We start from the raw sequence: 57671 nt of genomic DNA on the forward strand, positions 1-57671 counted from the left end.
TCAAGCACCTGCGGCGCGCCAGCGGGCGATTTCGCCGCATGCCGGATCGGTCCACACAGCATGAACATCACCGGTTGCTGGCTGTCGCGCCGCACCGGCGTCGCCGTCAGGCCGAGCACGTAGCGTGCATTGACGCCTTTTAGCACGGCCTCGAAGGAATCCGCGGAGATGTGATGACATTCATCGACGATGACATGGCCGTAACGCCGCAACAGCTCGCCGCGGGCACCATCGGGTGCCACGGATTGCAGCATCGCGACATCGATCCGGCCCGTCGCCTTCGACTTGCCGCCGCCGATCGTGCCGATCTCGCGCGCGTCGAGTGCGAGAAACGACTGCAGGCGCTCGCGCCACTGGTCAAGCAGCTCCCGGCGGTGCACAAGCACGAGCGTGTTGACGCCTCGCTGCGCGATCATCGCGGCCGCCGTCACGGTCTTGCCGAACGCCGTCGGCGCATGCAGGATGCCGGTGTCGTGTCGCAGCAAGTCGGTGACGGCCGCTTGCTGGTCATCGCGCAACGTGCCGGCAAACGGAACGGCAAGCGGCTCGCCGGTGCAGCGCTCGTCGCGGACGTCGCAGGCGATGTCGTTATCGCGCAGTAGCGTCATGACGTCGTCAAGGCATCCGCGCGGCAATGCAATGTGGCGCGGGCAGTTCTCGGCGCGCCCAATGATACGTGGCTTGTCCCATACGCTGAAGCCGCGCGCCTGGGCCCGGTAGAACTCCGGATTCTGGAAGGCGGCCAGCCGGATGAGCCGGTTGAGCAGTGCCTGCGGAAGCTGCGCCTTTTCAAGATAGAGCTGGTTCGCGAGCGTCAGTGTGAGCGACGCCGGCATCGTTCCGGCCAGCCGCTTCGGCTGCGCGGGTGCTGGCTTCCACGGTTCGGCCTGGTCCTCCTCGGCGATGAACGCGACGTCGAGCGGGTGCGCACCGCCCGTGGCGCGAAAGATCACCCCCTCGATGTCCCGGCCGTCCATGGTTTGCACGGACGCGAGATACGACCACTGGTCAGCGTACGGCTGAAAGCCGTCATCGACAAACACGCTCCAGCCATGTTCGCGTGGCTGCTTCTGCAGCGGCAGGGCGATGAGGTTACCGAAGCCGCCTTTGGGCAGCACATCCTGGTTCGGGAAGAGCCGGTCATAGGACGTCAGTTCGAGCTGACGGGTCCGGGTACAGGTGTGGCTGATGATGGCTGAGCCCATCCGTCGCGCGTCACGTGCAGCAACGGCCGACGAGAAGAAGATCCAAGCGTGCGCGCCATTGCCTGAACGCGAGATTTCGAGCGATACGGGCACGTCCATCTCGAGGCAGGATTGCCGGAATGCCTGCGCATCTTCACGCCAGCCTTCCTCGTCGAAGTCGACAGCGAGCAGGTAGCAGGTGCCGTCCGGCATCAACGGATAGAGGCCCACCGTGCGATCGCCTGCCAGGTGCGTATAGACGACCTGGTCGTCAAGCGTCAGCAGTACACGATGCCCGCAGTCGGCGCACCGGATGCGGGGCTTTTCGCAGATCCCGGCGCGCCATTCGTTGGCGCACGCCGGCGCGTAGCCGGATTTTCCGGAGTTGCGGCTTTCCCAGCGTAGCGGATAGACATCCGTGCGGCCGCGAAACAGCCGCCGGAAAAGTTGTACCTTCTGCTCAGGCGAAAGTACGGGGGCGCCCGTGCTTCGCACTGCTGGCGATGGCGTGCTCCGGGTCACCCGCACGGGCTTTGCCTGCGCCGGCAGCAAGGCGGTGAGCCGCGCGATTTCGGCCTGCAGGCGGGTGAGTTCCGCGAGCAGTTCCTCGCGCGTGGAATTTTCCCAGTCTCCCTGTAGCACATTGCCTTCGTTCATTGCTTCACCGGCCGAAACCTTGGCTCCCATCGAGCACGCCGGCTGGCGCACACGTTCGTTGTTGCATATCATCGTCTCCGATACAGATCACCTGATTTTACCCACGAGCCATGTCTGCCATCGATCGCTACGTCGAAGCCGCGACGCGCGAAAACACCAGGCGCAGTTACCAGTCGTCGCTCCGGCATTTCGAGGTTGAATGGGGCGGTTTTCTGCCCGCGAGCGCTGACATGATCGCGCGGTACCTTGCGGATCACGCAGAAACCCTGTCTATCAATACCCTGCGCTCGCGGCTTGCAGCGCTCGCGCAATGGCATCAGACGCAGGGTTTTCCGGATCCGACGAAGGCACCGCATGTACGCAAGGTTCTCAGAGGCATCGTTGCGCTGCATCCCGCAACCGAGAAGCGGGCGAAGCCCATGCAGCTCGCGCAGCTCGAAAAGCTCACAGCCTGGCTCGATGAGCAGATCGCCAGGGAAGCAGACGAGCGCGAGCGCCTCGCGTGCATTCGCAACCGGGCCCTGGTGCTGCTGGGCTTCTGGCGCGGCTTTCGCTCCGACGAACTCAGTCGGCTGCGGATCGAGCACGTAGCCGTTGAGGCGGGCCGCGGCATGACACTGTACCTGCCGCGCACGAAAGGCGACCGCGCGCAGCTGGGCACGACCTTCAAGGCCCCGGCGCTTTCACGCCTGTGTCCGGTGACGGCTTACGAGGCGTGGATTGCGGCGGCCGGCCTGACGGAGGGGCCCGTGTTCCGGGGCATTGACCGCTGGGGAAACATCAGCGACGAGGGACTGCATGCGGGCAGCTTCGTGCCGCTGTTGCGTGCGCTTTTCCAGGCGGCAGGCCTGGCCGCGCCGGACAGCTACAGCAGCCATTCGCTACGGCGGGGCTTCGCAACGTGGGCCAACTCGAACGGCTGGGATCTGAAAATGCTGATGCAGTACGTGGGCTGGAAAGACGTGCGTTCGGCGATGCGCTACATCGACGCCGCCGATCCGTTCGCGCAACACCGCATCGAATCGGCACTTGCAACGCCAGGCACGGCCGTGCAGGAACGACCCGTCATCGCATTGCCTGCAGCATAGTTGCTGGATCGGGGCGTCACTCCACGCTCCTCTGACGGATACGTACCGGGGGAGATTCGCTTTCAGCTCAATCGCGATCCGGGCCTGCCATATCTTCATGACGGAGCGCTTCGAGCGGGCGCAGTGCATCACGGATCGATAAAAGCCCGGCGACAAAGTGATCGATCTGGTCGAGCACATCCTCGATTTGTTCGACAATCGACGCGTCCCGGGTTGTTGCCGCGAAGCTCGCACCGTTGACGAGCGCATGCGCCATACCGTGCAGGCGCAGCAGATCGTCCCGCAGGCCTTCCGGATCGTTAAGGCCCGTGCGCAGTTCGTCGAGCGTATCTACCGCATCGAGCACCCGCGTCGTGTCATAGCGCGACTGCAGCCCTTCCAGTGCGGCGGCATCAACTTCACCGTACGGCGTGGTGGTCACCGCGGCTCTTGCACTCATCCAGCGTTACCTCATTTCGTCGTGAGGCCGGGCCGCCCGGCCAAACAGGGCATCGTTGATCCAGCTTTCGGGCGGACGTTCCAGATGCAGCCGGTAGCGCCCGAAGCGGCGAATGTTGTGCGTCGCATACGGGCTCACGAATTCAATGTCCTCGGTGCGGACCTTCTCGCCCTCGGCCACCATGTCGCGCAGGGCTCGCATCATGTCCACCGTGTTTTGCAGGATCACGGCCGATGCGATGAGGTCATTGTAGCGTAGCCGTTTTTGCTGCTCTTCCGGCTCATTCTCCGCGATCACATCGCCGCCGAACGACAGCCATTTCGCGAAGCCGTTGTACGACTCGATCTTGTTGGTGTTTGCCGTCACGTCCTGGCGCAGTTCCCGGCTGCCGATCCACTCGAGCAGAAAGACCGTGCGTACGACGTTGCCGAGTTCGCGTGCAGCGAGATACAGGCGGTTCTTGCGGCTCTCGGACCCAAGGCGGCGCAGCAGCAACGGCGAAGAGATCGTGCCCGCCTGGATCGACACCGCCACCTGCATGAGCTCCTGCCAGTGCCGTTCGATCAGCACCCAGTCGATGGTCGCCGTGAAAAGCCTGTCGATATGCCTGTACTTCGCGTCGCTGTGCGGGCGGTACAACACGAGATCTTTCCAGTTGCGGATTCTGGGCATCAGCTTGATGCCGAGCAGATGGGTGAACGCAAACACGGCGGCCGATTGTCCCTGCGTATCCGCATGCACGGTGTCGGCCTTGACGGACAGGCCGGCCTTGAGCAGCCCTTCGATTACATAGATCGCTTCCCAGACGCCCGGCGGGATGAAATGCCGGAATACCGCGATATAGTTGTCGGCGACATGGCGGTAGGCGACCGCACCCATTTTCCGGTAGCGGAAGTGATAGCCGGCCAGCAGGTTGTTGTCGTAGAAGTCGTACTGCGTGCCGTCGGCCGCTACCGTCTTGCCGTCGCCCCAGTGCTTTGGCAGATCGAGCCGCAGGTATAGCTCGATCAACTCGCGCTGCGCGGCCTCGAGCCTGTCCAGATTCATATGCCGACGGTTCACGAATGACAGCATGTGCGCCGTCACGTCGGTATCGAGATGGCGTGCCGTCTGGGTCGGCCCCAGGTTGCAGCCCATCGCGAAAATCGTCAGCAAATACCGCTCGGCCGCCTTGCGTATCTGCGGATCGATCCCGGACAACGGTCCGAAGTGCCGGGTAAAATGCGTCCAGTGTTCGATGTTCGCGAGAATGTCGAGCACATTGCGGGTCGGCAGACGCGCATTGATCCGCTCCTGCAAGGCGATCGCACTGGCCGGAATTTCCCGGGCAATGGTCTTGCGCAGGATCGGCTCGCCTTTCTGGTCGATCGTGACATGTTCGCGCTTGCGCGGATACTCGTCGTCAAAGTTGCGCGCCGCGTCGGTCAACCACTGCCGCAGTTGGGCAACGAATTCGCTGCCCGTTTCCGGCAGGCCGACCTTCGCGCAGTAGTCGGGCAACTGCTGCTCACACTGTCGCCACGGCAGCAGGTGGTCGCGATAGTCGGCGTAGGCATCAGACCCGGACACGCACAGGTCGCCGACGCGCAGTTCCTCCGCCATGTACGAGAACACGCACAGCTCAAGATAGCGCCGGTTGGTCGGCGCCCCTTCACCGTGGGAGCGCCGCACAAGCTTGCGCCAGCGCGCCGCTGCGAAACTCAGGTCCACATCGGCATCGATCCATTCGCGGTGTAACGTTTCGTTCTCCAGTACAACACCGAGCGCATCGAGTAGCGTGCGTACCTGGCTCGTGGAATCCCATTCGAGGGTGCGGGCGAGACGCATGAGGACCGAACGGTGCGCCCGGAAATACTTCCAGAGCAGCGGCAGGTGATTGCGGCCGCTGAATGCACGGATCTCGGCACAGCTCTCACGCAGCGGTTCGAGGTCGCCTTTCGGTGCAAGCCACTTTCGGATGGACTGCGCAATCGTCCTCTCGTCGGACTCGTCAGAAAGAATGTCGACGACGCCATCGAGCAGGACCACGAGATCCTCGACCTTGTCACGCTGCCTGCGCTGAACGATCTCCAGTTCGTCGCTCGCGCGCTTGTGGATCGCACCCATACGTCGCACGAACATGTCGGCGAGATCGTCGCGGGCACGCACGCGCATGCGATTAAGCAGCGCCACGATCAATGTGTAGCGTTTCTCGGGAAGGGTGTCTTTCCGGAGGGCGGACGCGTCGAGTGACATCGCCTGCATGGCCAGTGAGCGCAGCTTTGATGCCGGGACGCCGGCGAGCGCAATGGTGAAGTCGCCGATCTCGTCGAGCCAGGCAATCTGGTCAATCAGCAGGTCCAAATGCTGCCGCGATGGCCGCCTCGCGTGGCGCTTGATGCGGTTGTAGTCGGTCTGCCGGCTCGACAGGTCGCGGGCCAGCAGACGGTCCAGATTGTTCTTCTGTTCATCGGTCAGGCGTCGTGCGACCCGCCGGAAAAGCCGCGCCTGGGTCTTTGCATGGATCTGCTCGGTAATCCGGTCCAGCGTCGAGAAAGCCGGTAGTTCGATATCCTGCGCGATCAGTTCGTCGATCGTGGCATTGATGATGTCGACCGGCTGGTCCATGGACAGCGCAGCCGTATGTGCGGCGCGCGTCGCAATCGTGCCCGCGTCGGTGCCGTAGTACGGCTTGACACCGAGGTGCTCGCGCACTGCGGCGTAATGCCGGAACAGCGTCGGCGATACCTGCGTGTCATATCCGAAGCGTACTGCGGGTCCGATATTTGCCACCGCGCGCACGTGTTCGACGACCGCCACCGGGATGCTGTTGAGCGACGGGAAATGATGCATCTGCTGGAAGACTTTCAGGAGCACCAGCAGACCCAGCCGGGGGCGCTCGCCCCGGGACGACCGCCGCGCCCATTCCAGTTCATCGGGCAGGGATGTGTAGCAGGCTTGCAGGTCCCGCGTGGCAAGGACCTTGGGAAAGCGCGGATAGGCAGTACGTTCGATGGTGGCCATGCGAGTCGTCCTGATCGCAGCGGGCCGCTCAGATTAGCCGAAGAAAATCCGGCCGTTACCAGGTCAGTTCGAAATGATTCCGCGCGTCTATATAACCCCAAAGCTTATGATAGGAATTTACGCTTACCTTGCCGCTACCCCTTTTCCAGGTAATTCGGGCGGCGTCTGGCGGCCCGTGCCCGGTGGCGGTCTTTCATGCCGTTGCTCGACGAATGCGCTTTCGCCGGCCGATCGACATGGCCATCGCCGAAGCGAACACGACGATAAGTGTCGCGCCATCAAGGAACGACGGGAGCGCAGCGACTTTCTTCGCCGACAGGAACAACAAGACGGTGATGAGACCGCGCGGCGCGATCCATGTCAGCGCCCAAGCCGGTGAAATCCGCGCAAGACGGAGCAGCACGTTGCGGCTCCAGAATATCGCGACGAGGATCATCGTGGCCACGGCCCAGGCGGTCGGCGATGCCAGCGCCGACGCATTAGTCCAATAGCCCAGCAGGATGAAAAAGAACGAGCGCACGGCGAACGTGAGTTCCTGTACAAGGGCTTTGAATCCTTCCACGTCACCTTCGTTGTCTTGGGCGAAGGGCTGGCTGAGCCATCGCACGCGCGCCAGCAGGTTCCGGTTATTGAGGAAGAGCCCAAAAAGAAGCACCATGATAAGCGGAGATAGGTGCATTAGCTTGCCGGTGATATAGAGGGCGAACAGTCCTGCCAGAAGCGGGATAAACCGGATGTGGCCGTCGACGCGCAACAAGACCCAAAGCAGTGCGATTGCGCACGCGGCGCCGAGTGTGAGCGACAGCAGTCCGCCCACGACGAGTCCTTGCATGATGTCGGCAGCTGCCCCATCCGAATTGAGCAGCGTATAGAAGACCAGGACGCCGAGAATATCGGAAATAGCACTCTCGTAAACAACGAACTCGCGTCCAGCGGTCGACAAAAAGCCACTACCGGGGATCGCCACTGCACTGCTGATCACCGAGAACGGCACGGCTACAATCATGGCCTCTCGAGGAGGCAGCGAAAATAGGAAATGGGCGACGAGCGAAAACACGGCGAAGCACAGGCTGAAACCGATGCCGGCCATGGCGAACGCAGTCATCGCCGGGCGCAGTTTTTGCCTCGACAGTTTGATGTCAAGCGCGCCCTCGAGTACGATCAGCACGAGGCCGAGGGTGCCGAGCACCGGGATTGCGCTGCTGATGTCGACCGATTCCACTGCGAACACGCTGGGCAGGGATTTGCAAAGCATCCCGATGACAATTAGCGCGACGACGGAGGGAATGCCCAAACACTTGCCGACGCGTTCAATGCCGAACGCAAACAGCAACAGGATAGATGCGATAAGAATGGCGTGGTAAGTCACAACTGTTGCCGTTGTGCGTGGATTGACGGACCGTTCGGTTGCGCATGCGCTAGGGTCTGTGGGAGTGGCGTGGCGTTGACACAAGAGTTGCCGCAGAAAAGGTTCATCGGCATGCGGGCAGGCCGGCAATTACCGCAGACGGCGACAATAGCAGACCGACCCTGTCGGCGACACCCTGCTAAATAGAGGTATGTGGCGAAGGCGCAATTTCAGGGGACGCTCGAGGCCCCTCCTATTAGCAGGGTGTCGCCGGCTGCGTCGTTTTGCTAATCTTTGCAAGATAGTTGCCGAAATATGTTTGCACCCTGACTTTTGCGTCAGCATGACAGAATGATTCGAACGCTGCTGAGTGACGACGCAAGGAAGAAATATCGCCGGTTCCTCGAGGTGGATCCGATATTCGGCCGTAATGGAAGCCAATGGCGGGACCTGCCGGTCGATTCGGTAAGGCAGACCGCTCTGCGACTGATCTTGACCACAGGGCAGGTGCCCAACGTCTCGTGTGCGAAGCAGCTTGTCGAGCCAGTTCGCTTGACAGCGCGAGGGCCGTCATTCCACCGCGCTCGCACTGCAGGCCGCACCGCCGGGCGCTGCCGCAGGTGCGATGTGCAAGAGCACATCTTCAAAGGAAAGAGGAATTTTCGGCTCGTTTCCGCTCGTTATCACCAGACTGCTGATAGCTGCCTCCTGCCCGCGTCACTTAACCGATATCCGGCAGACTTTCGCTTCGCGCTAACTGAAAGAGCGACACCGTCGAAGTCGCACTATCGTATTGGCTGCGCCGGTTGCACGCGTGTTCCGGACCGCATCCGCTTCAATCAAACAGCTTCATTGCCGCAAAATCCGATCTCACCGACGTAGAGGCACGACTACACGGTGACGAAAAGCATCATGATGCGAACCACAACGAATCCACGAGGAAATCGGGGCTATGAAAATGAAATTGACCACCCTCGGAAAAAAAATTGCGGTGCTGGCGCCTTTTGCGCTTGCCGCCTGCTCAGGCGGAAACCCGGAGGCTCCGGTGCTATCAGGAACATTTGTAGACGATCCAGTGCAGGGCCTGTACTACGAAGCAAGCCCCTCCGGCCAGAAGGGCGCCACCGACAGCAGCGGCACGTTCCATTATGTGAGCGGCGACACCGTGGCGTTCTACCTCATCACCGACAAAACGACGGGCGCCAAAATGAAACTGGGCGAAGCGGCGGGCGCCAGTGTGCTGACGCCTATCGACATCACGCAGGACAGCGAAGAGGTCCTTACGGCGGAACTACAGACGCTGCAATCCCTGGACGACTCCGGCAATACGGGTAACGGTATCGACATCAGTCGCGCGCCGCCCAGCGATTGCAACCTGTCCGACCAGTCCGGCTGCAAGGTGGACGCGGCGACTGCGGAGGATAACTTCGTCAAGGGAATGGCGAAGCTCGGGGCCCCCTATTCGACGTCATACGCCGGCGAAAAGTCCGTCTGGAGAACCCAGACGACGCCGGGCTGCCTGATCACGATGAACGGCAATTGTTACAAGATCAAGGGCGTCACTTACTCGCCCGCGCCGGTGGGCTATGACGTCATGAAGGGCCCTGCGCTCGGCGATCTTTTCTGGGATTCGTTCACTGACGACAAAAGCCACCAGATCTGGAACTGGTATTCCCTGTGGGGCAAGGGCGCATTAAGTGGCACGAAATACAACGCGCGCGACGATCTGGGGAACATCAAGGCGCTGGGCGTGAATACCATTCGCGTCTACGCCATGCTGGCGCGGCAGATCACGGAAAGTCCCGCGCCCGCACCCAAGAGCGGGCACCTGTTCACCCACACGCAGTTCCTGGACAGTGCAGCCGAGAATGGGCTTCACGTGCTGGTGGACATTCCTTTGCCCGACACCCTCTTTTGGCAGGACAAGCACGACGGCAGCGCGGATCCTGATGCGTCAAAGCTGATTCCGTTCTGGGAAAGCCTGCTGGACGAAACGGTCGACCAATTGAAGAACAACCCGGCGGTCATGGGCTTCGACATCATGAACGAGAAAGACGGGGCGACGACCGCGTTCAACACAAACAATGGCGCGGCCACCGCCAAGACCGATTTCTTCTATTACCAGGCCATTAAATACGCCACAGCAATCAAGACGAAGGCGCCCGACAAACTGGTCGGCTGGGCTATCCACGACGCGCCCGCGCTCGTTGAGTGGGCGAGCACGCATAAGTTCACCGCGGGGCCTCTGGCGGGCAAGATTTACTTCGAGGAACTCGCCAAGGTCTTCGACTACTGGGGCGTGAATACCTACCAGATAAATTCAGACCCGAACCAGCCGAGCTTGGGGCCGGTGCTGGGGAAAGGTCCGAACGATCCGGCCGGTTCCTACGGCAAACTTCCGGCAACGATGTTCAAGCCGGTGATTTTCACCGAGTGGGGCTGGCCCGGTACCGGGCGGGATGGTCAGGGCGCTATCATGGATAACGCCACCACCCGCCAGAACACCGCCAACGCCATCAGCAGGACATTCTCCGAGGCGTATGGCGCGACATACAACGTTGACTACAAAGATATTTTTGCCGGGGCGTTCTTCTTCTCCTACTCCACCGAGTGGTGGAAGTCCGGCAGTCCGAACGTCTGGAACGCGACTTCCGGCAACCAGTTTGCCGCCAACTGGCCCAACCAGTACGACGACGAGGAGGGGTTCGGTCTCTACAAGATCGGACAGGTTGGCAAGAAGCAGAACGGCAATCCATGGTGCCCCAGTGGCCCTTGCTTGCCTTACGACACGCTGGAGCCCATGTCTCCCATGACCGACGCGCTGGCGAGCGTATACAAAAAGTATTGATCTCCACCGTTTCCTGCGGGACCCTGAGGGTTTAGGGTCCGCGCTTCAAGTCAAAACGCGCGGATGAACAATACTGCTTGCGAGGAGGGGCCGGGAACCGCAAGCCATGTCCGTCCAGGTCGAGCGCGGCCAGGCGTGTGCGCCGGATGAATTCGTCTCCCATTTAGGGCTTCACGTCGTAGCAAATACGCAATTAGGCAATTGCCGAGAAAAATCATGACAAGATTCAACACGCGGCGGCGTCTGATCGGGGCGAGCCTTTTCGGAACGCTCGCCGCATGTACCGGCGATATTCGGCCGCGGGGCCCGGACTCGCCGGGTGGTGTTTCAAATGCGCAAATCAGCGCCGCTGTGGACCAGCTCGACACGCTTGTCGCCAACCTGATGACCAGTTCCGGTGTGCCCGGCATGTCAGTCGCCGTAGTGCACGGTACAGAGACGATCTATGCCAAAGGCTTCGGTGTTCGCGCGGTCGGCTCCGAAGCCGCCGTGGACGCCGACACGGTGTTCCAGCTCGCATCGCTGTCGAAGCCGATTGGCTCGATGGTTGTTGCGCATCAGGTGGGACTAAGGGTGGTGCAGTGGGACACGCCGGTCACCACACATCTGCCGTGGTTCGCGCTCTCCAATGCCGGGACGTCGACGGCGGTAACCATCGGCGATCTGTACGCGCATCGCTCGGGGTTGCCTGACCACGCGGGCGATCGTCTTGAAGACATGGGATACGGGCAGACCGAGATCTTGAAGCGGCTGCGCTACCTGCCGCTCGCCTCATTCCGCCAATCGTATTTTTATACAAACTTCGGTCTTACGGCGGCGGCGGAATCGGTTGCGGCCGCAACAGGCCTCGACTGGGCAACCCTGTCCGAAACCACGCTCTATCAACCACTCGGCATGACCAGCACGAGTTCGCGCTACGCCGATTTCGCCGCGCGGACCAATCGCGCGCTCGGCCATGTCAAGGAGGGCAACCATTGGGTGTTGGGGATGGGCACGATGCCCGATGCGCAAGCGCCGGCCGGCGGCGTCAGTTCGTCGGCGAACGACATGGCCCGGTGGCTGACCATGATGCTCGGCCAGGGGGTGGTGGACGGCCGTCGCATTGTCGACGCCACCGCATTGAATGCCGCGGTCAGTGCGCAGGTGCAGTCCGCGCCGTCCGGAAACGGGCGCCCGGCAAGCTATTACGGCTTCGGCTTCAATGTCGGCACCAATACGGCCGGACGTGCGACGTACAGCCATTCGGGCGCATTTGCGCTGGGTGCCGGGACGAGCTTTACGGTCGTCCCGTCGCTCGGCCTGGCGATCGTGGCGCTGACCAACGGCTACCCGATAGGAGTTCCGGAAACGTTGATCCAGCAGTTCTTCGACCTTGTGCAGTATGGCGCTATCCAGCGCGACTGGGGCGCGCTGTTTGCATCAGTGATGCTTGGGATGCTGGAGCCCGAAGGCTCGCTGGTGGGCGTTGCGCCGCCTGTCTCGCCGCTGCCGGCGCGGGCGCTGTCCACCTACACCGGAACTTACCAGAATGACTATTGGGGTCCTGCCAACGTAATTGAACAGGCAGGCGGACTGGCGTTGCAGATCGGCCCGTCGCCGCTGACCTTGCCGCTCACTCATTGGGACGGCGATGTCTTTACGTTCGCGCTGCACAATGAAAACGCCGCCCCTGGGACGATTTCAAAAGCCAGCTTCGGTAGCCAGCAGGTGACGCTTGAGTATTACGACCACGAGCAGTTGGGGACATTCATGCGTTGAGAATCGCGCACGCTCGGATTGAAGCGGCATCACCCGTATATTGATTGTTCAAAACGACGCCCAGGGCGATTTATCTGCATGTTGCATCACCGGCCGAATCCGCCGGTGAAAGCGATCACCCTGCTATTTAGCAGGGTGTCAGAAACAGCAACTTCTTGCTAATGTCTAGAACGCACCAGCGTCGTCAATCGGCTAATGTACTGTTCCGCTGATTCGATAAAGTCGATGAAGCCTTTCGAGGGTGGAGTCCGGTTGATGCTGTCCAGACGAACGGCTTTCAGTTTTCGCTGTAGTGGAAGACGAATTGAGCGATCCGCTTTATCAGTTGTTTGACGTAGCCGAACGAGCCTCTACGCTCGCCTTGCCGGTGATAAGCGCAAAGAAGCGCTCGATCTGGTTGAGCCATGAACTGTGGGTGGGAATGAAATGCATGTGCTGGCGGGGGCGTGTCCACGCTTTGACCTTTGGATGCGTCACGCACGATTACGCCCGTTACGGCATCTCCATGCTGTTTGCCGCTCTGAACGTGCTCAACGGCGCCGTGCTCGCCCCCCTGCAGGCCACGTCACCGGCATCGGAAATTTCAGTCGTTCCTGCGTGAATTCGTTGTCGACGATGCAATGCACGTCGAGTTCGGCCGGGACAGCCTTGTCGCGATGTAGCCAGCCTCGGCAGCATGGATCGCGTGCGCTCGAGCGCCGGGCACTGGCTCTTCTCGACGAACAACACCAAAACGTTCTCTGGCAGGCTCAGTTACAGGCCAACTACATCGCGCACTTTCTTGATAAAGAACTGATCGGTCGAGAGCTTGAAGCTTTCGCTGCGATGCGGCTGCAGGCTCAGCAGTCTGAGGTAGCGATGCACGTTTGTTGGCGAAATGGCGGTTTCGGTGGCGCTTGCGCGCACGCTCCAGTGCGTGGAGCCATCCGCAGGCTTGGTGTCCTGGGAGCAGCCTGGCGCAAGCACGACGTACGACCACATCGTCCCGATACCAGCACGGTGCCCAACGATCCCGATTTTAGGGCAAGGCTGCCAATGTTATCGGGCTGAACCTCGATCGGCCGTTGCATGCGGTGGTGTTCTGCGTAAAGCAGCATGACAAATTCCGGACCGTCCTCCTGCCCCCCACAACCTTGACCGCTACTGCCCATGACGATCGACCTCCGCGAGAACCACCGCATTAGGCCCAGTAGACGGATTGTTTACGGATTCTCACTGGCTTTCGCGTTACTTTTTCTCGGGGCCTGTAGTGATGGAGACCCGGTCGAAGCACAATCAGCATGTGTGCCATTCGCGGATCCTTCGTCGGCCACGGATAATGCCGCCCTGTTGGCCATTCTGAACTATACGAAGGCCGCCCACGGGCTGAATGCGATTATCTTCAGTGCCTCAATCGGCGGCAAACCGGTCTTGACCACTGCCATCGGCGAATCGGTCGCCGGCGTTCCCGCGACCACCGACATGCATTTCCGCGTCGGCATGCCCGCTGAACAGTTCGAGACCATGCTGATGCTTAAGCTGGCTGAAGAAGGGCGCCTCGATCTGGACGCACCGGTGTCCAAGTGGTTTCCGGATTATCCGCATGCCGATGTCGCCACGGTGCGCATGCTTGCTGCCTCCAGCGCCGGGTTCGGCGACTACGTCTACGCCCACGGCGAGCCAGGCAAGAACAATTCGTTCGCCGAGGTGCTCTATGCGAATCCGCACCGGCAGTTCAGCACCGCAGATTTAATCGCATACAGCGAGCCTCCTTACCAGGATCCGCAATTTTCTAACCCTGGAGGCTCGTGGGCGTACTCTCATACCGACTTTGTCGTGCTCGGTTCAATTCTCGAATCGGCGGGAGCGGGCGCCTACAACACATTAATGCACGATAAGATCCTGTCACCCCTTTCTCTACGCGATACCGCGTACGCTTCAACGGCGGAAATACGGGCGCCGGTCCTGCGCGCCTTTACGTCCGAGCGCGGGCAATACGAAGAATCGACCGACTGGAGCCCGTCGTGGACGTCGTACTCTGGAAGCCTCAATTCGAATGTGTGCGATCTGACCGCGTGGGCGCGTGCATTTGGTACCGGTGCATTGCTGACGCCCGGGAGCACGAGGCAGATCACTGCCACAACGAACGTCGGACTCGGACAGAACACGCCGGCTCTTTACTTCGGATTGGGCGTAATTGTCAATAATGGCTGGCTGATTAGCTCAGGCAACTTCTTCGGCTGGCACACGGCCACGGCCTATTACAAGCCCCGGCAGATCGCGCTGGCGTTGACGTTCACGGAGGGCCCGGGGACCACGGATGCCAATACGGTCTCCACGAGCATGCTGCGCCGGATGTCGCAGGTAATGACGCCGGAAGCCCCGATTACGCTGCCCTGAGCCATGCACCGCTATTCGCCTGTAACAAGGCAGCGCGTGGCCAATCGGCAGTGACAAGGTTGCTGCCCGGCGTGGCTTCGAGAGGGCGGCCGGAGGCGACGGCGAATCAGGGGCGGTCGCTGCTTGGGGCGCCTCGATCGAACGGCACCAGAATGAGGTATTCCGATGGCCGCGCACGTCGAATGGTTGCGCGGTCACCGAAAGATTACGAGCAGTAAGGTCATCCCGTGATTGACTACTGGAAAGACGTTGCCGCAGGTACGCTGTTGCCTGCAGCGGCGATCGGCCTCGTCTATTATTTGTTCTCGTGCACGTTGGTCAACCTCTCGCCGGCCGAAACGAAAGCCCCAGAGTAGTATTGGCCCGCTCTGGCGCTCGCGATTGCGGCGCTATGGCTCCAGCCTGTGCGTCGATGGCCGCCCTTGCTCCTTGCGGTGTCCGTGGCCATGATCGTCATCGGCGCGGCGGTCGTGCTCGCCGCTTGGTTTCGGCCCATCCCGGCACGACAGCGAAAGGGGCTGGAAGCTGCAGGCCGATATTGTGGCGCTGAGTGCTCCGTCGCTGTTTGTCGCGATCGCCTTGCACGAGTACAGATCACGGTGCGTTACAATTGGGCCTCATGCCCGCTCTCGCCGCGGCGACGATATTGCTGCAACGGACGAGCGGGCCCGAGAAGCAGAGGATTCTGGATCGGCAGGCGCACCAACAGCAGCAGGCTCTCGCCCAGAAGCAGGCCGTGCAGGCGACGGTCACGACTCCGTCCGCTATCCCTCAGATAGACCTGGCGGCATTGAGCATGCTGCCAATGTGATCGGACAATGCTGGGCTCGCACTGCGGCGCCGGTGGCTCACGCAGCCGGACGCGTCCGACAGGACCAGCGCATGGTCAACAGTGCTATGGCGAGGCAGCAGGACGGCTCGCCGCCTATTCCGCCATTACCTCCGGTGATGCAGCGGTCCGCAGCGTCGGCGAGTACGCAGTAAGAAGTCTGGCTGGCGTCGATCGAAGTTCGCGGGTCATAGAGGTCAACCAGTCGAGAAATGACGAGAGCCAAATGAATAACTTTCTTTCGGATGATGCTGTTGCAACGTTTGCCGACAGCCTGCCGGATGCCGTATTCCTGGTCGACACCGCAGGCAAGATCCGCTACGTCAACGCGACATGCGAGGAAATCCTCGCATATCGGCAGTCCGATATGATCAACCAGTCAATGATCGAACTCGTGGTGCCTGAAGATCGCGAGGCGACGCTCAGAGAGGCTGGGCTGGTACTGGCCGGGCACAAACGGATCGGCTTCGAGAATCGTTATCGCCATCAAGACGGCAGCGCCGTTGTGCTGACCTGGTCCGCGCGCTGGCTTGCCACGCGACATCTCCGTATCGGTGTGGCCCGCGACGTAACCGAACTAAGACGTAGCATGATAAAGGCCGACACATTGGATATTCCATGCGGACCCGTCAATGAACAGGGCATACTGGCCCCATATGAGCGCCGGGTGCTGAAGCTGCTGCTGACCGAGGCCACAGAAAAGCAGATCGCTGAACGCCTGGGTCTGGCGGTATCCACGACACACTCGTATATCACCGGCATATACCGGAAATTCGGCGTTCGCGGTCGCGCTGGTCTAATGAGCCGCTGGTTGTGCTGCCGCGCCGGTACGTGATTTATGGGTTCTGTCGCAAGAATGGATGGTTGTCGATATCGACGAAATACAGAGGATTGCTTACAGATAGCGAATAGGATCGCTGGGTGGAGAGAGCCTAACGGCCTTCGTTCATCTGACCTTTGCGAATCATATGCATAATCTCGATTCCGCCAAGAATGATGCATGCACAACGAAAATTCTTGAAACCCATCTTTGAGCGGGTCCGATGCCTGATGGCGCGGTGATGCTGTTCGACAATGTTAAGTTACTTCTTATGGCGAACCTTGATTGGCGTTTCCCGCTTAGCGTTATGTCGCGCTCCATCTTCATGCGGGCCAGCTCGGAACGCAGCCGAGCAATTACATCTGTTCGGCCGACACCTGTTTGTCAGCACCACTGAGCGTGCCCGCATCGTCGGCCTTGATCCAGGTGTTCAGCGTCTGCGGACTGATACCCGGAATCTTTGTCGCTGCCGCTGGCTCTGGCCGTTCGGTGAAACAATGGCAAGCATGAATGCGTACGCGCGGATTGCACTATGATCGCGCTCAGCAGAATCGGAGAGCTAGCCAATCCGATTTCCGTTTCGGCGAATACGCCATCGATGGCGTTCAGAAGATCGGTGCTCCGGTAGCGTTGGGTCAGAATCAACGCGCGCCGGGCTGAGAATGCGTCGAGCTGGGTGAGATAGCCCGCATCCGTCGCGGTTACTGCAATGCATGACATCGTAGGCAAAACGAAGGAGCGTCATCAGTGGCCTGTGCAGCCGCCGATTCAACCTCTGCTGTCTTTTCGAGTCCGATACACGCCGTGTCCATTCCAAGCCCTATACATACTCGCCGGTTCTCTTTCGCTGGAAGGACTGTCTGTGGCAGTGTGTGCCTTTAGCCAGGAGTCAGCAACACTCATTTCGCCCGGGCCGTTGAGACGTTGCTGGAATTCTTCAAATGAAATGTGAGCGCGCTAACGGACACATTAGCCGACTTACCCTCAGATTGTTAAAGTTCCACAGTGCACGGAATAGAGTCTCCTCATGGAGCGTTTCATGATTAGGGTCGGCATAGCGGAAGCACACGCAGTTACGCGCGCCGGAATCCGGCATGTCCTCGAAACTGCGGGCGATATGAACGTTGTGGGTGAAGCGTCCGATGGGGACGGCACATTGCGCCTTGCGCGGACGGAGTCGCCTATCCTGCTGACGCTGGGGCTTGCAATGCACGGTCTCAGCGGTACAGACCTGATCCGGGAAGTCAGGCGGGCAGGGCCGCTCGCAAGAATCGTCGTTGTTAGTAGGTTTTCGACCGCGAGCGTTGCAAACCTATGTTTCGCGGCAGGTGCCTCAGGTTTTGTCGTCAAGAGCAGCCCAGCGCACGAACTTCTTGCTGCTATCCGAAAGGTCGCGTCAGGCGGTGTTTATGTGAACCTTTCCCAATCTGACGAGCCGATGCTTAATACCGCAGCGGCTGACGGTGGCTTGCCCCATGAGCGGCTGACGCCCACCGAATTGCATGTTCTCCTTCGTATCGCATGTGGCCAGACAGCGGTCGACATCGCAGCCACGCTGGACGTAAGCCCGAAAACCGTAAGCAGCCATCGCTCAAACATCATAAGAAAAATGAGACTCCGCAGTGATGCAGACCTGACCCGTTACGCGATCCACCACAAACTTGTTCCTGATGAAGATCTGTGACCTCGGGGGGCTCCGCCCCCGGTCTTGGCTCGAGGCTTTCCGACTCGATCGATGCGGCAAGGGACCACGCGGCGGTTTAGTATTCTGGCGGTACCGTTAAATGGAGAGGGACTCCATCGTTGACTTGCGCCGACCGAACCGTTCGCTATGGGGTAAACAGCGACGAACGACACAGCACGATACCGCTCAACACCCAGGTGCCCGACGTACCCGCGATCAAATACCTCCTCCCGGCTTGCCACTAACTTTACAATGGGATATTTTAGAGAGGGAAGGTCACGTAAACTCTCGAAACACGTTTCTCGGCCGCTAGAACCCATGCTAGAGGCTCGCTGCGTTCTGAACAAACCAGAGCTAACGCATCAGCGACGCACCCAGTGCAGTTGTTAAGAATATCTCATTAGGTTGCCTGGTCTTCAATTTGATTTTGCGAGTTGGCTTAATGGAATTGCGCCCAGTGACGCCCCGCCGCCGTCGGCCCGCGCGCGCCCTTGCATCTTCTCCATCACGCGGGCACGGTGGATCTGGATGGTCTCTGCCGCGCCCAGCCAGCGTTGTGCGGGCGAACCATAGGAGACGCGCGGCGGCGGTCGCCGTAACCGGGTGGTCGCCCTTTGATCTTTCGCGTTACCACCCATCATGACCGGAATCGGCGCTGATTGTGCCGTCAGCCGACTACTACTATCAGCTTATCTTTTCCTGCGTCTGTTTGGCCAGCTGGAGATGCTGCCGTAGCGTTGACCTTACCCCGCCGAGTACACCATTCGTAAGTTACTGGTCTCGCCGGTTTTCGGTTGATGCAGTTGCCGGAATTGGTCCGGCGCCAGTTGTCCCAAGGCACTGTGCGGGCGCACCGAGTTGTAGTCCGTGCGCCACGCCTCGATTCGCTTGCGTGCATCGACAAGACTGACGAACGCATGCTGGTTTAAACATTCTTCGCGTAGTCGGCCGTTGAAGCTCTCGATGTGTGCGTTTTCCACCGGCTTACCTGGACGGATGAACTGCAGCTTGACGCCGTGTTCGTGTGCCCATGCATCGAGCGCCTTGCTGACGAACTCCGGTCCGTTGTTCGACCTGAATCAGATCAGGTCGACGTCCCCTCTGACGTAGTTGCTCCAGCACGCGCGCGACTCGAACGCCCGTGAGCGAGAAGTCGACCTCGATGTGCAGGCACTCGCGATTCCACGCGTCGATGATGGTCAACATGCGAATGCGTCGGCCATGCGTCAGCGCCTCAGCAACAAAGTCCATCGCCCAGCTTTCGTCTGCGCCGTTGGGTGTCGGCATGACCACGCGCAGATGACTCGGGCGCTTCTTTCGCCGTTTCAGGCGAAGCGACAGGCCTTCTGCGCGGTACAGCCGCTCAGTGCGCTTGTGGTTCTGGACCAGACCCTCCCGGCGTAGCAGGACATGCAGGCGGGGCGAGCCAAACCGTGGCCGCTCCTGCGCCAGCTCGCGCAGCCGTTGCCGGACTTCGTGGTCGGCGTCAGGCAGCACCGGGTGCCGGAACGTCCGACGATTTGAGCCAACGGGCGCGCACGCCCGGCGCTCCGAATAGTCGTGCTGGTCAATCACCTGCTGCATGACTTCCCGGCGCTGCGCGGGCGAACTCACTTTTTTCCGAGAACGTCCTTCAGAACCTGGATGTCCAGCGCCTGGTCCGCTACCAGCCGTTTAAGTCGATGATTTTCCTCTTCCAGTTGCCGCAATCGTCGCGCTTCGGACACATCCATGCCGCCGTAGCGGCTACGCCAGTTAATGGTATGGACTGCTCCGGCAGGCGTATCGTAACTGTTGGCGTTCCCGTTCATAGGAGTGTCGTCATGGACATCATTCGATTCCTTGCCATCGATCTAGCGAAGAATGTCTTTCAGGTGCACGGTGTAGATGCCACGGGCAAGCTTGTGCTGCGACGCCGCGTCGGCCGCGCACAGCTGACAGAACTGGTTCTCCGGCTTGCGCCATGTACTATCGGGATGGAAGCCTGCTCAAGCGCGCATCATTGGGCTCGACAATTCCAGCAGCAAGGTCACGTAGTCAAACTCATCAGCCCGCAATTCGTGAAGCCCTTTGTGAAGGGGAACAAGACTGACGGCAACGATGCCGAGGCGATCTGTGAGGCGTTGCAACGACCATCAATGCGCTTTGTGCCGATCAAGTCCGTTGAGCAGCAGGATGTGCAAAGTCTTCACCGCGCCCGTAGTCGCCTTGTCAGCAATCGGACAGGACTTGTGAGTCAGATGCGAGGCATTCTCGCCGAGCGAGGTATCGTGTTCGCGCAATCGATTACCCGCGCGCGTCGGGAGATTCCTGCCATTGTCGCCGACACTTCGAATGCCTTGACGCCGCTCGCGCGTGAGATGCTCGCCGATCTGATGGATCAGTTGCGAGAGCTGGACAAGCGTATCGCCGGTTTCGACAGGCGTATCGATTTGGTATTCAAGGCCAGTGAGACCTGTCAGCGCATCGCGCAGATTGAAGGGGTTGGGCCCAAGACGGCTACAGCCATCGTTGCTGCAGTTTCCGACCCAAAAGACTTCCGGAACGGTCGTCACTTTGCTGCCTGGCTCGGTCTTGTTCCCCGTCAGAGTTCCAGCGGAGACCGAATGCACCTCCTCGGCATCAGCAAGTCAGTATGACTCCCGTTCGGCAAGGCTGGCCACCGTGGGGAAGTTTGCGCGGGTTAGCATGGCTGCCAGAGCCGCATTGAGTGGGGATGGAACCGCCATTCAACGGTGTATTCCGCCGCGGAGGCCAGCATGGAAGACGATAGCACGTTGTATGTGGGGCTTGATGTCCACAAGGACTCGATCACGATTGCCTATGCGATCGGCATGGGCAACGTGGAACTGTTCGGCAAGGTGGGCGCTATGCAGATTGATGTGGACCGGCTCTGCAAGCGACTGCAGCAGAAGGCGCGGCACATCTGCTTTGTCTATGAAGCGGGACCATGCGGGTACGGCCTGTATCGAAGGCTGGTCGATAAAGGCTTCGACTGCATGGTCTGCGCACCATCGCTCATTCCACGCAAGCCGGGTGATCGTGTCAAGACGGACCGCCGTGACGCGATCAAGCTGGTGCGCTCGCTGCGCGCCGGCGACTTGTCAGCGGTACATGTGCCAACAATCGAAGACGAAGCGTTCCGCGACCTGGCCCGCGCTTGGTCGGCCGCTCGAGAAGACCTGAAGGCAGCACGCTGCAGGCTCAAATCGTTTCTGCTTGCCCACGGCGTTCATTATCTCGGCCGCCCCAACTGGGGACCGACACACCGGCGCTGGTTAAGTACGTTCTCGTTTGACAGTGCATGGCAGCAACTGGCGTTCAACGAACATCGGCGCACGATTGAAGACCGGCTCGCCCAATGCGAGCGGCTGGAACTGGCATTGCGCGAAGCGGTCACCAATTGGCGGTTTTATCCGGTTGTACTTGCCCTGCAGGCCATGCGTGGAATCAACTTTACGTCGGCAATCGGACTGGTTTCTGAGTTGGGCGACCTGTCGCGCTTTGAACATCCGCGGCAGTTGATGGCATGGATTGGTGTGACGCCTTCAGAACATTCATCAGGCGGGAAGCGACGGCAAGGCAGCATTACGAAGACCGGCAACAGCTACGCACGTAAGCTACTGGTGGAATCCGCCTGGAGCTACCGGCATCCCGCCCGAGTAAGCATCGACATTCAGCGCCGGCATGAAGGTCTGCCCAAACCGATAATCGATCGTGCCTGGGACGCGCAGTTGAGGCTGTGCAGGCGATTTCGCAAACTCGTAAGCCGAGGCAAGACCGCACACGTCGCCATCATTGCTATCGCGCGCGAGTTGGCTGGCTTCATCTGGGACGTCGGCCGACTGGGGATGTCACTCGCCGTGCCTCCCAGCGTACAAGCTGCATAAACGGAGCTTCCAGGAAATCGACGAGCAGTGGAAATATAAAGTTTCCTGAAGGCGGCGCAGCCCGGTATTCGAGTAATCCGCGACCGCGTTTGGCAACGGCATCAGTCGACTTGCGTAGCAAGGAAGCGGCAGGCTCATGAGACGGACCTCTGTAATGCGGCAACCAACCCGCGAATATCAGCGTGATCCACCGTCGAGATTTACAGCTACGCCGCCCTCAGGAAACTTGCTTTAATCATGGTATGAATTTTCAAAACCGATCCAGATTGACACCGGGAGTCATATCAGCGAGGCGACCGACATCTACGTACCTTGCTCATACACGGTGCTCGCGCGGTACTCCGAACCGCACCAACCAAACATGACAAGAAGCACGCCTGGGCTCTCGCATTGCAAGCCAGACGAGGCGCCAATCGGGCCATTGTTGCGATCGCGAACAAGATGGCCCGTGTGATCTGGTCGATGCTCGCAACCGGCCAGTCGTATCAGAAAGCAGGGTAGCAACGCCACAAACGATGCGTTGACGAATTGACGAGTGGCACTCCGGTCGATCCGGGCGAGCAGGGAACCTGATTTTTATAACGGCCCTTGAGGTCTTCCAGTTGTTGAGGCCTGCACGCGCGGAATTCCAGTTGGGCGCTGGGCGATGCCCTGACGCCGGATATATGTACGCAATCGACTTCCGTGTCCGTCAACTTCCGTTTGCTATTGGGAGCAGTCCATATATGTAGAACGTCGCATCCGATATGCCGTGCTTGCGGCACAGGTCGGCGACCTTCATGCCGGCATCGGCTTCCTTCAACACCCCGATAATCTGCTCTTCGCTGAACCGCGACTTCTTCATGACAAGGTTTCTCCTGCGGCCTTGCCACTAACTTTACAGTGGGATACTTCAGAGGGGGAAGGTCAGCGTCGACAAGGCATCGGCCGAAAGACCGCGCACGCCTCGATCGCTCGCGCGCCTGATCAGCGAATCCCGCATTCGCCGTGCCGCGGACGTCGCGGGTTGAAACCGCCTTTGAAGCGGAGGCGGGTCGGCCGGCATACTTCGCGCACGATATCCGAATCTTCCGTTTCGCACAGTACATCAGGGCGTTTGGTTTCCTATACTCTATATGTCCCTGTTCGGGGACATGCCTCATTGAAAGCTCTCACGGCGGCCGCCCGCGTGTCGGGGGTCGCTTCTTTTTTGACAGCACACTTTCCACGCTTTGCCGTCTCTCACAGGCATTCGGCGATACTGAGGTTCCCTCGGTTTTTCGCCTTCCAGAGGTCCCGAGTTATGCAGCCGTATCCTTTGTCCGCCGAGCCGCAAGCCAGTCTTGCATGAACTGAGTTGGCGACATGAAGCCGAGCGATGAATGGCGACGACTGCGGTTATAAAACACTTCAATGTATTCGAACAAGTCCGCGACAGCTTCGCGATGTGTGCGATACCTGGTGCCGTGTACTCGCTCGTTTTTCAAGCTGTTGAAGAAGCTTTCCGTCGGCGCGTTATCCCAGCAACTGCCCTTACGGCTCATCGAGCAGCGCATCCCGTAGGAGGCCAGCTTGTGCTGGAATTCATGGCTGGCGTATTGACTGCCGCGGTCGGAGTGGCAAAGTGCGCCAGGCGCAGGTCTGCGGCGGAACCATGCCATCGTCAGCGCATCGGTCACGAGGTCCGCCGTCATGCGCGGCTTGACCGACCAGCCCACGACCTCCCGGTTGAACAGGTCCAACGTGACGGCCAGATACAGCCAGCCTTCATCGGTCCAGATGTACGTGATGTCCGACGTGAACACCAGATTGGGTTCGGCCGGCATGAAGTTGCGGTTCAACACGTTCGGCGCGACCGGCAGCTTGTGCCGGGAATCGGTTGTCACGCGATAACGGCGCTTGTGGCGGGCTCGGATACCGTTGTCGCTCATCAGCCGCTCCACCCGTGCCTTGCTGGCTGGGAAGCCGCGAGAGTGAACCTCTTCGGTCATGCGCGGCGAGCCGTAGGCGCCTTTGACCTCGGCGTGAATCGTCCGAATCAACGTGAGCAACTGCGCATCGGTCAGCCGCTGACGCTCGGGCGTACCGCCGCGCTTCCACGCACGATAGCCGTTGACGCTCACGCAAAGGACCTCGCACAGCGTCGCAAGCGGGTATTGCCGGCACTGTGTGTCAATCCAGGCGAACTTCACAGGAGGTCCTTCGCGAAGAACGCCGCCGCTTTTTTTGCGATTTCCAACTCCATCTGCAAGCGCTTGTTCTCCGCTCGCAGCCGCGACAACTCCATCTGTTCCGCCGTAACGGCCTTCGCACCGGGCCCATTCAGCTTGCCGGCCTCGAAAGCCTTCAGCCAGTTGCGCAGGGTCTGCGTCGACATACCCAATTCGCGGGCCACGGTGCTCACGCCTTGCCCGTCCTTGATTCGTTGCACGGCGGCTTCCTTGAACTCTGCCGTGTACACCTGATGCGGTACCTTGAACATCTCTGCTTTCCTTCCTTTGGGTCGAGTTTATACGCGACCTGCTGGAAGGCGAAATTTCAGGGGAAGCTCAATACATTGCACAACGGTAGCTGGCCCGTGTGCGCTTTGACCAACCGATAGAATGTTCTCGGGCGCTGGCCCAGCGCATGTAGCGATGACAATTGCAGGGGTAGTAATCATGGCCTCTCATTCTAATTTACAAAGCACCACATCGTCTCGCGCAATGCGGACGTCCGCGTAGCTTTTTGACATTCGCTTTCCGCCAAAAGTCCAGTCCATTTGGTTCATCGTCGGAATAACAACTGGGCCCCTTGACGCTGAATTGGCGTTAATTGATTAAGTTAAGGATGTCAGGTGCTTCGGTGAAGGGCGGTCTCGGCATCTTTTGCCGTCTGCAAGGCCGATCATATCGTTTGGTTTCCGAACGATAGTGAACATGGCGGCGCATTTTCTCCAGGTCCATTCGTCCGTGTCCGATAGAGCGGGGCGGTCGCTGGCATCCGACCGGCAGCAGCGAATATTGGCATCTATATGAACGATGGAGGTGATTTTCTCCGTGCGAACGCTGATGCGATCATCTGTACACGATCGGTGATGCGGAGATAGATCGAAGATAGCGTAGAGAGGAGGATTGGTTATACACTGCGAAAACATCAAGGCAGAGCCTAAATACGCCAAATCCATGGAGAACTTATCATGCTAAAATGTCTGATGTTGACGCTCACAATCCTGCTGTTGCTGCCGGTTTCCGCTGCTCAGGCCGACGAATACACGGAAGCACTCAGCCTGTTCAAGAACGCGGGAGAAAGCGGCAGTCTTATGCAAAGCGCACATGCCTTCGCCTTGTTTCCGAAGATTGGCAAAGGAGGGGTCGGTATCGGCGGTGCCCGTGGCAAGGGCCGCGTCTATGAGCAAGGGAAACATATCGGCGATACGACGATGACCCAGCTCACCGTGGGTTTGCAGCTCGGTGGCCAGGTGTACAGTGAGCTCATCTTGTTCGAGGACGAACGAGCTCTGAAGGAATTCACCAATGGGAACTTTGAATTCGGCGCGGATGCCAATGCGATCGCAATCACTGCCGCCGCAGGCGCGAAGGCAGGCACAACTGGCACGTCTGCTAACGTCAGTGGTGGCAAGAAGGACGCCAAAACTGCGGGATCCTATCGAAAAGGGATGGCCGTATTTACAGTAGCCAAGGGCGGGCTGATGTACGAGGCAAGCATCGGCGGCCAGAAGTTCGCTTACAAGCCGCGGTGATTTTTGCCGAGCTTGGGGTACGCCTTTGAAAGTCCGAAGCTGCGCGAGAGATACGCATGAGTGTTCGGTGAAGCGAAAGCATGAAAGACTGCAACGGGCCGATACCGTTGAAAAGGTGGCTATGCGCTTTCTTGAATTCGCCCTGGGAAAATCGACCTCCCAGTCGGCCTGAACCGCGCCGGGTCGGGGCCGTTTTTGGCGCGATGCTCGAAAAGCCAGTTCGCGCAATCGGCACGCGTTGATCGATTTGCACGTCGGCACCTTTTGGTCAAAGCGCTAACCAGACGTGTTACGCCGGAACTGGAATCGTCCCAGCCCGCTCACACTTTTTTGGGGATTCACCGTTTTGGGGATTCACCGAAGACTCGCATGCAACCAGGCGAAGGCGCGTTCGAGGTCAGACCTCGTCCTCAGCAAACACGCTGTGCTCGGCAAGCACGGTGCCCTTGTCGACGCACTGCACATGCCAGTGCCCTGCAACGCCTGATCCGCTTTCGCGTTCAGTGCAGCACCAGAGGGCCTCGCCAGATTCCCCCTCGAATGGGCCAGTTCGCGCTTCCATAGCGAGACCGTCGAGGATGAACAGCGGGCGCGCGTCATGCTGATCGCACACCAGCGTGCCGCGCGCATCGACCCGAAGCTTTCCCCACTCGGGAAATTGTAGACCGGCATGACCTTCGCGCGACCACTTGTGGGTGTCGTTATCGAGCCAAAGAATCGCATAGGCATTCGGGTCAAGGCGGTCGAAGGTCCCGAGATGGAGCGTGATTCGCATGTACTTCTCCGGTCGTGTTAGTGGCTTCATGACCCGCCACAGTAGTCGGTGGACATGTCAACTGTACGTGCAGCGGCAAGCTTGTGCATTCGTCAGGGTGTCGCTTGCTGTCGCTTTATACTTACAGGGCGCCGACGCGGCGCTTCCATGTCTGCAGATTTGAATTCGGCAGGGCTCACGATTTAGATGGACTCCATATCTGGCGCGTGCTCCAAGAGGACGGCGCCTGATGCACGCGATCACCCGCTTCGACGAGTGTTTACTCGTCGCCGTACTCGACGCGCGCCTATTCATTGAGCATGCTGACATGATGAAGATCTGCCTCATGCCAGACCAAGCCCGCGCCAGAACTTCGGCGCAAGATTTGCCCAAAATAGTTGGGCGACTAGCTTGTGATCCCTGGCGATTTCCAGATCACGATAGAGCGCGATGGAAGAAGGGGCACCACGTTTGGCAGGCACGACGCGTGAGTGTTCCCGCATCCATTTTGGCCGTTGAAATGACCTTAATGACGCGAAGCCGCACCGCCAGTAGCGCGCGCGGCCTGCGCCAGGTTAGTTAGTGCACGGCGGGCGGGGCGGCTGCCGGCGGGGCGGACGCCTGCGCAGGCACCGTGTTGCCGACATTCAGCTCGTAAAGGACGAACGGCAGCACCGCCAGCACCCCAGCCAGCACTAGCCCCAGGATGACCGGCTTACCGGGCAACAACGCCCCATCCGGCGATGGACGCGCCGCCTTTGCTTTTTTCAGGTTCATCGTCTTCAGTACCCCGTCGCGAGTCTGGCTAACCGCCGACGCCCCCTTCTGTGAGTCGGACTTTCGCTCAGGCGTGCAGCACGCTGCCAATACTGTACGCGCTCACCGGGGCTCAGGCCAAGCAGAACCCGCTGCTCGAGGGGGCCCACCCGATGCGGCAATCCTGCGGCGCCGCCTCTGCTTCCAGTTGCAGCCGCTCGGCCTTGGGGTCCGCCCGCCCCGTGCAGCAGCCGGACCCCCGGCCCCCAGCATCGAGCGTGGCCACCGGCTGGACCGGAGTCGGCTGGCTCGCCGCGCTGGACATAGCGCTGTGGGCAGATCGGCGCGTATCCGGCGGTGCGTCGCTCGCAAGCGGCGAAATGCGTGCTTTGCCTTGAAATGGCCTGCCGTTCTGCCGTTCTGCCGTTCTGCCGTTCTGCCGTTCTGCCGGCGCGCCGGCGAGCTCGCGACTATCGCTGCGCCGCGCCCGATGCACGACCCGCGAAGTCGTGGGAGCGCGTCCTGGTCGCGTCGCGCCGTCAGCGGGTGCCCGCCTCGCGTGTCATTTCATCGCGCACGAGCTACGTGCAGCTGCTGGCACTCTCGGTGAGCCCCGCTGTGGAAGGCGTCGTAGCAATTGAAAGGCGATTCGGCGTAGGTTTCGGCGTAACTTTCGACAGCAAAGCTTACGGGAAAAGGACCCTTCACTACTACTTCGAAGGGAACGAATAACGTGATGGTCGTTTCGCAAAGCCTTCTTTGCTTTAAACCACGTCGATTTGTCGGCTGCCGACGTGAGACGACAACGGTTGCAAAAGTCAATTTTTGATACTTTCGGCTAGATGAGGCGCGCGTAAAGCGATAGCCCGGTCGCCGGCAACGCATCGAAGAGACGAATCGGGACGGTCGCCGGTGATCGGATCCGATGGCTAGCGACTGCCGCCTATAACGTCGAACATATCGGACAGACCCTACTCATCGCGCGGTTGCCGTGCCGCGAGCGTTGTAATATGACGATACTGCCATCCGATTAACGCTATGAAAGTGCCGATATAGGCTTGGCGCTTTTTGCTGGTCAATTCCGTTGTTTTCCGCTATTTCACAGGGTTAGATTGGGGGTAATCGTACCTCACCGCATCGCCGAACCCTTGTGGACCCACCTTGAGCCCGACCTTCGGCGCACGAATGCGATAAATGACCGACTTCAACTCCCCGATGAACTCGATGCGCAACTTCTGACCGGTCTTCCCTTGGCCGATCGCCAAGGAGGCCATCGCGAATGTCTCTCTCGTCGTAACTGTGTCTCGCGGGGGCTGGCCCGCGAGATAGACTAGGAGGACTATTGCGTCACGCGTCGGCTGGTCTGCGCAGACGTACACGCGTTGGGACATCATCGACGTATAAACCTACTTTTCCCTCTCCCGATAGGCGGGCATGTTCGAATCCGCACAGAGAATACGAGAACGACCACCAATAATCGGTGCGCAAATCGAGTTTGGCATTGAAAACTATTGCGGGCTGCATAAGCCGGATCACACCGACCGGGGAATTCAGAAATGAAAAGAGCAATTTCGGCTGCGCTTGCTGTATTGCCGATTGCTGCTGCATGCGGCGGAGGAAGCGATGGGCCGTGCAAACAGTTGACTAGCGCCGGGTGGGTTGCCTGCACACCTTCCACTACGCCGCCAAAAGTCGATACCTCAATTCCTGAGGGAATCTGGGGTGGCGGCACGAGCGATGGTCTGGCAGTTTCGACGCTCGTTCTCGAGACCGGTCAATACTTCATCGTACCTACTTCAACGAGTGGCATCGGACTAGTTGAAGGGATGATGAGCGGAAACAACGGCAATATCTCCGATCCAGCCGCGGTCATCTATCCGGCATCAAATGTGCCTGTCGCGGGCACTCTGTCGGGATCATTCAGCGCCAAAAAGACGCTGACTGGAACGGTATCGGCGAGCGCGGCGCTGTCGTCGCCATTCCCCAGCGGCTCGATGAGCTCCACGTTCAACGGGAATTACAATTCGCTCTATGATTCGCCAGCCACGATCGCGGAAGCGGTAGGCAGCTGGACTGGCCAGACGTCAGGATCAACCGTGACGCTGACAGTGAAGGCAGACGGGACATTCACGGGTGCAAATAGCGGCTGCACTTTCAGCGGCACAGTGTCCCCTCGGTCGACCGGCAAGCATGTGCTCGACGGCAAGGTGACGTTCGATAACAGCGCGTGTGTATTGGGCGCCGGCGCATCGACAACCTTCGTAGCGGTCGTGAATGGAAATCAACTGGCGGCTGCGGGCGTTACGTCGCAGCGCGATCACGCGTTTGTCGTTGTGGCCACGAAGAACTGATTTTTGCTCTCGAATCCTCCAATGGCCCCCGCCGCGAGCGGGGCTTTAGCGTTCCGGAATGAGGGGGACGGTAAGCGAGAAGCGAAGCTTCAGTGGTGCATGGAAAAAGCCGCGGCTCTGCCTGATTCGGGCCGACTGGCATAGAAATTTGCTGAGTCGATCCCGTGATCCTCGGTAAGCTCGCAAATTCGCCGCAAATCACGCAGAGCCTGCCTTGAAAACGGTTGCCCGTGCCCAGCCAATGCCGGTGATACGCCGCCTGACTTCCTTTTTGCGTTTAATAGCCATCCTATCGACTCGCCATTGTGCGCTTTCGAAGCCGCGCGGCGGCTTTGTCAATTTGGGGTTATGTTTCTGGGCAGGCTGGCAATGAACGAGTGTGCATTGGATTTGCAGATGAACTGCTCGGCGAGCGTGCGTCCGAACGCCGATGTTGCGCAAACGCCGCCACTCATTACGACTGCGGAAACCGGAGGGACGAGAAGGGGCTTTTTCATGGCATGATCGTGGATTGCACTCGGCTTGATCGTTGCCTGGTGACACGAGATACGTGTCTTCGCGAAACGATGCGGAGGCGCGCGCAGGGGATATTGCACTGCGTTTTTGGAAACAATTCGAAGGTGCTGGCTGCCTATGCGCATGGATGGCTACTACAACGCAACCTGCATGATGTCGAGTGCGTCACAAGGCGACGTGCGTTCCAGCGAACGGCGCAGATCGTCCGGCAACTCCGATGTCTGGGCTGCCGTGAATCCGATCTGCTCGAAATAGCGTTCGGCGCCTGTGGAGTGGACGACCAGTGACTCGATCCCGCGCTCGCGCGCATCGGCGACGAGCAGCGAAAGGATGAAGTTGCCGAGCCCAGCGAACCGCGCGCGTTGTGCGACGGCGATGCATCGAAGTAGCCCGACCGTGCCATATTGCTCCAGGGCGGCGCATCCAATGATGCCGCTACTGTCCCTGGACACCAGATAGCGATTGATGTGTTCACGGACGCCTTCGACCGGCAATTGGCAGGTACGCAGCAGGTCCTCGACTTCGGGGACGTCTTTCGTAGTTGCATAGCGGGGACGCATCACACCATCTCGACGAGCAAAACACTGGAGTCGATCCTATATCACCGCGGTGGTTCGTGCGCCTGGGGATACTTCGTAAGAGGGAGGGCCGCCTTCGAACAAGTTCCTGCACGCGCAATCGCGTCAGGCTGCATTCGTCGTTCATCGCGTTCCGCCAGAACCCGGCCAAATAAGACGCTGTAGCCTGTACATCGTCATCGCCTGTTGCCGCTGCCATCGAAGTTTCCTACGCTGGCGTTCCAGCGACCGGCAAGACGAGCAGAACGGCCTGCGTCCGCGATCACAAGTCGAGATCGACAAGATGTTTGCGATCCGACGAGCGACGATGGGTCCCAAGATCGGGCAAGTCGACGATGCTAAAACCTGGTCGTGCCGCAACCGGGGCAGACGATGACTCTGGTAGTGGCAAGTGCGGCGGTTACGACTTGACGACCGCCTGTGGCATCAGTGACGAGATCGCGGAAGCCGTGACCACGTGTTCCGGCGGGCGTCGCGAGCGCGCCGCTATCCGAACACGTTGGGTGACGGCGGCGGTGCGACGCGCTCATGCGCGACTGGCATCCGGGGCTCGTGCCGGACGACTAGATCAGTCGGCCGGCAGGCTAGTCTCGGAAAGTCACGCCGATCATCCGCGCGCCGCGCCACAAGGTTTGATGTCTTCACACTCACCGGGATCATCCAGACGAAGAATCATCTCGGTGCTTCCGCTCCCAGGAACCTGAACCGTGCGCATCTCGCCCCGCGAGCGTATGAGAATGCAAGAAGTGCGCCTCTGTGAAATCCGGACATCGGGATACCTGATTGATGGCGTTACGGATACAACGCGTCGTGGCAAGGCCTGCCATGACGCCACTGAAGGAAAGGCGGGTCGCGAACGCTCTTGATGTATGTCAACCGGGAACTCATGGACGTGCATAAAGATTTGCCATTGATGGCGCCCGACACGAGTCGTTTCTCCCGTCTCGAATTGACACAAATTAATCACGTTTATCCGCAGTCCTTTACGCTGAATTTTGGTCCGGCAAGCCGGATGGGCGGTTTCGTGTTCAACAAAATACCGGGCTTTCTCGAAGATCTCACGTTCTCTGGAAAAAGTAGGTTCGCCCGTGCAGTGCCGAGAAATCGTGCAGCAAGTGACTGAGCGGCGTGGCTACTCAGAGCATCGGCGTGGGTCCTCGTGGGGCTGAATCGGCAGACATTCCGGCGTGCGGCCCTGGCAGATGCCGTCAGTGCAGTGCGGGAATGTCCGCGGTTTGGCTCGCCGCGGCTTCGACATGTCCAAATTACTGTTAACGCCAGCTCAGGCCTCGAGCGCTCCAGATATCCGACTGTCCGAATTTGCGTGACTACCTTCGTATCCTGCCCGCGCAGATCGAAGAATCCTTTACGTCCGTTCGCTTAAGCTATCCATATTGGTTCGGATAACTAGTTATCCTCGTGGAGGCCGGGAGTATTTGATCCAGGTGACGTGGGACGCGGCGGCAGTGCTTTGGTGATGCCTTCTCCAGAGCTGGAAGCAGGGGCTGGCGCAGTCGCCGCTGGCGTCGTCTGCGGCGTTGTCGGCGTTCGCGAAGCGCCGACAAGGAATCCAGTCGATGCAAGAAAGATTGCGGCTAATAACACGAATCCCATGGGGTTTGCCTCGTCGGTGTTAGTGGTCCTTCCCTGCATACAGGTCGGCGCCTGCGGAATATCTCTGGGCAACTACGCTTCCTTGCGATGTGGCACGAGGTCAAACGGCTCGCTGTCGCGGTGGTTGCGCCAATGTTTCCGTTTCTGCTATCTATGGTATCGATGATGTCCTTCGAAGAATTGCCCCGGCGGCCTCGTCTGGCGCCCGGAACAGATCGCGCTGCCGGGTATTCTGCGCAGCATCGAGCATCGGCCGATGTATATAAAAAGCGGTCTGGGATAGACCGTAGACACTCGCAGCGGCTGGTGTCGCAGCGTTCAATAGCGTTTTCTCCAGCGGTTAATGTCGGTGTCGAACTACAATCCGGTTTTTTCGGCTTGCGGGGCGTTGTGTTGGCTGGCGAATGGGCCGGGTACAGAAGCGCTACGGGCTTGCCGGGAAGCTGACTGGGAACGAGGAGTTGCTTCTACTGGCGATGCATGCGCTCCGTGCTCGGGACCGGGATTCAAGGTTGACACGGGTTCGAGCACATTTGACGCGAATTGCAGACATAGCCATTCGACGGCGTCCGGTTCCAGTGGGTCGCTTCTGACAACCAGTTCGTGCCACACAGGCCGCAGCGAAAATGGTGTACGACAACGGCGGGCCGTCCGAGCCGATGCAGTCGCGTCGGGCTGCGCACTTCCGATAGCCATATGTGAGCTGCCGGAGAATCGCATTCTTGCATTCTGTTGCACGCGTCGCATGACATGGACGTCAGTTTCAAAACGTCGAGCAGGGTCAAGGCGGAAGGAACGTCCTGCCTTAAGTCGGTTTTTCGCCGCCCAGATTTGCACACGCGCACACGGAGCCTTCTCCATCCGCCATCAGGTACGAAATCAGGGTATCGACACGTTGAAAGCGAGAGTTGATCTGAGTCAATGGGTGCCTCTCCCCTGGTGCTTGAATCGACGTGCAAACAGGAGGCGCGAATCATGATTCCCCGTTCCGTCAAGGCACCGACCATCCCGATTCCGTTCCACAAAATGCTGAAGGTGGTGGCGATCGTCGACCGGAATGACGCGGAGACGAAAGTACTGCTTGATTGCATTGCCGCCGAGGGGCTGCACGTCGAGGTCGCCGATACACCGACCCGCGATTTCGACGAGGACGCCGACGTTGGCGCCTATATCGTCATCGTTGACGGAGAGCATGTCGAACATGCCCGCAATCTGGCGTTGGGCGTTCGATCGCTGGGCTTTCGTACTCCCCTTTGGGCTCTAGCCAACAGCCATGGCATCTCCGACCTCGTTGTCGCGGGCGGGCTTGGCGAAGTCGACGGCTATATCTATCTCGGCCAGCAAACCCCTGCCTTTTACGCGAAACAGGTGGCCGCCAGTCTAGTGAAGTACGGCATGAGTCTTCTTCCGCCTTTCTTTGGAGGATTGGTTGCCTACGACGCCGAGGCCAATATCGCTTTCGACTGTCCTGGACATCAGGGTGGGCAGTTCTATCGGAAGTCGCCAGCGGGACAGCTCTTCTTTAAGCACTTCGGCGAGAGTATTTTTCGTAATGATCTGTGCAATGCGGACGTGGATCTGGGTGACCTGCTCATCCATGAGGGGGCCGCGGCGGATGCCGAGCAACACGCGGCCGAAGTATTCGGTGCTGACCAGACTTATTTCGTCCTCAACGGCACCAGCACGTCAAACAAGATCGTGACGGGTGCAGTGCTCCGACGCGGCGACCTCGTCCTGTTCGACCGGAACAATCACAAGTCCGTGCATCAGGGCGCGCTCGTGCAGGCTGGCGCGATTCCCGTGTTCCTGCCGACGGCACGTAACCCGTTCGGCATGATCGGCGCCGTCGACTGGGATGCGTGGGACGAGAACTGGCTGCGCGAGCAGATCCGCGCGAACCCGCTCGTGAAGAATCCCGAACGCAGCAGAGCCGAACGGCCGTTCCGGCTCGCGTGCATTCAGCTCGATACCTATGATGGCACCATCTACAACGTGAGCAAGGTACTGGATAAAATTGGGCACCTGTGCGAATACGTGCTGTGGGATGAGGCGTGGATCGGCTACAACGCGTTCCACCCGCTGTTCGAAGATCATAGCCCCATGCGTCTGAGGAACCTGACGTCCGACATGCCGGGTTTTTTTTCAACGCAGTCCGTTCATAAACAGGGCGCGGGCTTTTCACAGGCGTCACAGATTCACAAGCGCGATGAACATATCCGCGGTCAGAAGCGCTTCATCGAGCACAGGCGGTTCAACGAATCGTTCCTGATCCATGCGAGCACTTCTCCGTTCTATCCACTCTTTGCATCGCTCGATGTGAACGCGAAAGTCCATGAGGGCAAGGCAGGGGAGATGCTGTGGGACGGCTGCATCGCACTGGGTATCGAGGCGCGCAAGAAGCTGCGCGAATTCGTTCACCACTACGCGGCCACCGGGCAGTGCAGTGACGAGCAGTGGTTTTTCGATCCCTTCGTTCCCGACGTCGTGACACTGCGCGATTCGAGATTCATGGCGGACGTCGAGAGCGTGGCATGGGAGTCATTGCCGACCGACATCATCAAGCGCGAGCAGCAATGCTGGGCATTCGATCCTGATGCGGCGTGGCACGGCTATGCGGGCTACGCCAAAGGCTACGCGATGGTCGACCCGAACAAGCTCACGCTGCTGACGCCCGGGATCGACAGAAAGACGGGCGGCTATCTCGACTTCGGCGTCCCTGCGACCGTCGTCGCGAACTATCTGCGCGAGGAGGGCGTTGTTCCGGAGAAGTGTGACCTGAACAGCATTCTCTTTCTCATGACACCGGCCGAGGACGAAAGCAAGCTCAACACCTTGATCGCCAAGCTCGTCAAGTTCAAGAACCTCTGGGATCGTGACGCGTCGCTGGCGGAAGTGCTGCCGACATTGTATGCCGCGCACAGCGCGCGGTACGCGGGCTACACGCTGCGTCAGGTGTGTAACGAGATGCACCGCTTTTACAAGGATGCCGACGTGAAGGAGTTGCAGCGCCTCTGCTTCCGTGCGTCGAGCTTCCCCGAACTCGCGATGTCGCCTGAGGCCGCATACGAGTCGCTTGTCGCAAACGACGTTGAGTATGTGCCGCTCGACAGCGTTCGTGGCCGCGTCTCCGCGACACTTGCGCTGATCTACCCGCCTGGTATCGGTGTGGTCTTGCCCGGTGAACGTTGGGACGAGCGCGCGCAACCCATGCTCGACTATTTCATGGCCTTCCAGGAATCATTCAACCGGTTTCCCGGCTTCAACTATGAAGTGCAGGGCGTGTTCCAGGAACGGGAAAGCGGCCGTATCCGCTTCTACACCTACGTTGTCCGGGAATAGCCGGAGTCGAACGGTCCAGCCTTTGGGAGGCAAACATGTCTGATCAACCGAAGAAGATGAGCGTCGTGCAACTGACGTTCATTGTTACGGTAAACATGATGGGCTCGGGCATCATCATGTTGCCCACCAATATGGCAAAGGTGGGAGCGATTTCCCTGCTGTCGTGGCTCGTGACGGCTATCGGTTCACTGGCTATTGCTTATGGTTTTGCCGAAGCAGGGCTACTGAACCAGCGCGCGGGAGGCATGGCAGCCTATGCGGAGGATGGCTACGGCAAGGACGGGTACTTCCAGGTCTTCTTCCTGTACTTCCTGTCGATCGCCATCGCGAATGTGGCTGTCGCGAGCTCGGCGCTCGGCTACCTCGCGGCGTTCTTTCCTGTGCTCACATCGTCACCGGTCGCCACCTGCATTGGGGTTATCGCGCTCCTGTGGCTGACTACCGTTGCGAATTTTGGCGGCCCGAAGCTCACGGGGCGCATCGGAGCGGTGACCGTATGGGGCGTCATTCTGCCCGTCGGATTCATTTCGATCGCCGGCTGGTTCTGGTTTCACGGCGGAACATTTGCCGCCGCCTGGAACCCCAAGGGGGTCAGTCTGCTTGAGGGCATGGGTTCAAGCATTTCGCTGACCCTGTGGGCGTTCCTCGGCATGGAGTCGGCAGTCCAAAACTCGTCAGCCGTCGGGAATCCCAAGCGTGATGTGCCGCTGGCGTGCATGTTCGGCACATTGGGCGCGGCTGTGATCTATATCCTGTCCACGGCGGCTATCCAGGGCATCGTGCCCAATGCCGATCTCGCCGCATCGACGGGTCCGTTCGGCCTGGCCTTTGCGCGCATGTTCAACCCGGCAGTCGGTTCGATCGTGATGGCGCTTGCGGCGCTGGCATGTGTGGGCTCGCTGCTCGGCTGGCAGTTCACGCTGGCCCAGACGGCCAAGGATGCGGCGGACAGCAGAATGTTCCCGGGCATCTTCGGCAAGGCGAACAAGATGGGCGCGCCTATCGCGGGCATGGTCATCATGGGCATTGTCCAGTCGCTGATGGCGCTGTCGACCATCTCGCCAAATCTCAGTGAACAGTTTGCGGCACTGGTCAATCTTGCTGTCGTCACCAATGTGCTGCCGTACATCATTTCGCTATCGGCGCTGTTCGTGATGATGCGCAACGCGGGTACGACGCCCGCGAAATACCGCCTCAATGCGTTCGTAACGGTGATCGCGCTCGCGTACTCGGTTTACGCGATCTATGCGTCAGGCAAGGACGCCGTGCTCGGCGGCATGCTGGTCATGGCGGTCGGCTATGTGATCTACGGCTTCATGGCCTTCAGATTCACCGCGGTGACTTCCTCCGGACGCGCGGCCGCGGCCTCTGCGGCGGCTGCGCTGGCAATCGCTTTTCTGGCGCTGGCGGGCCTGCTGCCACGGCCAGCCCACGCGGATGAGCCTGCTTCAGCGGGAACGTTGGCGAGAGTCAAACAGTCGGGCACGATCAATCTGGGCTACCTCAGCGACGCGCAGCCGTTTTCGTATAAGGACCAGGCGGGCCGCATCACGGGGTACACCGTCGCGCTGTGCCAGAAGATCGCCGACGAGATAAAGACCCAAAGTGGTCTCGGCACGGTGAAGGTCAACTGGGTAGCCGTCACGCCCGACGCCCGTTTGCGCGCCGTGCAGGAGCACCGGATCGATCTATTGTGCGGTGACGCGGATACGCTTGCGGGCAGGGCTGGCATGTCGTTCTCCGTCCCTGTGTATCCGGGCGGCATCGGCGCGGTCGTGCGTTCCGATGCGCCGACCGGGCTGAAGGAAGTGTTGTCAGGAGCGAGTGTGTCGCATCCCACCTGGCGCGCGGTTCCGGCGCAACTGATTTCGCGGCAGACCATTTCGGTGATCGATGGTTCGCCCGCACAACGCTGGCTCGGCGGCAGGCTTGCGCAGTTCCAGATTACTGCGTCCGTCGTTCCAGTCTCCGATGTGCAGTCAGGCGTACGCAAGGTTCTGGACCGGCAGTCGAATGTGTTTTTCGGCGAACGTTCGCTGCTGCTCGCGGTCGCCAGCAGTAGTCCGGCGTCCGGCGACCTGACGGTGCTCGATCGTCACTTTACCTATCTGCCCGTGGCTATCGGAATGGCGCGGGGAGACGACGATCTCCGGCTGCTGGTCGATCGCACATTGAGCCGGCTCTTCGCTTCTTCGGAGTTTCCAGCGTTGTACACGAGGTGGTTCGGTGCGCCTGATGGGGATACGCGCAATTTCTTCCGTCTCAGCGCGCTTCCGGAATGAGATGAGCGGGTCAGCGAGGTGGTGTCCAGTGGGGCAGCCTGTCGTCCCGGATTCACCAGCTTCCTGCAAGGCAGGGTCGAGGAATCCGGGTGTGAACGCGCCGCAGTCCAGTTAACTGCAGCCAAAACCAGAGAACTTCGATGACAGCACACTCCGAACCCATCCTTCGCCGCCTCGGCATGATGGCACTGCTCGTGCATCACGAGATCGAACCGCGCTCCGCAAGCGGACGCGCCACGCAGGCACTGATTGCCGAACTGGAGGAGCGTTTCGTCAGCGTCGTCGTGGCGACTTCGGCGGACGATGCCGTCTCGGTCATCGCGGCGGATCCGCTCATCCAGTGTCTGCTGCTGAACTGGGAACTGAGCGACGATGAAACTCATCAGCAGGCGCAGCGAGTGCTCGATGCGCAGCGCAAGCGAAGTGCGACGGTTCCGATCTTTCTGCTGGCGAGCCGCACGAGTGCCTCGACCGTGCCCGTCGATGCGATGCAGAAGGCGGATGACTTCTTCTGGATGCTGGAGGACACGACCGCATTTGTCGCGGGAAGGGCTGGCAACCGGACTTCGTACTGGACAGAAAGACAGGCCGCCGAACGCCATTTCATGAAGCCAGCGAAGACCTGCTGACCAGCGACCCGTCATGCTGGGTCCTGCATCCGGAAGAGGCGTGGCATGGGTTTGGCAATATCGAAGACGGATACTGCATGCCGGACCCGATCAAGGTTTCCATCGTGACACCAGGCGTTGCGCCGGGGGGGCGGACTGATGTCAGTCGGCATACCCGCCTGTGTGGTGACCGCCTATCTCGCCCGTCAGGGAATCATCGTCGAGAAGACCACGGATTTCACGATACTGCTGCTGTTCTCGCCTGGTATCACCAAGGGCAAGTGGGGGACCCTCGTGAACACGCTGCTCGACGTCAAGACTGACTATGACATTAATCGCCCACTTGAACAGGTGTTGCCGAATCTGGTGGCGAAGGATCCGGGTCGGTACAGCTGTATGGGGCTGCGTGAGCTGTGTGATCTCATGTTCAGCGCGATGAGCGACCTCAAGACAACGGAGCTGATGGCGCGTGGGTTTTCCACGCTCCCACAAGCCTACTTCAGCCCGCAGGAAGCTTTCGAGTTGCTCGTGCACAACGACGTCGAACTGCTTGAGCTCGCCGAGATGGAAGGGCGCACAGTAGCGACGGCTGTGGTGCCCTATCCGCCGGGTATCCCGTTGCTGATGCCCGGCGAGAACGCAGGGCCTGCCGATGGTCCTATTCTGGGTTATCTGAAGGCGCTCGAAGAATATGACATGCGCTTCCCGGGGTTCACACATGACACACACGGAGTAGCCGTCGAGGATGGTGTGTATCGAATCGCGTGTGTTGCCAGGCGCTGAAGCTGGTGGTCCGCCGCCGGCTCCAGTTTCGCTGCTGCAGCTTTTCCGGGTTGTGTCGCGATAAGAGTAGTGAGACGCGCGCATTCCGGCATGAATAGGAATGCTTACATGATAAGCGAATAGAATTGCTCGGCCGCAGTTTTGATATCGCGCTTGTCCTGCATCTGCCCTTTGCGAATCATGTGCATCAACTCAATGCCAGACAGAATGATGCGTGCGCACCGGAAACTCTTGAAGCCCATCATCGGCTTGACGATGCGTTTGACGGCTCGGTGATCCTGCTCGACGATATTGTTCAGATACTTGTTCTGCCGGATCCTGATCGGCGTCTCGCGCTCGGTGTTGAGCGTGTCGAGCGCAGCCAGATTGGCGCCACCCTTGTCCACAGTGACAGTTTCGGGCTCGCCGTTCTGGGCAATCGCCTTCTCGAAATACCGGCGTGCAGCAGCCTTGTCACGATGGGCGCGCAACAGGAAATCGACGGTGTTGCCTTCCTTGTCGACGGCCCGGTACAAGTATTTCCAGTGGCCTTTGACTTTGACATAGGTCTCGTCCATGCGCCAGCTCTTGCCGGCCGGGCGCTTGATTCGCCGAAATGCCTTTTCGAACAAGGGTACGAGCTTGATGACCCACCTGTGTTCGCTCGAGTGATCGACCTCAATTCCCCGCTCGGCCATCATTTCTTCAAGGTTGCGCAGGCTCAGCAAGTACGCCACGTACCAGCGAACACACAGCAGAACCACGTCCAGCGGATAGTGCAAGCGCTTGAGAACCTTGCCGATCTCCGCAGGAGACGTCGCGCGCGATGAATTCTTCGTTTTGCCCATCTCGTTCGTGATTCGCGAGGGAATGCGAATTCTAGCGCACCGCGTTAGCGCGACAGAACCGGTGGAATTCCCCCGAGGTGCCAGCGGACAAAAAACTGATCATTTGGCGTGAAAACACCCTGGTCGAACACGAGAACGGTGTTTCAAGCAACGGCGGACGGCTGCGCAAGAGCAACATTTCCCCCTTTTGTGGAAACGCAGTGGTCAATTCCCGAAGCCCGTTTTCAAAGGGGAGTGTGATCGCATTCGCGGCTCTTGCGATGTCTGACATTCCCCACGTCAGGTAGCTCGCGCCTGCCGCCACGATGGACTGCAGCACGTGACGACGCCTTCCGTGGTTCATCGCTTGCTCCCAATCCGAAAAAGCCGGTTTGTCTTTCCCACGAAGCGGTTCACGCTCCCACCCGGATCAATATATGCAGCACGATGGCGAGTCTCCACAAGGAGTTACCCGATGACGATCCCTTTTAATTTGGACTGCAATGGACCCAGATACTTACGTAGCGTTCACCTGGTATGGCAGGCCCTGTTCGATGGGGAGGGATGGGTCGCGTGACCATTCGTTCCACGACCCGAAATAGAGCCGTACGTCCTTGAGGCCGGCCTCCTCAAGCGCGAGAAAGGTATTGGCGGCCCGGGCACCCTTGAAACAAAAAACGATGACGGGCGTTTCATGGGAAATGCCTGCGGTCGCGCACTCGGCAAGAATTTCTTGGCGCGACTTGAACATTTGCCCCATGGGCGTCGGCTTCATCATGCGGTACCACTCGATCCACACCGAACCGGGAATCCTTCCTTTGCGCGGGCAAAAGTCCTTGCCATAAGGAGAAGAACTCTCACCGATCCATTCATCAACATCCCGGACATCAAGCTTCACGATTGATTTGTCCGCTACGGCTGTCTTCATTGCCGAAAGGTCGACGAACAGGTTACCGGCGCTGGAGCTTGTCGGGAATGTAGCAGGCCTCGGAACAGGTACTTCGGTTGTGCTGGGGAAGCCTTCCGCACGCCAGGCTGCATAGCCGCCGTGCAGGACCTTGATCTTTTCGCGTGGATAACCGAGATACCTCAGGAGCACATAGCCGCGGCACGACTGGCCAAATCCGGTTGCCATGGACTGTTCGTAAACAACGGCGGTTTCTTTGCCAGACAGGCCTGCGTTTCCGAACGCGCTGGCAAACTTGTCGCGTAATGCCGCCAGGCCGTCGGGGGTTGATGTGGCAAGATACGTAAATATTTCGTGAATATTCACCGCGCCGGGCAGGTGGGCTTCCGCGTAGTTCGCGGCGTCTCGTGTGTCGACCAGCACTACCGATTCAGATGCCATTATTTCAGACAATTCGCGCGGCGAAATGAGGACATGTTCGCTCATTGCTTACCTCCCGGGTTAGACGCCTTGGATTGCGAAATTCCTTACCTCAGAACTCAGTCGGCAAATGTTCCGGGTGCTGAAGGGCCATCGCGACAGAGAGACTTTGGCTTTCGCCTTGTCATTCACCGACCCACGACTTCGTTCCCGTGTCTCAGGAAAAATTCTGATGCAAAGCCGAACCCCTATCACCGGGCCCGCCGCGAACCAGGCCCATTGCGGGATCCCGTCATATAGTGATTCTCGCGCGAGACACTCTTACCTCACGCAGAAAAAACTACGCTAGTCCCGGGGCATTGCCTTTGACGCAAGTCAACCTGTCCTGGCATCAATTCTCTCGAAGCAAAAACCAGCCAATTCGATGTGAGCAGCGACAGCAAGCGACGTCGAGAAGGCTGCGCAAAGAAGCCAATGAGATGATCAGGATGCGGCGACTTGACGTTCGTCAGGAACTTCACCCGAGCGTGCGGGATGCGTTGCGCGAACCGCAATTGAAATTCACGTGGGGTGACTCTTATCCGGTGTGATCGGCGAGGTATCGCAGCAGCGGGCGGGGGCTTGCGCATTCTCCAGAGAGCACAGTCATCGGCCAAGGGAGCACGACCATAAGCTAGTCTTAAGCCAGGCAGCGTCACATTGACTTTCGAATCCCTATTCGAGCCAGCTGTTCAAGCCTTGCACTGATACTCAGGGAGGGAAATCCCTCCCTGAGTATCAGTGACGCATCGTATGACGCAATTCAATGGTGACCGGGATCACTGACGGCGCGCCAGTGGAATGGCCTGCCGCTATCGAACAGGAGGCTTGCCATGCTGAAGAGGAACGTGTTTCAGGCACTGGTGACTGCAGGTCTTTTTGCCGTTGCACCGGCTGCGCTACCAGTCGAGCCGACCGCGGTAACGGTTCACCTTTCAGACGGTGGGAGTGCCGGAATGTCATTGACTCTGGTGCCGTCGACTGTGCCGGCAGGATCGGTCGAATTTACGATCACGAATGAGTCGCGTACGTTGAAGCACGAATTCCTGATCTTGCCGTGGTCCAACGACGGTAGCGCACTACCGTATGATCAGAAGACACAGCAGGTTGATGAGGATCGCCTGAGCAAGCTGCAAGGTGTGGAAGACCTTAACCCCCGGGAGACTGTCACGACACGACTTCAGCTCAAGCCCGGCCGCTATATTGCATTCTGCAACGAGCCAGGACACTTTCGCGACGCAATGCGTGCCACGTTTATCGTCAGTGTGGCGAAATGATTCCGTTGAGCAAAGTGTCAACGCCCTGCCCCATGTTCACCGTCCATTTTTTGACCTGAGAGCGCGTCGGGGCACGCAGAGTGCGGAGGCATCATCGGCGGATGTCGCCTGTGGGACTGAGGCGGCTACGCAGGTGTGTTCAGGGTCGGCTACAGATGGCGAGCGAATCGAACGAGACACGGGACTGCAGTCCGGTTGATCCTTCCGTGACCATACGCCGGCGAGCCGTTGAGCATTAATGCGCCTAATGCTTGGCCAGCACGCGAAACAGTGTGACTTGCGGGATCAATCCAGTTCGGTTAGTCCGGCAGGCACCTTGGATAGCGGCCGTTGGCGCAAGGGAAGAATGCGTGGAAGGATGTTATGCCCCCTGACTAGCCGGTGCGCCAGAGCCCCCAGCACGTGCAAACCAATCAGTGCGGTCAATCCGTAGGCCGTCATTGCATGTAGTTATCCTAACCAGTGTGACAACTCGTGGCTCATGGGCAACCGCATGCGTCTGGATGAGCTGGTGTCCATGGGCATGCTTTGCGATGGGCTAGTGATGCCCCTTCCCGCGTGAAAAGATGGCCTCTGTTTGTTGGGCTAAGTGGCTGCCGCGTCGCCGGTTTTTTCCGCTTCCACGACAGCAGCATGGGGGCCGGCAGGCGGAAAACGCAAGGTTACCGCCAATCCGTGATTGTCTTCACCGCTGCCAAGCGAGATGCGGGCGTGATGCTGTCCGGCAATGCGCCTGACAATCGACAGGCCCAGACCGCTGCCCGACGCAGTGTGCCCGTCGCCGCGGTAAAAGCGTTCCCACACGCGCATCCGGTCTTCCACCGGTATTCCCGGGCCGGTGTCGCAGACCTCGAGCACGGCGCAGCTGTCCTCGCGGCCCACAATGACGTCAATGCGTGCGTGGGCTCCGGCGTAGCGGATCGCGTTGTCGACCAGGTTGTTGAGCAGGATGCGAAGGCTGTCAGCATTGCCGGGTACTGTGACGACGCCCGTGGCAACCAGGCCCAGGTCGATCTCGTTGGTTTCTGCGTACCGTACCCTTTCGCTGACGACGGCCCGTGCGAGCGCAGTCAGATCCAGCTCGCTGAAAGCCGGAGCTGGCGATTCGGGTTCGAGTCTCGCCAGTGTCAGCAACTGTTCGGCGAGATGAGCGAGGCGTGCCGTACCGGTGCGGATCTGCGCCGTGATGGCTTCGCGTTCACGCGGGCCCGGCGCCTTTTGCAGCAGCTCAGCCTGAAGCCCGAGCCCCATGATCGGCGTGCGCAACTCATGCGCGGCATCGGCGATGAATTGACGCTGGGCGGTGAATGCGTGATCAAGTCGCGACAACAGATCGTTGATTGCATCGATCAGCGGTTTGACTTCTGCCGGCATGGCTGCAGTGTCGATCTCATGCATGTTGTCCACGTCGCGTCGTTTCACGTTGGCCGCGATCTGCCGCAGTGGCTTCAAACCGTAGCCGATGCCAAACCAGACAAAAAGGGCAAGCACCAGTACCAGCGATAGAACAGGCCAGAAAAGGGACGTGGCGATCTCCGCCACCGCTTCCCAGCGCGCGCGTCTCGCCTGGGCAATGCGTACCTGCAGGTCGCCGTTGCGCTCGACGTAGGTATGCCAGAGCTGTCCGTTGAACTCGATGTCCGAGAACCCCTCGGCCTGCGGCGGCGGCAATGACGAATCCCGATCTGTGCTGAAGACGGGCGTCGTGCCGCGCCAGACCTGAAGCAGCACCGTGTGTGACTGCTCGCCCGAGAGCCGGTCCTCGTTTGTGCCCTGCATGCCCCGGAGCGACAGGTGACCATCGGGTTCGACCACGACGTGCTGTGCAATGCCCTTGAGCTGGTCGTTGAGCACCTCGTTCAGCTCCGTGAGCGCACCCCGGTAGGTCGCCGCGCTCGCAAGCAAACCGGCGAGCAACGCGGCGGGCAGCAGCCAGATCAGCAGACGCCGGCGCAGGGACTTCAATCAATCTCTCCGATCTGGTACCCCACGCCGCGCACATTGCGAATCGACTTTGTGCCCAGCTTGCGGCGCAGATTATGGATATGCACTTGGATCGTGTTGCTCTCGACCTCTTCATTCCAGCCGTAGAGACGCTCTTCGAGCTGTTCCCGGGAAACGATCGTGTCCGGATTGTGCATCAGCTCGTGAAGCAGCGCGAACTCACGTGTCGTGAGCGAGATCTCCTCGTCGCGCAGCCAGACCCGGTGCTGGGCGGGGTCGAGCCGCAGCGCGCCTGCATGTAATGTTGTCCGCGCGCGACCAGCCTGCCGACGATGCACGACACGCATTCTCGCGAGCAGCTCATCGAGTGCAAATGGCTTGACGATATAGTCGTCCGCGCCGCCGTCGAGTCCAGCTACCCGATCGGGAACGGCATCGCGGGCCGTGACGATAATGACGGAAGTGTCGTCGTCGCGCTCGCGTAACCGGGTGAGCAAGGTCAGCCCGTCCTGCTTTGGCAGGCCGAGATCAAGCAGGACGAGCCCGTATGACGTCGTGCGCAAGGCGAGGGACGCCGCGTTGCCATCCTGGGCCCAGTCCACGGCGAACCCCTCGCCCTGCAGCCCCTGCTGCAAGCCGCTGCCGATCAGCGCATCGTCTTCTACCAGAAGTATCCGCATACTGTTGTTCTGTTCTGCTTGTCGTCAGTGGTGGCCGTACTCGGCATTCCGTGTGTGATGCGAGATGCGGTCACCGGATTGCGACGTGCTCGGTGCCGTGCCACCGTAACCCGTACCGGCATTCGCGGCCACGCGGGCTTCGGCTGCCTGAATGTCCGCAGGATACTGCGTCCTGCTCGGCTTGTAACCCGCATGTTCGAGCTGGATCAGTTGTCCCTCGACCTGCGCGCGGGTCAACGAATCGTTTGACGCCTGTGCAAACGATATCGCCGGCATGGCGACCGCAAGCGACAGGGCAAGTGCCTTGATGAGGGTGTTCATGGCAAGTACCTCCGTGGTGAGCCATTCGGGGAGTGCTGGTGATTTGTGTTCCAGCAATGACAGTCTGAAACACCAGTCTTAAGACGCGGTTAACGCCATGCTTGTCGTGAATGTTGGAAGCATGCCCCCTGAAAGCCTGGGGGCTCCCCAGTAACTGTGCCCGATCACGTAATCGATGATGGGAGCAGACTGGTCCCGAATGCAGAAAAAGGCCAGCGCGATCGCGGCTGTAGTCTTAAGTTGATCTTAAGGCGGCGAGCGTTACATTGGACGTCGAATCCGCGGCTTAGGCTGTAGCACCTTTCAGATAGAAATGGGTTTGCGTCCAACCAGCGGGTGATCGCGTGGATGATTGCTGTTGCATGGGAGGGGCGTCATGAAGAGGAACGCATTACAGGTCGCGATGACTGCAGGTCTCTTCGCGGTCTCGACGGGGGCGCTGCCCGCTGAACCGTCCACAGTGACGGTTCACCTTTCAGACGGAGGAAGCACAGGGATGTCATTGACTCTGGTGCCATCGACCATACCGGCCGGGCCGGTCGAGTTTACGATCACGAATGAGTCTCACACGTTGAAGCACGAATTCATGGTCTTGCCATGGTCCGGCACCAGCGCCGCGCTGCCTTATGATCAGAAAACACAACAGGTAAAGGAAGCGCGTCTGGGCGATCTGCAAGGCGTGGAGGACCTCAATCCCCGGGAAACGGTCACGGCACGGCTCGTACTCAAACCCGGTCGTTATATTGCCTTCTGTAACGAGCCAGGGCACTACCGCGACGCCATGCGGGCCACGCTAGTGGTCGACGCTGCGAAATGATGGTGTTCAGAACGGTGACCTGACGGTTGCGTTACTGGCTTGCACTTTTGACCGGAAAATCAACGCATTTTTGTACCATCAGGTCGCGCCGTTCATCTTCGCGGAACAGTATCAATTTCGCCCGGCGATTCGGCGAGTCATTGATTGCACCAGCCAGGTCCGACTCGCGCGGCAGTGTCGCGACTTTGGCCCTGATCTTTGTCTCGAATTGTTCACGTGTTTGACCCGTTACGATGCAGTCTTATAAGAAGTTCAGTCCTTCGTTAGCGATGGCGTACAAAACGAACTCAGTAATGCCGACTTGATACCGTAGCTATCCGCTGCAAAGCGGCACATCGTAATCGAGGACACGACATGCCAGCTTTACCCGCCAAACACTACGCTGCTGAATTGCAGCGACGACTGCGCGGTTTGCTCGGCCATGAGCAGATCGTTACGCAAGCCTACGGGCGTCACCTGCGAGGAGCCAACCGTGGTGGCCCGACTGACTGAACTCGGCCGCATTCGTTATGGCGCCGACTTTCGCAGCCACAGTGGACGTTGGGAACCCCTGCCAGGTACCGGTACGCTCGACGAAATGGCCGGGGAGGTCGTCACGCTGCTGCACCCGTACCTGCAGCCTGATAATTACTAAAGCTATTTGAGGGATGTTGTACTAGTTCGCATGCGAACCTCGCCGCACATAGCGACGCTTCAGAATGGTCCACAGCGATGAGCATCCTGAGCGGACCGTTCGCGCTGCTGCCCGATCTCGAGTTATACATGACATACTCCCCGTTTAGTGCTTCATTCAGGTAGTGCGGTCGCGGTTTCCGATCATCCGCGCGGGCCACAAAGTTTGATGTCTTCACACTCATCGGGATCTTCCAGATGAAGAATCATCTCGGTGCTTCCGCTCGCGGGAACCTGAACCGTGCGCATCTCGCCCTGCGAGCGTATAAGAATGCGAGTAGTGCGCCTCTGTGAAATCTGGACATTGGGACACCTGATTGATAGCGTTACGGATACGACGCGCCGTGACAAGGCCTGCCAAGACGCCACTGTAGGCAAGGTGGGTCGCGAACGCTTGATGTATGTCAACGGGGAACTCATGGACGTGCATGCAGATTTGCCATTGATGGCGCCCGGCACGAGTCGTTTCTCCCGTCTCGAATTGACACAAATCAATCACGTTTTTCCGCAGCCCTATACGCTGAATTTTCGGTTATCCGGAGTGCGGATCGGCCCGGTGCGGAGGTACGTGATGAACCCCAGATATTCACTCTGCGCGCGTTGCGAAATTGCGTCGTGGCAGTGCTGGTTGCTTCGCCAATCGCGGTTTCCTTCGCACAGCAAGGCAGCAATGTGCCTGCCAGAGGCAACGGACCATACGGTGGCGGCCCCGGCATGATGGGAGGTTGCGATGGCGACTGCATGAGCGCAGGAATGAAGGGCTCAGGTATGCGTGGCCCAGGCATGATGGGTGGTTATGACCACGATTGTGGCGTCGACCATGTCGGCTGGGATCCGGGCCTGAAACTGTCGCACGACCAGCAAACTCGCATGAATGCGATCGTTGATCAATCGCGCAAGGCCCGCTGGCTACTGATGGGCAAGATGCTTGATGAACAGTCGGCGCTTCGCGACTTTTATACCGCGACCAGGCAGCCATCGACGCCAGTTACGCCACGATGCGCGACCTGCGCAAGCAGATGTACGGGATCTCTGTCGACGAACACAAGCGTATCGATGCATTGTTTACCCGCGAGCAGCGCGAACGGTTGCGCGACCACCGACGCGAAATGGAAGCCCCCCGAGTGTGGCCCGGCTTGAAATCGAGGCGGCAGTTTCGTTGAGTTCGCTGCCAGGCAAATGCGCACGCGCGCTTGGAGGACAGAAGTGAAAACATTGGCGCTCCTGTTCGTCATCGTGTTGCTGATCAATCTCATGCCAGCGTTTGCGCCGCCGACCTGGATGGCGATGTCGTGGGTTGGCTTCAACATTCACGAGGGGAGCACGCTGCTTATTGCTGCCGTTGCTGCCAGTGCCGCAACGGCAGGTCGACTCACGCTTGCAACACTCTCCCGGTCACTGGTGAGACGGCGCTGGTTGCGCGACGCCGATCGACAAAACATTGAGGTGGTCAGCGCGTGGCTCGGGAAGCACAGGAAGAAGACAGCTGGCGCATTTCTCGTGTATGTGCTCAGCCCGTTTCCGTCCAGCTACCTGTTCATTGGCTACGGGTTGTCGGGGCTGCCGCTCGGCTTCATCGGTGCAGCGTTCTTTGCTGGGCGCATGGTCAGCTACACGATCTGGGCTCGCCTGGGACGGCTCGCGTCATCGTTCGTCGATCCCGAAGCCGTCTTGGAAGGGCAGTATCTGGGCGTCTGGTTCGTGCTTTCGCAACTGGCGTTGCTCGGGCTCGTATACGCGCTCATGAAGCTCGACTGGAAATTGCTTCTTGAACAGCGAAAACTGAAATGGCGGCGGCCCCTCAAACAGTCCGACGGCAATGACACAGGCCCAGCCGGTCCCTGACGTGGTGACACTGGGCAGGTAACAAGAATGCAGGCGCGTCAGACAGGGAGTCCGGCACCCCCCAAGGTCTCTGGCGTCAAAGCCCCGCTCGTGCCGTGCAGGCGGAGAAAAATTAGGGAGCGAGCGTTTGCATGACGCCGCTGGAGGAATCACTATATTGACAGATAAAATATGCATATATATATTATTAACGTGTAAATTGAGCGATTTCCCAATGGACCCAAGCCATCCCATTATCGACCTGGCCACCATGCAGGCTGCCGCGACAAACGCGTGTGCGCTGCTCAAGGTGCTCGCCAATCCAGACCGTCTGCTGCTGATGTGCCGCCTCTCACAGGGGGAGCTTTCTGTGGGCGAACTCGAGGAGGAGCTTGGTATCCGGCAGCCGACCCTGTCCCAGCAGTTGGGCCTGCTCCGCGAAAACGGCCTCGTGGCAACGCGCCGCGAGGGCAAGAACATCTTTTATTCGGTGGCGAGTCAGCAATCGCTCGCCGTGATGACCGTGCTTTATCAACAGTTCTGCGCGAATCCTTCTGGGGACGAATCATGTTGATTGACTTCACCCATTTCACACCCGGTCTCTCGTTGACCGGCGGACTCATCATCGGCCTGGCGGCAGCCTTACTCGTGCTGTTCAACGGTCGCATCGCCGGCATCAGCGGCATCTTCGGTGGCCTGTTGAGCCTGCCACGTAATGACAGCGGCTGGCGACTCGCGTTTGTCGCAGGCCTCGTTATCGCCCCTGTCATTGCAGGCCTGCTCGGCAAGCCGGCAATTGCGGATATCGAGGCGAGTTGGGGCGTCGTCCTGGCTGCGGGCTTCCTGGTGGGGTTCGGCACCCGCTATGCCAGCGGCTGTACCAGTGGTCACGGCGTGTGTGGCCTTTCGCGCGGGTCGCTGCGTTCGCTCGTCGCCACGCTGACCTTCATGGCGGCGGGATTTCTGACTGTTTTTGTCCAACGGCACCTGATTGGAGGCTGATATGGCAATCCTCATGGCACTCCTTTCGGGGCTGATTTTCGGCGTTGGATTGATGGTCTCCGGCATGAGCAACCCAGCGAAGGTGTTGGGCTTCCTCGATATCGCCGGCAGTTGGGACCCCTCCCTCGCGTTCGTGATGGTTGGCGCCATCGTCGTGGCTTCTCTCGCATTCTTCATTGCGAGACGCCGCACGCGCTCGTTACTGGGCTTGCCTGTGCAGCTTCCGGCAAGCACGGCAATTACGCCAAGGCTCGTCCTCGGCAGCGCCGCCTTCGGTATCGGCTGGGGCCTGGCGGGCTTCTGCCCTGGGCCGGCGCTGGTTGCACTGGGTGCGGGCTATCCGAAGGCCATTGGATTCGTGGCAGCGATGGTGGTGGGTATGGTCGTCTTCGAACTCGTCGAATGGACGAAATCGGGCATGCAACGGGCGTAAGCAAGGCGTACAACAACGGCTCGCGGCTGGTCACAGTGGGCCCCGCGTTCGGATACTCTGCTTTCCGTGAACCACGGCTTGAGCGCACACAGACCTTGATCGGCCGAATGGGGCGGACCCGATACCGGAATCACGTGGCCCAATGGCCAGATCGATAGTGGCATGCGTGGTTCGCTTTATTTTGGCTTCCAAATTTTCCATTAGATCTCTGATAGCCGGAGGAACAGCAATGAGTGGATTACCTGTATTTAAAGACGTCGTACGCGCGGTCTCCAACCAGATGCGAGCCCTGCGTCAAACGCAGCCAGACCTGATGACGGCATTCAGCCAACTGGCGGCTGCGGGCACAAAGGACAGCGCTCTGGACAAAAAGACCCGGGAGCTGGTTGCGCTGGGTATCGCAGTGTCTTCTCGGTGCGACGACTGTATTGGCTTTCATGTCCAGACGCTGGTGAAGCTTGGCATGACGAGACAGGAACTCGAAGACGTGCTGGCTACTGCAGTCTACATGGGTGGGGGCCCGTCGATGATGTACGCCACCCACGCGCTAACAGCGTTCGACGAGTTTTCCGCCTGACAAGCGCAATCGCGTGTCCAATCATGACGGAAAATTGTTTCCACACGCGCCGGCATGTCATGTCGGGCACATGACGCCATTTGCGATCATCCCTCGTCCCCGCATGAAGCGCATGGTGCGCGCTGCGCCCGCCGGTTCATGCGAGGAAGGCCTTGGCGAGCATGCCGAGGGCCACGCATACGAGGATGGCCGCAAACCCGGACTGGACGTGATGGGCGGCCAGACGATGCGAAACGAGGCGCCCACCTAACATCCCCGCGGCGGTCGCGGCGCTGAACCACAGGACGATGTCGAACTGTAATGCTGTGCCGTGCATCGCTGTCGCCAGCACACCGCCACTGCCAACCAGCGCAATCACCATCAGCGACGTTGCTACGATACCGTGCATGGATACGTCGGTCAGCTTGCGCATCAACGGCACGATGATGAATCCGCCGCCCACGCCGAGCAGCCCCGTCATCAGGCCGGTTAGCGACCCGGTCGCCGCCAGTGCCAGCGCAGTGGGCCATGACCAGTCAAACCGGCCTGTTGCCGGGTTGACATGAGCGACGCAAAGCGGCGACGCTTGTTGTTCCGGTGCGTTGCGCCTGATCGTCTGACGCAATAGCCGGAAGGCAACGAAAAGCATGACGCAGGCGAACAAGCCAAGCAGCAGCCTCTGGGGCAGGGCGCGTGCGAGGCGCGCTCCCACCGCCGTGGCGGGGACCCCGAGCGCGGCCATCAGGAACGCGGCGCGATAACGGACCAGGCGTTTGCGGAACGCCTCGAGCGCGCCCACTGCCGCGCTGCCCGCGACGGCGACAAGCGCAACTGGCGTGGCCTGCTGCATGGGCCATCCCATTCCAAATACGAGCGCGGGTACGGCCAGGATGCCGCCACCGGCGCCCGTGAGTCCGAGAATGGCGCCGACTACGGCGCCGAGAAGAAGCGAGACCAGCATTGATCACCTCGAGATACGGCAAGTGGACGAGTATCAGTCGGCTACCTGGGGTTGCACGAACCACTCTCGTCCCTTGAGCATGCCTTGCCAGTAAAGCGGAGGCAGGATGCGCTCCTTGAGCAGCCAGGCGAGACCGGATGGCTTCTTCCCGTCGATGATCCATGCGGGGAAGGTCGGCGCGACCTTGCCGCCGTAGAGAAACTCGGCGAGCACGATCTTCCCGCGCTCGACCGTGAGCGGGCACGAACCGTAACCGTCATAGATCGCCGCTCCGCGCGTGACACCCAGCGCGGCAAGCACGTTGTGCGCGACGATCGGCGCCTGCTTGCGCGCGGCTGCCGCGGTCTTTGCGTTGGGCGTATTGGTCACGTCGCCTAGTCCGACGATGTTCTCGTAGACCTTGTGCCGCAAGGTACCCTGATCGACGTCGACCCACCCGCCGGCATCGGCAAGCGGGCTGACACGGATGAAATCGGGCGCCTTCTGGGGCGGCACGACGTGGAGCAGGTCGAATCCGGTCTCGAATGTTTCGCTGCCGCCGCCAGGGAGTGCTCGCGTGAAGGTCGCGCGCCGTGCTTCGCCGTCCACGGCCGTCAGGTTGAAACCGAAGTTCAGATCGATGCCGTACGACTCAACGTACCTCATGAGTGCTGGTACATAGTCGGCTACACCGAAGAGCGCCGCGCCAGCGTTGTAAAACTCGACGTTGATCTGGTTGAGCCTGCCGGTGCGGCGCCAGTGATCGCACGAGAGATACATGGCCTTTTGCGGTGCGCCCGCGCATTTGATCGGCATGGGCGGTTGCGTGAAGAGCGCGCGGCCGCCCTTGAGCTGCTGCACCCGTTGCCAGGTGTAGGGCGCAAGGTCGTAACGATAGTTGGAGGTCACGCCGTTGCGCCCAAGCGTCTGCGGCAGTCCTTCAATGGCATTCCAGTCCAGCTTAAGGCCTGGGCAGACCACGAGTTGCCGATATTTCACGACGCGGCAGCCTTCGAGGATCACGGCATTCGCTGTGGGCTCGAACGCGGCCACAGCCGACTTGATCCAGCGAACATTGCGCGGGAGTACTCCACCCATGGGACGAGCGGTCGTTTCCGGGCGGAATACGCCCGCGCCCACCATCGTCCAGCCGGGCTGGTAGTAGTGTACGTCGGCGGGGTCGATGATGGCGATGTCAAGATTGGGCGCCCGGGCAAGCAGGCTCGACGCGGTGGCGACGCCCGCCGCTCCCGCGCCGATGATGACGACGTCGTGCTGTTCCTCGGTGGAGATGCGCGGCGAGCCGATGCGGCGCGCGAGCCCACTCAAGTCGACCCCGGCGCGCTTGCCTGCGGCAAGGATCTCGACGAGCGACATGGTTGATCTGCTGGCCAGCGCCCATAGGGTCGCCGAGCGCATGCCGCTGCGGCAGTAAGCGAGCAGGGGCCGCGGAAGGGTGTCCAGATAATCGCGGAATCGTTCGGCATCCTGATCGCTCACTTTGCCCGATTCCACAGGAAGGTAGTGTGCCTCCATGCCAAGCTGTCGTGCTGCCTGCTCGATTTCGGTGAACGTGGTCTGGTCCGCGCCTTCGCCGTCGGAACGGTTGCAGATGATCGCGCGAAAGCCCATCTCGCGCAGCGTAGCCAGATCGGCAACGCGGATCTGGGGGGAAACTGCAAAGGTGTCCGTGAGCTTCTTGAGTTCCATGTTTGCCTCTTGTGTTTTCGTCGATGTCCAACGCATCGCTCAAAGCGCGTTGATCGGGATCTTGATGTATGAAATGCCGTTGCTCTCCGGCTCTGGCATGTGGCCGGCACGCATGTTGACCTGCACCGATGGCAGGATGAGCGCGGGCATGTCGAGCGTGGCGTCGCGGGCCGTGCGCATGGCGATGAACGACGCCTCGTCGATGCCGTCGTGCATGTGGACGTTGGCTTCGCGCTCCTCGGCCACGGTGCTTTCGAATTTCACGGCGCGACCGCCTGGCTGATAGTCGTGGCACATGTACAGGCGCGTCTCCGCCGGCAGGCTGAAAACCCGGCGGATCGACCGATAGAGCGTCGACGCGTCGCCACCGGGAAAGTCGCAGCGGGCGGTTCCGTAGTCGGGCATGAAAAGCGTGTCGCCGACGAAAGCCGCCTGCTGGGAGCCGTCGCTGACCACATAGGTCACGCACGCCGGCGTATGACCCGGCGTGTGCATCACGCGGACCTCGACGTCGCCCACATGGAACACGTCGCCATCGGCAAAAAGGCGATCGAACTGCGAGCCGTCGGTGTGGAAGTCCGGCCCCGTATTGAAGAGCTTGCCAAACACGCCCTGCACGCGCGTGACCTGGCCGCCGATGGCCACCTTGCCTCCGAGCCTCTCCTTGAGATAGGGCGCCGCGGATAGGTGATCGGCGTGGACATGGGTTTCAAGCAGCCAGTCCACACGGGCGCCCAGTGATTCGACGCGGCTGGCAAGCCGGTCCGCTGTGACAGTCCTCGTGCGACCCGATTTCGGGTCGTAATCAAGCACGGTATCGATCAGCGCGCAGCGCCGCGTCCCGACATCGAGCAGCAGGTAGCTCACGGTCCACGTGGCGGGATCGAAGAACCCTTCGACGGCAAATCTGCAGGCAGACATTCTGGATATTCCTCGCAAATGGCGGACGCTCAGTCCTGGCGAGGAACCGTAGTTCAATAATCGTGCCAGCCTTGCTGGGCAAGGCTCCATGGATATTTAAATCCATGATTTAGATTGGCATTTCTGTGCGTGATGATCGGCTTGGGCGGGGCGCCGCGAGCGCTACTATTGACAGCATGACTGCCAGATGGCAGTCGGTGGCATAATTGGCAGTCTGAAAATATCGGCTGCAAGAGCAAGGACCGACGATCATGACTTCGCCTGACCAGACACGGACTGGTTCTCCTCTGCCGGACGTGGCGCCGGAAGTCGGCGCGCTGGTGTCGTACCTGGAGTACGATCCGCTGCCCGCCATCGTGCTCGATCCGCAATACCAGATTCTGGCGGCGAACCGGGCTTATCAGCGGCAATTTGGCGTGGAGGGGCAGGCGCACGTCGGCCGCAGGTGCTATCAGGTTTCCCATCATTACGACGTGCCCTGCGATCAGGCAGGAGAGCACTGCCCAATGAAGCGCGCGGCCGAGAATCGCGGCGCGGACCGCGTGCTGCATATCCATCACACGCCACGGGGCCCGGAACACGTAGACGTCGAGCTGCGGCCGATCTTCGATGCCCGCTCGGAGATCATCGCGTACGTTGAGCGACTGGCGACGGTTCGGGGCGCATCAGCAAGACCCAGCGCGGAAGGGCTCGTCGGTCGCGCACCGACGTTCAATGCAGCGATTTCCGCTCTGCAGCGCGTCGCACCATCGACGTTGCCCGTCCTGCTGCTCGGCGAATCCGGTACCGGCAAGGAACTGTTCGCCCATGCGCTTCACGAAGCGAGCGAGCGCGCGCAAGGGCCATTCGTTGTCGTCGACTGTTCCGGCATTACCGAAACGCTCTTCGAAAGCGAGCTGTTCGGCTTCGAGAAGGGGGCGTTCACGGGCGCCACCAGTCGAAAGCCTGGGCTGGTTGAAACCGCGCAAGGCGGCACGCTCTTCCTCGACGAGATTGGCGATGTTCCTCTGTCGATCCAGGTCAAGCTGTTGCGTCTCATCGAAACCGGGACCTTCAGGCGTGTCGGCAGCACCGAGACCCAGCGCGCCGATTTCCGGCTCGTCGCTGCGACACACCAGCCGCTCGAGCAGATGGTCGCGGCGGGCCAGTTTCGCTCAGACCTCTACTTCCGGATCAGTGCTTTTCCCATTCATTTGCCCGCGGTGCGCGAGCGTGTGGAAGATATCCCGCTCCTGGCCGACTCCATTCTGGCGCGCATCGCATCGGCGGGACACGTCTCACCGCGCAAACCCCTGATTTCGCCGGACGCGCTGGCACTCCTGCGTGCGTATTCCTGGCCGGGCAACATCCGCGAATTGCGCAACGTGCTCGAGCGAGCAAGCCTCCTGGCCGACGACGGGGTAATACGGCCCGGCCAGTTGCCGGACTCACTCACGCGAGACGTCATGGCGCCGGCCGAAATGTTGCCTGCGACGGGTATCGCTCCGCCTCGCGAGGTGTCGGACGCGCAACTCGCGCTTGCCGCGGCGAAATCGGGCGGCAAGCGCAGTGAACTCGCTGCCCGGCTTGGGATGAGCGAGCGCACGCTGTACCGTCGCCTCAAGGCGCTCACGGACGCTGGCAAGGCCTGACGCCCGCGTTGTCCATCGGGTAAGCAGCAAATCGGCGACCTGGATGGACTACGGACTTCCGGGGATAGAGCCGTTCACGATCTGTCCATCCATCAGCCATGGTGTGTCGTGCTGTTTCGCTCGCGTCTGCTCGACGCAAAGCGCACGAGCAGGGTGATGATGACGGGACTCATTGGCCCCGACTTCCGGCGAGAGGACTGCAGCCCCGGCGCGCTGGGCTCCATTTGATCTCCCGCTGTCACGTTACAAACACTGGTCGTGGCGCAAGAGATTCTTGATGCACATCAAGGGGGATTGCGGACCGGCGAATAGGCTTGAAATCGGCGACAGGTTCGTGTAATCGGCCGCACACTAGACGCCGGAGGCCACATGAAAAAGCTTTTGTTCGCAGTCGCGCTTTGTTCCGCATTGACTTCGCCGACGCTTCTTGCCGCGTCCAAAGACGCAGCTGCCGCACAAAGCAGTTCCAAATCTCAAAGTCCGGATACCGCTGCATTCGACAAGAAGCTGGCTCAGTTTCAAGAGCAGACGAAGACCATGCAGGCGCAGATGGACCAGATTCGCAAAACCCAAGACCCGCAAGAACGTCAGAAGCTCCTTCAGCAACACTGGGCTACGATGCAGAGTGCAATGGGCACCATGCACGGCATGTGGGGATACGGGATGATGGGATACGGCGGGATGGGTCCCGGCATGATGGGTGGTCCCGGCATGAGAGGCGGCTGGGGGCATATGGGAGGGTATTACTCCCAGTTGACGCCCGAGCAGCTCAAGAAGCGGCAGTACATGACTGATCAGTACCTGCGAATGCAGCAGGAAATGATGAACAACATGATGTGGCAACAGCAGTACTGGATGGCACCTCCTGCCTCACCCCAGTAAAGTCTACATATTCTAGCAGCCGCTCCAGACTCCGGCACAAGTCGCGCGTCGACGGGCGGCACCATAAAGGATGCCGTCCACCGAAATGAAATGCGTCGCGGTCCCTTTTTGGGCTGACGCCTCGCACTCATTTGCGCGCGCTTGCGGCGGCATTGGTTGTAAAGTCTTAAATCAATTATATAGGAAAACTAAATTTAACATAATTCTATTGATCAATATTTTGTAATATTCGAGATTAAATCTCTATCGGTAACTCGTCACTTGCCGTGATTAAAGAGTCGCGTTCTCGGCGTGTACGGTGTTGGACGAATTGGGCCCAGGATGGCTCGGAAAACGTCTTCGATGCTGGTCGTAGGGACCCTTGTCCCTGTCCGAGAGGTAGTGCTTGAACGGCTATGGCCCGCACAAGGTGTGACGCGTCTCGTACCCAAGGGCAATATGACAGCGATTTCGATAGGTCGACCTTGGGTTTTGTCGCGATAAGGGCAACGGCCAAGAAAAGTTCGATGAAGAGGATTACTTATTTCGCTAGCGAGTAAAATTGCTCGGCGGCGGATTGTTGAGAGCCGCGAACGTATTTCATCTGCCCCTTGACGATCATATGCATGACTTCGATGCCACCCAGAATGATGCGGGCACAGCGAAAATCGCCGAATCCAA

The 57671-nt window shown here is 59.7% G+C and carries 43 protein-coding genes and 10 pseudogenes (2 of these 53 only partly in view); 27 read left to right on the forward strand and 26 right to left on the reverse strand.

Annotation, left to right across the window (positions count from 1 at the left end):
- A protein-coding gene (locus PWP93_RS35810) for a TOTE conflict system archaeo-eukaryotic primase domain-containing protein (protein ID WP_421048221.1) crosses the window boundary here: on the reverse strand, nt 1–1871 show its 5' portion. It extends 586 nt beyond the left edge of the window; the window shows 1871 of its 2457 coding nt (coding positions 1–1871); the start codon lies at nt 1869–1871; its stop codon lies beyond the left edge, outside the window.
- 80 nt (nt 1872–1951) lie between these two features.
- Here PWP93_RS35810 and PWP93_RS35815 point away from each other — a divergent pair, with 80 nt between their 5' ends.
- Nucleotides 1952–2929 (forward strand): site-specific integrase, encoded by a 978-nt coding sequence (locus PWP93_RS35815; RefSeq protein ID WP_246356296.1) that lies wholly within the window; start codon nt 1952–1954, stop codon nt 2927–2929.
- Nucleotides 2930–2996: 67 nt separating this feature from the next.
- Here PWP93_RS35815 and tnpC read toward each other — a convergent pair whose 3' ends face one another.
- The 3 genes from tnpC to PWP93_RS35830 form a co-directional block, all read right to left on the reverse strand.
- Complete coding sequence (gene tnpC / locus PWP93_RS35820) at nt 2997–3368, reverse strand: Tn3 family transposase post-transcriptional regulator TnpC (protein WP_175233003.1); 372 nt, start codon at nt 3366–3368, stop codon at nt 2997–2999.
- Between the two features lie 6 nt (nt 3369–3374).
- Complete coding sequence (locus tag PWP93_RS35825; RefSeq protein WP_421048222.1) at nt 3375–6371, reverse strand: Tn3 family transposase; 2997 nt, start codon at nt 6369–6371, stop codon at nt 3375–3377.
- 193 nt (nt 6372–6564) lie between these two features.
- On the reverse strand, nt 6565–7740 hold the full coding sequence (locus PWP93_RS35830; RefSeq protein ID WP_421048223.1) for a cation:proton antiporter: 1176 nt from the start codon (nt 7738–7740) through the stop codon (nt 6565–6567).
- A 931-nt stretch (nt 7741–8671) separates the two neighbouring features.
- On the opposite strand from PWP93_RS35830, the gene PWP93_RS35835 reads away from it, so the two are divergent.
- Nucleotides 8672–10567 carry a cellulase family glycosylhydrolase gene (locus tag PWP93_RS35835; RefSeq protein ID WP_421048224.1) on the forward strand — a complete coding sequence of 632 codons (1896 nt, stop codon included), beginning with the start codon at nt 8672–8674 and terminating at the stop codon, nt 10565–10567.
- Nucleotides 10568–10783: 216 nt separating this feature from the next.
- Nucleotides 10784–12325, forward strand: a complete 1542-nt coding sequence (locus PWP93_RS35840; protein WP_421048225.1) for a serine hydrolase — start codon at nt 10784–10786, stop codon at nt 12323–12325.
- Between the two features lie 192 nt (nt 12326–12517).
- Here the strand turns inward: PWP93_RS35840 and PWP93_RS35845 are convergent.
- Nucleotides 12518–12796: pseudogene (locus PWP93_RS35845) on the reverse strand (IS630 family transposase); the annotation flags it as partial.
- 1 nt (nt 12797) lies between these two features.
- Here PWP93_RS35845 and PWP93_RS35850 point away from each other — a divergent pair.
- Nucleotides 12798–12924 (forward strand): annotated as a pseudogene (locus PWP93_RS35850) (IS630 family transposase); the annotation flags it as partial.
- Nucleotides 12925–12990: 66 nt separating this feature from the next.
- Here the strand turns inward: PWP93_RS35850 and PWP93_RS35855 are convergent.
- Nucleotides 12991–13264 (reverse strand): annotated as a pseudogene (locus PWP93_RS35855) (IS630 family transposase); the annotation flags it as partial.
- A gap of 210 nt (nt 13265–13474) precedes the next feature.
- Here PWP93_RS35855 and PWP93_RS35860 point away from each other — a divergent pair.
- Nucleotides 13475–14704 (forward strand): serine hydrolase domain-containing protein, encoded by a 1230-nt coding sequence (locus PWP93_RS35860; protein ID WP_421048226.1) that lies wholly within the window; start codon nt 13475–13477, stop codon nt 14702–14704.
- Between the two features lie 1055 nt (nt 14705–15759).
- On the forward strand, nt 15760–16368 hold the full coding sequence (locus tag PWP93_RS35865; RefSeq protein WP_421048227.1) for a helix-turn-helix transcriptional regulator: 609 nt from the start codon (nt 15760–15762) through the stop codon (nt 16366–16368).
- Between the two features lie 97 nt (nt 16369–16465).
- On the opposite strand, the pseudogene PWP93_RS35870 reads toward PWP93_RS35865, so the two are convergent.
- Both PWP93_RS35870 and PWP93_RS35875 read right to left on the reverse strand, forming a co-directional pair.
- A pseudogene (locus tag PWP93_RS35870) lies at nt 16466–16660 on the reverse strand (DDE-type integrase/transposase/recombinase); the annotation flags it as partial.
- A pseudogene (locus PWP93_RS35875) lies at nt 16660–16826 on the reverse strand (IS3 family transposase); the annotation flags it as partial. The pseudogenes PWP93_RS35875 and PWP93_RS35870, both read right to left, overlap by 1 nt.
- A gap of 554 nt (nt 16827–17380) precedes the next feature.
- On the opposite strand from PWP93_RS35875, the gene PWP93_RS35880 reads away from it, so the two are divergent.
- The gene (locus PWP93_RS35880) at nt 17381–18037 is read left to right on the forward strand and encodes a LuxR C-terminal-related transcriptional regulator (RefSeq protein ID WP_421048228.1); all 657 of its coding nucleotides are present in this window, start codon (nt 17381–17383) and stop codon (nt 18035–18037) included.
- A gap of 743 nt (nt 18038–18780) precedes the next feature.
- On the opposite strand, the gene PWP93_RS35885 is transcribed toward PWP93_RS35880, so the two are convergent.
- Genes PWP93_RS35885 through PWP93_RS35895 form a run of 3 tightly spaced genes read right to left on the reverse strand, consistent with a single transcriptional unit; the run spans nt 18781 to nt 19848 of the window.
- Complete coding sequence (locus PWP93_RS35885; RefSeq protein WP_421048229.1) at nt 18781–19017, reverse strand: integrase core domain-containing protein; 237 nt, start codon at nt 19015–19017, stop codon at nt 18781–18783.
- A 4-nt stretch (nt 19018–19021) separates the two neighbouring features.
- Complete coding sequence (locus tag PWP93_RS35890; protein ID WP_421048230.1) at nt 19022–19621, reverse strand: IS3 family transposase; 600 nt, start codon at nt 19619–19621, stop codon at nt 19022–19024.
- 26 nt (nt 19622–19647) lie between these two features.
- Nucleotides 19648–19848, reverse strand: a complete 201-nt coding sequence (locus PWP93_RS35895; protein WP_421048231.1) for a transposase — start codon at nt 19846–19848, stop codon at nt 19648–19650.
- A 21-nt stretch (nt 19849–19869) separates the two neighbouring features.
- Between PWP93_RS35895 and PWP93_RS35900 the strand changes: the two are divergent.
- Both PWP93_RS35900 and PWP93_RS35905 read left to right on the forward strand, forming a co-directional pair.
- Nucleotides 19870–20667 (forward strand): annotated as a pseudogene (locus PWP93_RS35900) (IS110 family transposase); the annotation flags it as partial.
- Between the two features lie 129 nt (nt 20668–20796).
- Nucleotides 20797–21927, forward strand: a complete 1131-nt coding sequence (locus PWP93_RS35905; protein WP_421048232.1) for an IS110 family transposase — start codon at nt 20797–20799, stop codon at nt 21925–21927.
- A gap of 727 nt (nt 21928–22654) precedes the next feature.
- On the opposite strand, the pseudogene PWP93_RS35910 reads toward PWP93_RS35905, so the two are convergent.
- A pseudogene (locus PWP93_RS35910) lies at nt 22655–22771 on the reverse strand (transposase); the annotation flags it as partial.
- Nucleotides 22772–23207: 436 nt separating this feature from the next.
- A protein-coding gene (locus PWP93_RS35915) for an IS3 family transposase (protein WP_421048233.1) occupies nt 23208–24388 on the reverse strand; the annotation gives its coding sequence in 2 pieces (ribosomal slippage) (nt 23208–24136 and nt 24136–24388; 1182 coding nt in all).
- 696 nt (nt 24389–25084) lie between these two features.
- On the opposite strand from PWP93_RS35915, the gene PWP93_RS35920 reads away from it, so the two are divergent.
- Nucleotides 25085–25648, forward strand: coding sequence for a YSC84-related protein (locus PWP93_RS35920; RefSeq protein ID WP_421048234.1), 564 nt, complete (start codon nt 25085–25087; stop codon nt 25646–25648).
- A gap of 397 nt (nt 25649–26045) precedes the next feature.
- Here the strand turns inward: PWP93_RS35920 and PWP93_RS35925 are convergent, their stop codons facing one another.
- Nucleotides 26046–26423 (reverse strand): DUF3564 family protein, encoded by a 378-nt coding sequence (locus tag PWP93_RS35925; protein WP_421048235.1) that lies wholly within the window; start codon nt 26421–26423, stop codon nt 26046–26048.
- Between the two features lie 558 nt (nt 26424–26981).
- On the reverse strand, nt 26982–27179 hold the full coding sequence (locus PWP93_RS35930) for a hypothetical protein (RefSeq protein WP_421048236.1): 198 nt from the start codon (nt 27177–27179) through the stop codon (nt 26982–26984).
- Between the two features lie 1535 nt (nt 27180–28714).
- Here PWP93_RS35930 and PWP93_RS35935 point away from each other — a divergent pair.
- On the forward strand, nt 28715–29509 hold the full coding sequence (locus tag PWP93_RS35935) for a hypothetical protein (protein ID WP_421048237.1): 795 nt from the start codon (nt 28715–28717) through the stop codon (nt 29507–29509).
- Between the two features lie 650 nt (nt 29510–30159).
- On the opposite strand, the gene PWP93_RS35940 is transcribed toward PWP93_RS35935, so the two are convergent.
- The gene (locus PWP93_RS35940; protein WP_421048238.1) at nt 30160–30585 is read right to left on the reverse strand and encodes a GNAT family N-acetyltransferase; all 426 of its coding nucleotides are present in this window, start codon (nt 30583–30585) and stop codon (nt 30160–30162) included.
- Nucleotides 30586–31489: 904 nt separating this feature from the next.
- Between PWP93_RS35940 and PWP93_RS35945 the strand changes: the two genes are divergently transcribed.
- The 5 genes and pseudogenes from PWP93_RS35945 to PWP93_RS35965 all read left to right on the forward strand — a co-directional run.
- Nucleotides 31490–31726, forward strand: coding sequence for a hypothetical protein (locus PWP93_RS35945; protein WP_421048239.1), 237 nt, complete (start codon nt 31490–31492; stop codon nt 31724–31726).
- A gap of 1466 nt (nt 31727–33192) precedes the next feature.
- The gene (gene speC, locus PWP93_RS35950; RefSeq protein ID WP_421048240.1) at nt 33193–35556 is read left to right on the forward strand and encodes an ornithine decarboxylase; all 2364 of its coding nucleotides are present in this window, start codon (nt 33193–33195) and stop codon (nt 35554–35556) included.
- Between the two features lie 35 nt (nt 35557–35591).
- A complete protein-coding gene (gene potE / locus PWP93_RS35955) occupies nt 35592–37838 on the forward strand; it encodes a putrescine-ornithine antiporter (RefSeq protein ID WP_421048241.1) in 2247 nt (748 codons plus the stop codon).
- Nucleotides 37839–38020: 182 nt separating this feature from the next.
- Nucleotides 38021–38467, forward strand: a complete 447-nt coding sequence (locus PWP93_RS35960) for an Orn/Lys/Arg decarboxylase N-terminal domain-containing protein (RefSeq protein WP_421048296.1) — start codon at nt 38021–38023, stop codon at nt 38465–38467.
- Nucleotides 38389–39229 (forward strand): annotated as a pseudogene (locus tag PWP93_RS35965) (arginine decarboxylase); the annotation flags it as partial. The gene PWP93_RS35960 and the pseudogene PWP93_RS35965, both read left to right, overlap by 79 nt.
- Before the next feature lie 104 nt (nt 39230–39333).
- Here PWP93_RS35965 and PWP93_RS35970 read toward each other — a convergent pair.
- From PWP93_RS35970 to PWP93_RS35980, 3 genes and pseudogenes are all read right to left on the reverse strand, one after another.
- Nucleotides 39334–40056 carry an IS6 family transposase gene (locus PWP93_RS35970; protein WP_421048242.1) on the reverse strand — a complete coding sequence of 241 codons (723 nt, stop codon included), beginning with the start codon at nt 40054–40056 and terminating at the stop codon, nt 39334–39336.
- 62 nt (nt 40057–40118) lie between these two features.
- Nucleotides 40119–40327, reverse strand: a pseudogene (locus tag PWP93_RS35975) (sulfide dehydrogenase); the annotation flags it as partial.
- A 225-nt stretch (nt 40328–40552) separates the two neighbouring features.
- Nucleotides 40553–41428, reverse strand: coding sequence for a sulfurtransferase (locus tag PWP93_RS35980; protein ID WP_421048243.1), 876 nt, complete (start codon nt 41426–41428; stop codon nt 40553–40555).
- An 806-nt stretch (nt 41429–42234) separates the two neighbouring features.
- Here PWP93_RS35980 and PWP93_RS35985 point away from each other — a divergent pair.
- Nucleotides 42235–42678 carry a hypothetical protein gene (locus tag PWP93_RS35985; protein WP_421048244.1) on the forward strand — a complete coding sequence of 148 codons (444 nt, stop codon included), beginning with the start codon at nt 42235–42237 and terminating at the stop codon, nt 42676–42678.
- Between the two features lie 585 nt (nt 42679–43263).
- On the opposite strand, the gene PWP93_RS35990 is transcribed toward PWP93_RS35985, so the two are convergent.
- The 3 genes from PWP93_RS35990 to PWP93_RS36000 are packed head-to-tail and all read right to left on the reverse strand — an operon-like array spanning nt 43264 to nt 45623.
- Nucleotides 43264–44643 (reverse strand): sensor histidine kinase, encoded by a 1380-nt coding sequence (locus PWP93_RS35990; protein ID WP_421048245.1) that lies wholly within the window; start codon nt 44641–44643, stop codon nt 43264–43266.
- Nucleotides 44640–45302 carry a response regulator gene (locus PWP93_RS35995; protein WP_421048246.1) on the reverse strand — a complete coding sequence of 221 codons (663 nt, stop codon included), beginning with the start codon at nt 45300–45302 and terminating at the stop codon, nt 44640–44642. Before PWP93_RS35995 ends, PWP93_RS35990 begins: the two co-directional genes overlap by 4 nt.
- A gap of 24 nt (nt 45303–45326) precedes the next feature.
- Nucleotides 45327–45623, reverse strand: coding sequence for a DUF4148 domain-containing protein (locus PWP93_RS36000; RefSeq protein ID WP_421048247.1), 297 nt, complete (start codon nt 45621–45623; stop codon nt 45327–45329).
- Between the two features lie 376 nt (nt 45624–45999).
- On the opposite strand from PWP93_RS36000, the gene PWP93_RS36005 reads away from it, so the two are divergent.
- From PWP93_RS36005 to PWP93_RS36040, 8 genes are all read left to right on the forward strand, one after another.
- Complete coding sequence (locus PWP93_RS36005; RefSeq protein WP_421048248.1) at nt 46000–46440, forward strand: hypothetical protein; 441 nt, start codon at nt 46000–46002, stop codon at nt 46438–46440.
- A 421-nt stretch (nt 46441–46861) separates the two neighbouring features.
- The gene (locus tag PWP93_RS36010) at nt 46862–47074 is read left to right on the forward strand and encodes a hypothetical protein (RefSeq protein WP_421048249.1); all 213 of its coding nucleotides are present in this window, start codon (nt 46862–46864) and stop codon (nt 47072–47074) included.
- Nucleotides 47075–47727: 653 nt separating this feature from the next.
- On the forward strand, nt 47728–48252 hold the full coding sequence (locus PWP93_RS36015) for a hypothetical protein (protein WP_421048250.1): 525 nt from the start codon (nt 47728–47730) through the stop codon (nt 48250–48252).
- A 66-nt stretch (nt 48253–48318) separates the two neighbouring features.
- Nucleotides 48319–48957: a hypothetical protein gene (locus tag PWP93_RS36020; RefSeq protein ID WP_421048251.1), complete on the forward strand. Its 639-nt coding sequence runs from the start codon at nt 48319–48321 to the stop codon at nt 48955–48957.
- A gap of 214 nt (nt 48958–49171) precedes the next feature.
- On the forward strand, nt 49172–49510 hold the full coding sequence (locus PWP93_RS36025) for a metalloregulator ArsR/SmtB family transcription factor (RefSeq protein ID WP_421048252.1): 339 nt from the start codon (nt 49172–49174) through the stop codon (nt 49508–49510).
- Nucleotides 49504–49938, forward strand: coding sequence for a YeeE/YedE family protein (locus PWP93_RS36030; RefSeq protein ID WP_421048253.1), 435 nt, complete (start codon nt 49504–49506; stop codon nt 49936–49938). Before PWP93_RS36025 ends, PWP93_RS36030 begins: the two co-directional genes overlap by 7 nt.
- A gap of 1 nt (nt 49939) precedes the next feature.
- A complete protein-coding gene (locus PWP93_RS36035; RefSeq protein ID WP_421048254.1) occupies nt 49940–50371 on the forward strand; it encodes a DUF6691 family protein in 432 nt (143 codons plus the stop codon).
- Nucleotides 50372–50600: 229 nt separating this feature from the next.
- On the forward strand, nt 50601–50948 hold the full coding sequence (locus PWP93_RS36040; protein ID WP_421048255.1) for a carboxymuconolactone decarboxylase family protein: 348 nt from the start codon (nt 50601–50603) through the stop codon (nt 50946–50948).
- A 136-nt stretch (nt 50949–51084) separates the two neighbouring features.
- Here PWP93_RS36040 and PWP93_RS36045 read toward each other — a convergent pair whose 3' ends face one another.
- From PWP93_RS36045 to PWP93_RS36055, 3 genes are read right to left on the reverse strand one after another with little or no spacing between them, the layout of a single operon-like run.
- Entirely contained in the window at nt 51085–51888 is an 804-nt protein-coding gene (locus PWP93_RS36045; protein ID WP_421048256.1) for a sulfite exporter TauE/SafE family protein, read from the reverse strand.
- 33 nt (nt 51889–51921) lie between these two features.
- Nucleotides 51922–53577 (reverse strand): TIGR01244 family sulfur transferase, encoded by a 1656-nt coding sequence (locus PWP93_RS36050; RefSeq protein WP_421048257.1) that lies wholly within the window; start codon nt 53575–53577, stop codon nt 51922–51924.
- 39 nt (nt 53578–53616) lie between these two features.
- Nucleotides 53617–54498, reverse strand: a complete 882-nt coding sequence (locus PWP93_RS36055; protein ID WP_421048258.1) for an MBL fold metallo-hydrolase — start codon at nt 54496–54498, stop codon at nt 53617–53619.
- Between the two features lie 251 nt (nt 54499–54749).
- Here PWP93_RS36055 and PWP93_RS36060 point away from each other — a divergent pair, with 251 nt between their 5' ends.
- Nucleotides 54750–56129: a sigma-54 interaction domain-containing protein gene (locus tag PWP93_RS36060; protein ID WP_421048259.1), complete on the forward strand. Its 1380-nt coding sequence runs from the start codon at nt 54750–54752 to the stop codon at nt 56127–56129.
- 369 nt (nt 56130–56498) lie between these two features.
- The gene (locus tag PWP93_RS36065; protein ID WP_421048260.1) at nt 56499–57011 is read left to right on the forward strand and encodes a hypothetical protein; all 513 of its coding nucleotides are present in this window, start codon (nt 56499–56501) and stop codon (nt 57009–57011) included.
- Nucleotides 57012–57531: 520 nt separating this feature from the next.
- Here PWP93_RS36065 and PWP93_RS36070 read toward each other — a convergent pair.
- Nucleotides 57532–57671, reverse strand: a pseudogene (locus PWP93_RS36070) (DDE-type integrase/transposase/recombinase); its annotated part runs 94 nt beyond the window's last position; the annotation flags it as partial.

Origin of the sequence: Paraburkholderia sp. A1RI-2L, assembly GCF_048957375.1 — a bacterium.
GTDB lineage: Bacteria > Pseudomonadota > Gammaproteobacteria > Burkholderiales > Burkholderiaceae > Paraburkholderia.

Bases quoted from the DNA above. Each gene is read 5' to 3' on its own strand.
- PWP93_RS35815 (WP_246356296.1), top strand. From the start codon at position 1,952: ATGTCTGCCATCGATCGCTACGTCGAAGCCGCGACGCGCGAAAACACC.
- tnpC (WP_175233003.1), bottom strand. From the start codon at position 3,368: ATGAGTGCAAGAGCCGCGGTGACCACCACGCCGTACGGTGAAGTTGAT.
- PWP93_RS35825 (WP_421048222.1), bottom strand. From the start codon at position 6,371: ATGGCCACCATCGAACGTACTGCCTATCCGCGCTTTCCCAAGGTCCTT.
- PWP93_RS35835 (WP_421048224.1), top strand. From the start codon at position 8,672: ATGAAAATGAAATTGACCACCCTCGGAAAAAAAATTGCGGTGCTGGCG.
- PWP93_RS35840 (WP_421048225.1), top strand. From the start codon at position 10,784: ATGACAAGATTCAACACGCGGCGGCGTCTGATCGGGGCGAGCCTTTTC.
- PWP93_RS35860 (WP_421048226.1), top strand. From the start codon at position 13,475: ATGACGATCGACCTCCGCGAGAACCACCGCATTAGGCCCAGTAGACGG.
- PWP93_RS35865 (WP_421048227.1), top strand. From the start codon at position 15,760: ATGAATAACTTTCTTTCGGATGATGCTGTTGCAACGTTTGCCGACAGC.
- PWP93_RS35880 (WP_421048228.1), top strand. From the start codon at position 17,381: ATGGAGCGTTTCATGATTAGGGTCGGCATAGCGGAAGCACACGCAGTT.
- PWP93_RS35890 (WP_421048230.1), bottom strand. From the start codon at position 19,621: ATGCAGCAGGTGATTGACCAGCACGACTATTCGGAGCGCCGGGCGTGC.
- PWP93_RS35895 (WP_421048231.1), bottom strand. From the start codon at position 19,848: ATGAACGGGAACGCCAACAGTTACGATACGCCTGCCGGAGCAGTCCAT.
- PWP93_RS35905 (WP_421048232.1), top strand. From the start codon at position 20,797: ATGGAAGACGATAGCACGTTGTATGTGGGGCTTGATGTCCACAAGGAC.
- PWP93_RS35920 (WP_421048234.1), top strand. From the start codon at position 25,085: ATGCTAAAATGTCTGATGTTGACGCTCACAATCCTGCTGTTGCTGCCG.
- PWP93_RS35925 (WP_421048235.1), bottom strand. From the start codon at position 26,423: ATGCGAATCACGCTCCATCTCGGGACCTTCGACCGCCTTGACCCGAAT.
- PWP93_RS35930 (WP_421048236.1), bottom strand. From the start codon at position 27,179: ATGAACCTGAAAAAAGCAAAGGCGGCGCGTCCATCGCCGGATGGGGCG.
- PWP93_RS35935 (WP_421048237.1), top strand. From the start codon at position 28,715: ATGAAAAGAGCAATTTCGGCTGCGCTTGCTGTATTGCCGATTGCTGCT.
- PWP93_RS35940 (WP_421048238.1), bottom strand. From the start codon at position 30,585: ATGCGTCCCCGCTATGCAACTACGAAAGACGTCCCCGAAGTCGAGGAC.
- PWP93_RS35945 (WP_421048239.1), top strand. From the start codon at position 31,490: ATGGACGTGCATAAAGATTTGCCATTGATGGCGCCCGACACGAGTCGT.
- speC (WP_421048240.1), top strand. From the start codon at position 33,193: ATGATTCCCCGTTCCGTCAAGGCACCGACCATCCCGATTCCGTTCCAC.
- potE (WP_421048241.1), top strand. From the start codon at position 35,592: ATGTCTGATCAACCGAAGAAGATGAGCGTCGTGCAACTGACGTTCATT.
- PWP93_RS35960 (WP_421048296.1), top strand. From the start codon at position 38,021: ATGGCACTGCTCGTGCATCACGAGATCGAACCGCGCTCCGCAAGCGGA.
- PWP93_RS35970 (WP_421048242.1), bottom strand. From the start codon at position 40,056: ATGGGCAAAACGAAGAATTCATCGCGCGCGACGTCTCCTGCGGAGATC.
- PWP93_RS35980 (WP_421048243.1), bottom strand. From the start codon at position 41,428: ATGAGCGAACATGTCCTCATTTCGCCGCGCGAATTGTCTGAAATAATG.
- PWP93_RS35985 (WP_421048244.1), top strand. From the start codon at position 42,235: ATGCTGAAGAGGAACGTGTTTCAGGCACTGGTGACTGCAGGTCTTTTT.
- PWP93_RS35995 (WP_421048246.1), bottom strand. From the start codon at position 45,302: ATGCGGATACTTCTGGTAGAAGACGATGCGCTGATCGGCAGCGGCTTG.
- PWP93_RS36000 (WP_421048247.1), bottom strand. From the start codon at position 45,623: ATGAACACCCTCATCAAGGCACTTGCCCTGTCGCTTGCGGTCGCCATG.
- PWP93_RS36005 (WP_421048248.1), top strand. From the start codon at position 46,000: ATGAAGAGGAACGCATTACAGGTCGCGATGACTGCAGGTCTCTTCGCG.
- PWP93_RS36010 (WP_421048249.1), top strand. From the start codon at position 46,862: ATGAGCAGATCGTTACGCAAGCCTACGGGCGTCACCTGCGAGGAGCCA.
- PWP93_RS36025 (WP_421048252.1), top strand. From the start codon at position 49,172: ATGGACCCAAGCCATCCCATTATCGACCTGGCCACCATGCAGGCTGCC.
- PWP93_RS36030 (WP_421048253.1), top strand. From the start codon at position 49,504: ATGTTGATTGACTTCACCCATTTCACACCCGGTCTCTCGTTGACCGGC.
- PWP93_RS36035 (WP_421048254.1), top strand. From the start codon at position 49,940: ATGGCAATCCTCATGGCACTCCTTTCGGGGCTGATTTTCGGCGTTGGA.
- PWP93_RS36040 (WP_421048255.1), top strand. From the start codon at position 50,601: ATGAGTGGATTACCTGTATTTAAAGACGTCGTACGCGCGGTCTCCAAC.
- PWP93_RS36045 (WP_421048256.1), bottom strand. From the start codon at position 51,888: ATGCTGGTCTCGCTTCTTCTCGGCGCCGTAGTCGGCGCCATTCTCGGA.
- PWP93_RS36050 (WP_421048257.1), bottom strand. From the start codon at position 53,577: ATGGAACTCAAGAAGCTCACGGACACCTTTGCAGTTTCCCCCCAGATC.
- PWP93_RS36055 (WP_421048258.1), bottom strand. From the start codon at position 54,498: ATGTCTGCCTGCAGATTTGCCGTCGAAGGGTTCTTCGATCCCGCCACG.
- PWP93_RS36060 (WP_421048259.1), top strand. From the start codon at position 54,750: ATGACTTCGCCTGACCAGACACGGACTGGTTCTCCTCTGCCGGACGTG.
- PWP93_RS36065 (WP_421048260.1), top strand. From the start codon at position 56,499: ATGAAAAAGCTTTTGTTCGCAGTCGCGCTTTGTTCCGCATTGACTTCG.